Annotated in this window: 55 protein-coding genes and 1 riboswitch (1 of these 56 running past the window's edge); of the genes, 29 read left to right on the plus strand and 26 right to left on the minus strand. The window is 66.9% G+C overall.

Features of this window, described 5'->3' with window-relative positions; genetic code table 11:
* Nucleotides 1–98: 98 nt before the first annotated feature.
* Nucleotides 99–1571, minus strand: coding sequence for a pilus assembly protein TadG-related protein (locus tag ACK4HL_RS10025; protein WP_409759514.1), 1473 nt, complete (start codon nt 1569–1571; stop codon nt 99–101).
* A gap of 176 nt (nt 1572–1747) precedes the next feature.
* Nucleotides 1748–3373, minus strand: coding sequence for an electron transfer flavoprotein-ubiquinone oxidoreductase (locus ACK4HL_RS10030; RefSeq protein ID WP_409759822.1), 1626 nt, complete (start codon nt 3371–3373; stop codon nt 1748–1750).
* Nucleotides 3374–3477: 104 nt separating this feature from the next.
* Here ACK4HL_RS10030 and ACK4HL_RS10035 point away from each other — a divergent pair, with 104 nt between their 5' ends.
* Entirely contained in the window at nt 3478–4287 is an 810-nt protein-coding gene (locus ACK4HL_RS10035) for a uracil-DNA glycosylase (RefSeq protein ID WP_409759517.1), read from the plus strand.
* Between the two features lie 210 nt (nt 4288–4497).
* A complete protein-coding gene (gene moaB / locus ACK4HL_RS10040; protein WP_409759520.1) occupies nt 4498–5037 on the plus strand; it encodes a molybdenum cofactor biosynthesis protein B in 540 nt (179 codons plus the stop codon).
* A 32-nt stretch (nt 5038–5069) separates the two neighbouring features.
* Here the strand turns inward: moaB and ACK4HL_RS10045 are convergent, their stop codons facing one another.
* Entirely contained in the window at nt 5070–5960 is an 891-nt protein-coding gene (locus ACK4HL_RS10045; protein ID WP_409759524.1) for a DMT family transporter, read from the minus strand.
* Nucleotides 5961–6049: 89 nt separating this feature from the next.
* On the opposite strand from ACK4HL_RS10045, the gene ACK4HL_RS10050 reads away from it, so the two are divergent.
* The 6 genes from ACK4HL_RS10050 to ACK4HL_RS10075 all read left to right on the plus strand — a co-directional run bounded on the left by ACK4HL_RS10050 (nt 6050) and on the right by ACK4HL_RS10075 (nt 11450).
* Nucleotides 6050–7186: a PA0069 family radical SAM protein gene (locus ACK4HL_RS10050; protein ID WP_409759527.1), complete on the plus strand. Its 1137-nt coding sequence runs from the start codon at nt 6050–6052 to the stop codon at nt 7184–7186.
* 21 nt (nt 7187–7207) lie between these two features.
* Entirely contained in the window at nt 7208–7822 is a 615-nt protein-coding gene (locus tag ACK4HL_RS10055) for a ribonuclease HII (RefSeq protein ID WP_409759530.1), read from the plus strand.
* A gap of 89 nt (nt 7823–7911) precedes the next feature.
* A complete protein-coding gene (locus ACK4HL_RS10060) occupies nt 7912–9018 on the plus strand; it encodes a site-specific DNA-methyltransferase (RefSeq protein WP_409759533.1) in 1107 nt (368 codons plus the stop codon).
* A 76-nt stretch (nt 9019–9094) separates the two neighbouring features.
* Complete coding sequence (locus ACK4HL_RS10065) at nt 9095–9775, plus strand: HAD family hydrolase (RefSeq protein ID WP_409759536.1); 681 nt, start codon at nt 9095–9097, stop codon at nt 9773–9775.
* Nucleotides 9776–9804: 29 nt separating this feature from the next.
* Nucleotides 9805–10404 carry a DUF1989 domain-containing protein gene (locus ACK4HL_RS10070; protein WP_409759539.1) on the plus strand — a complete coding sequence of 200 codons (600 nt, stop codon included), beginning with the start codon at nt 9805–9807 and terminating at the stop codon, nt 10402–10404.
* A 140-nt stretch (nt 10405–10544) separates the two neighbouring features.
* Nucleotides 10545–11450 carry a carbon-nitrogen hydrolase family protein gene (locus ACK4HL_RS10075; protein ID WP_409759542.1) on the plus strand — a complete coding sequence of 302 codons (906 nt, stop codon included), beginning with the start codon at nt 10545–10547 and terminating at the stop codon, nt 11448–11450.
* Nucleotides 11451–11472: 22 nt separating this feature from the next.
* Here ACK4HL_RS10075 and ACK4HL_RS10080 read toward each other — a convergent pair whose 3' ends face one another.
* Together ACK4HL_RS10080 and mutY are read right to left on the minus strand one after the other, a co-directional pair.
* Nucleotides 11473–12933: a biotin carboxylase gene (locus ACK4HL_RS10080; protein ID WP_409759545.1), complete on the minus strand. Its 1461-nt coding sequence runs from the start codon at nt 12931–12933 to the stop codon at nt 11473–11475.
* 39 nt (nt 12934–12972) lie between these two features.
* The gene (mutY, locus tag ACK4HL_RS10085; protein WP_409759825.1) at nt 12973–14088 is read right to left on the minus strand and encodes an A/G-specific adenine glycosylase; all 1116 of its coding nucleotides are present in this window, start codon (nt 14086–14088) and stop codon (nt 12973–12975) included.
* On the opposite strand from mutY, the gene ACK4HL_RS10090 reads away from it, so the two are divergent.
* The 9 genes from ACK4HL_RS10090 to ACK4HL_RS10130 all read left to right on the plus strand — a co-directional run bounded on the left by ACK4HL_RS10090 (nt 14087) and on the right by ACK4HL_RS10130 (nt 22225).
* Nucleotides 14087–14629, plus strand: coding sequence for a DUF721 domain-containing protein (locus ACK4HL_RS10090; RefSeq protein WP_409759548.1), 543 nt, complete (start codon nt 14087–14089; stop codon nt 14627–14629). The two genes, mutY and ACK4HL_RS10090, sit on opposite strands and share 2 nt — an antisense overlap.
* A 39-nt stretch (nt 14630–14668) precedes the next feature.
* On the plus strand, nt 14669–15292 hold the full coding sequence (locus ACK4HL_RS10095; RefSeq protein WP_409759551.1) for a DsbA family protein: 624 nt from the start codon (nt 14669–14671) through the stop codon (nt 15290–15292).
* Nucleotides 15293–15322: 30 nt separating this feature from the next.
* Complete coding sequence (smc, locus tag ACK4HL_RS10100; protein ID WP_409759553.1) at nt 15323–18784, plus strand: chromosome segregation protein SMC; 3462 nt, start codon at nt 15323–15325, stop codon at nt 18782–18784.
* Nucleotides 18781–19383, plus strand: a complete 603-nt coding sequence (locus ACK4HL_RS10105; RefSeq protein WP_409759556.1) for an HAD family hydrolase — start codon at nt 18781–18783, stop codon at nt 19381–19383. Before smc ends, ACK4HL_RS10105 begins: the two co-directional genes overlap by 4 nt.
* 198 nt (nt 19384–19581) lie before the next feature.
* A complete protein-coding gene (locus ACK4HL_RS10110) occupies nt 19582–19989 on the plus strand; it encodes an AtpZ/AtpI family protein (protein ID WP_409759559.1) in 408 nt (135 codons plus the stop codon).
* Between the two features lie 2 nt (nt 19990–19991).
* A complete protein-coding gene (locus ACK4HL_RS10115) occupies nt 19992–20744 on the plus strand; it encodes a F0F1 ATP synthase subunit A (protein WP_409759562.1) in 753 nt (250 codons plus the stop codon).
* Between the two features lie 45 nt (nt 20745–20789).
* Nucleotides 20790–21014, plus strand: coding sequence for a F0F1 ATP synthase subunit C (locus ACK4HL_RS10120; RefSeq protein ID WP_409759565.1), 225 nt, complete (start codon nt 20790–20792; stop codon nt 21012–21014).
* Nucleotides 21015–21089: 75 nt separating this feature from the next.
* Complete coding sequence (locus ACK4HL_RS10125; RefSeq protein WP_409759568.1) at nt 21090–21728, plus strand: F0F1 ATP synthase subunit B; 639 nt, start codon at nt 21090–21092, stop codon at nt 21726–21728.
* An 11-nt stretch (nt 21729–21739) separates the two neighbouring features.
* Nucleotides 21740–22225 carry an ATP F0F1 synthase subunit B gene (locus ACK4HL_RS10130; RefSeq protein ID WP_409759571.1) on the plus strand — a complete coding sequence of 162 codons (486 nt, stop codon included), beginning with the start codon at nt 21740–21742 and terminating at the stop codon, nt 22223–22225.
* Nucleotides 22226–22335: 110 nt separating this feature from the next.
* On the opposite strand, the gene gcvP is transcribed toward ACK4HL_RS10130, so the two are convergent.
* Genes gcvP through gcvT form a run of 3 tightly spaced genes read right to left on the minus strand, consistent with a single transcriptional unit; the run spans nt 22336 to nt 26745 of the window.
* Nucleotides 22336–25239, minus strand: a complete 2904-nt coding sequence (gene gcvP, locus ACK4HL_RS10135; protein WP_409759574.1) for an aminomethyl-transferring glycine dehydrogenase — start codon at nt 25237–25239, stop codon at nt 22336–22338.
* Between the two features lie 9 nt (nt 25240–25248).
* A complete protein-coding gene (gene gcvH, locus ACK4HL_RS10140) occupies nt 25249–25617 on the minus strand; it encodes a glycine cleavage system protein GcvH (RefSeq protein WP_409759577.1) in 369 nt (122 codons plus the stop codon).
* Nucleotides 25618–25626: 9 nt separating this feature from the next.
* The gene (gcvT, locus tag ACK4HL_RS10145; protein WP_409759580.1) at nt 25627–26745 is read right to left on the minus strand and encodes a glycine cleavage system aminomethyltransferase GcvT; all 1119 of its coding nucleotides are present in this window, start codon (nt 26743–26745) and stop codon (nt 25627–25629) included.
* A 161-nt stretch (nt 26746–26906) separates the two neighbouring features.
* Nucleotides 26907–26994, minus strand: a riboswitch (glycine riboswitch).
* Between the two features lie 133 nt (nt 26995–27127).
* Between gcvT and ispH the strand changes: the two genes are divergently transcribed.
* Complete coding sequence (gene ispH / locus ACK4HL_RS10150) at nt 27128–28090, plus strand: 4-hydroxy-3-methylbut-2-enyl diphosphate reductase (RefSeq protein ID WP_409759584.1); 963 nt, start codon at nt 27128–27130, stop codon at nt 28088–28090.
* Nucleotides 28087–28533 carry a ribonuclease HI gene (rnhA, locus tag ACK4HL_RS10155; RefSeq protein WP_409759587.1) on the plus strand — a complete coding sequence of 149 codons (447 nt, stop codon included), beginning with the start codon at nt 28087–28089 and terminating at the stop codon, nt 28531–28533. The genes ispH and rnhA overlap by 4 nt, the downstream gene beginning before the upstream one ends.
* 5 nt (nt 28534–28538) lie before the next feature.
* Here rnhA and ACK4HL_RS10160 read toward each other — a convergent pair whose 3' ends face one another.
* Nucleotides 28539–29039, minus strand: coding sequence for a peroxiredoxin (locus tag ACK4HL_RS10160; RefSeq protein WP_409759590.1), 501 nt, complete (start codon nt 29037–29039; stop codon nt 28539–28541).
* A gap of 28 nt (nt 29040–29067) precedes the next feature.
* Nucleotides 29068–29826, minus strand: coding sequence for a protein-disulfide reductase DsbD domain-containing protein (locus ACK4HL_RS10165; RefSeq protein WP_409759593.1), 759 nt, complete (start codon nt 29824–29826; stop codon nt 29068–29070).
* A gap of 114 nt (nt 29827–29940) precedes the next feature.
* Here ACK4HL_RS10165 and ACK4HL_RS10170 point away from each other — a divergent pair, with 114 nt between their 5' ends.
* Complete coding sequence (locus tag ACK4HL_RS10170) at nt 29941–30528, plus strand: YqgE/AlgH family protein (protein WP_409759596.1); 588 nt, start codon at nt 29941–29943, stop codon at nt 30526–30528.
* Between the two features lie 4 nt (nt 30529–30532).
* Here ACK4HL_RS10170 and ACK4HL_RS10175 read toward each other — a convergent pair whose 3' ends face one another.
* The 13 genes from ACK4HL_RS10175 to coxB all read right to left on the minus strand — a co-directional run bounded on the left by ACK4HL_RS10175 (nt 30533) and on the right by coxB (nt 44091).
* Nucleotides 30533–33883, minus strand: a complete 3351-nt coding sequence (locus tag ACK4HL_RS10175; protein WP_409759599.1) for a putative bifunctional diguanylate cyclase/phosphodiesterase — start codon at nt 33881–33883, stop codon at nt 30533–30535.
* A gap of 62 nt (nt 33884–33945) precedes the next feature.
* The gene (locus ACK4HL_RS10180) at nt 33946–34521 is read right to left on the minus strand and encodes a GNAT family N-acetyltransferase (protein WP_409759828.1); all 576 of its coding nucleotides are present in this window, start codon (nt 34519–34521) and stop codon (nt 33946–33948) included.
* Between the two features lie 5 nt (nt 34522–34526).
* Nucleotides 34527–35786 (minus strand): M16 family metallopeptidase, encoded by a 1260-nt coding sequence (locus ACK4HL_RS10185; RefSeq protein WP_409759602.1) that lies wholly within the window; start codon nt 35784–35786, stop codon nt 34527–34529.
* Nucleotides 35787–35804: 18 nt separating this feature from the next.
* The gene (thrC, locus tag ACK4HL_RS10190; RefSeq protein WP_409759605.1) at nt 35805–37196 is read right to left on the minus strand and encodes a threonine synthase; all 1392 of its coding nucleotides are present in this window, start codon (nt 37194–37196) and stop codon (nt 35805–35807) included.
* Between the two features lie 70 nt (nt 37197–37266).
* Nucleotides 37267–37731 (minus strand): DUF2243 domain-containing protein, encoded by a 465-nt coding sequence (locus tag ACK4HL_RS10195; protein WP_409759607.1) that lies wholly within the window; start codon nt 37729–37731, stop codon nt 37267–37269.
* Nucleotides 37732–37767: 36 nt separating this feature from the next.
* Nucleotides 37768–38496, minus strand: a complete 729-nt coding sequence (locus ACK4HL_RS10200) for an SURF1 family protein (protein WP_409759610.1) — start codon at nt 38494–38496, stop codon at nt 37768–37770.
* Nucleotides 38493–38867: a DUF983 domain-containing protein gene (locus ACK4HL_RS10205; RefSeq protein WP_409759613.1), complete on the minus strand. Its 375-nt coding sequence runs from the start codon at nt 38865–38867 to the stop codon at nt 38493–38495. The genes ACK4HL_RS10200 and ACK4HL_RS10205 overlap by 4 nt, the downstream gene beginning before the upstream one ends.
* A gap of 74 nt (nt 38868–38941) precedes the next feature.
* A complete protein-coding gene (locus ACK4HL_RS10210; RefSeq protein WP_409759616.1) occupies nt 38942–39793 on the minus strand; it encodes a cytochrome c oxidase subunit 3 in 852 nt (283 codons plus the stop codon).
* Between the two features lie 12 nt (nt 39794–39805).
* Nucleotides 39806–40393, minus strand: coding sequence for a cytochrome c oxidase assembly protein (locus ACK4HL_RS10215; protein WP_409759619.1), 588 nt, complete (start codon nt 40391–40393; stop codon nt 39806–39808).
* A complete protein-coding gene (locus ACK4HL_RS10220) occupies nt 40393–40542 on the minus strand; it encodes a hypothetical protein (RefSeq protein ID WP_409759622.1) in 150 nt (49 codons plus the stop codon). The genes ACK4HL_RS10215 and ACK4HL_RS10220 overlap by 1 nt, the downstream gene beginning before the upstream one ends.
* 8 nt (nt 40543–40550) lie before the next feature.
* Nucleotides 40551–41507: a heme o synthase gene (locus ACK4HL_RS10225; protein WP_409759625.1), complete on the minus strand. Its 957-nt coding sequence runs from the start codon at nt 41505–41507 to the stop codon at nt 40551–40553.
* Nucleotides 41508–41517: 10 nt separating this feature from the next.
* Nucleotides 41518–43167: a cytochrome c oxidase subunit I gene (gene ctaD, locus ACK4HL_RS10230; protein ID WP_409759628.1), complete on the minus strand. Its 1650-nt coding sequence runs from the start codon at nt 43165–43167 to the stop codon at nt 41518–41520.
* Nucleotides 43168–43188: 21 nt separating this feature from the next.
* On the minus strand, nt 43189–44091 hold the full coding sequence (gene coxB / locus ACK4HL_RS10235) for a cytochrome c oxidase subunit II (protein WP_409759631.1): 903 nt from the start codon (nt 44089–44091) through the stop codon (nt 43189–43191).
* A gap of 320 nt (nt 44092–44411) precedes the next feature.
* Here coxB and ACK4HL_RS10240 point away from each other — a divergent pair, with 320 nt between their 5' ends.
* The 4 genes from ACK4HL_RS10240 (at nt 44412) to ACK4HL_RS10255 (ending at nt 48578) form a co-directional block, all read left to right on the plus strand.
* Nucleotides 44412–45032, plus strand: a complete 621-nt coding sequence (locus ACK4HL_RS10240; RefSeq protein ID WP_409759634.1) for an invasion associated locus B family protein — start codon at nt 44412–44414, stop codon at nt 45030–45032.
* Between the two features lie 152 nt (nt 45033–45184).
* The gene (gene tldD, locus ACK4HL_RS10245; protein ID WP_409759637.1) at nt 45185–46612 is read left to right on the plus strand and encodes a metalloprotease TldD; all 1428 of its coding nucleotides are present in this window, start codon (nt 45185–45187) and stop codon (nt 46610–46612) included.
* Between the two features lie 5 nt (nt 46613–46617).
* Entirely contained in the window at nt 46618–47229 is a 612-nt protein-coding gene (locus tag ACK4HL_RS10250) for an HAD family hydrolase (RefSeq protein WP_409759640.1), read from the plus strand.
* Nucleotides 47226–48578, plus strand: coding sequence for an MATE family efflux transporter (locus ACK4HL_RS10255; RefSeq protein WP_409759643.1), 1353 nt, complete (start codon nt 47226–47228; stop codon nt 48576–48578). The genes ACK4HL_RS10250 and ACK4HL_RS10255 overlap by 4 nt, the downstream gene beginning before the upstream one ends.
* 9 nt (nt 48579–48587) lie before the next feature.
* On the opposite strand, the gene ACK4HL_RS10260 is transcribed toward ACK4HL_RS10255, so the two are convergent.
* Entirely contained in the window at nt 48588–48839 is a 252-nt protein-coding gene (locus ACK4HL_RS10260) for a DUF1127 domain-containing protein (RefSeq protein ID WP_409759646.1), read from the minus strand.
* A gap of 165 nt (nt 48840–49004) precedes the next feature.
* Between ACK4HL_RS10260 and ACK4HL_RS10265 the strand changes: the two genes are divergently transcribed.
* A complete protein-coding gene (locus tag ACK4HL_RS10265) occupies nt 49005–49886 on the plus strand; it encodes a LysR substrate-binding domain-containing protein (protein WP_409759649.1) in 882 nt (293 codons plus the stop codon).
* A gap of 208 nt (nt 49887–50094) precedes the next feature.
* Here ACK4HL_RS10265 and ACK4HL_RS10270 read toward each other — a convergent pair whose 3' ends face one another.
* Nucleotides 50095–51441 carry a glutamate--cysteine ligase gene (locus tag ACK4HL_RS10270; protein ID WP_409759831.1) on the minus strand — a complete coding sequence of 449 codons (1347 nt, stop codon included), beginning with the start codon at nt 51439–51441 and terminating at the stop codon, nt 50095–50097.
* A gap of 114 nt (nt 51442–51555) precedes the next feature.
* Nucleotides 51556–52293, minus strand: coding sequence for a 16S rRNA (uracil(1498)-N(3))-methyltransferase (locus tag ACK4HL_RS10275; protein ID WP_409759652.1), 738 nt, complete (start codon nt 52291–52293; stop codon nt 51556–51558).
* Here ACK4HL_RS10275 and ubiA point away from each other — a divergent pair.
* The 4 genes in view from ubiA to ACK4HL_RS10295 are tightly spaced (at most 25 nt apart) and all read left to right on the plus strand, a layout consistent with a single transcriptional unit that may run on beyond the window.
* Entirely contained in the window at nt 52292–53269 is a 978-nt protein-coding gene (gene ubiA / locus ACK4HL_RS10280) for a 4-hydroxybenzoate octaprenyltransferase (RefSeq protein WP_409759655.1), read from the plus strand. The two genes, ACK4HL_RS10275 and ubiA, sit on opposite strands and share 2 nt — an antisense overlap.
* Entirely contained in the window at nt 53266–54588 is a 1323-nt protein-coding gene (locus tag ACK4HL_RS10285) for a TldD/PmbA family protein (RefSeq protein ID WP_409759658.1), read from the plus strand. Before ubiA ends, ACK4HL_RS10285 begins: the two co-directional genes overlap by 4 nt.
* A gap of 25 nt (nt 54589–54613) precedes the next feature.
* Complete coding sequence (locus ACK4HL_RS10290) at nt 54614–55360, plus strand: 3'(2'),5'-bisphosphate nucleotidase CysQ (RefSeq protein ID WP_409759661.1); 747 nt, start codon at nt 54614–54616, stop codon at nt 55358–55360.
* Nucleotides 55361–55373, plus strand: the start of a protein-coding gene (locus ACK4HL_RS10295) for a DUF4170 domain-containing protein (protein ID WP_409759664.1). The gene runs 239 nt beyond the window's last position; only the first 13 of its 252 coding nucleotides appear in the window; the start codon lies at nt 55361–55363; its stop codon lies off the right edge, out of view.

Raw genomic sequence — 55373 nt, forward strand, 5'->3', positions numbered from 1 at the left:
TAAGAAACCAAAAAAGCTGGGAGAGAAAAAGGGGGGTCTCCCTCCCTCCGGGGGAGGGGGGCCCCCCCCCCACTGCCGGCCTCCCCGAGGGAAATCGGCTATTGCAGGGTGACCACGGCCGTGCCTTCGTCGGTAATGGGCAGGGGAGGAAGGCCCGCCGCAACGCTATCCCCGTTGCCGCCGACGTTCAGCTGCCCGTTGCCTTCCACGTAGATCTTGTCAGCCACGATGGAAAAGAGCGGGTCGCTGGTCGCGACCTGTTCCGGTTTCGAGTAGGTGCCTGTGCCGCCGCCGGTGATGTAGAGAATGTTGGTCGGATAATAGACGGTTCCGGTGAGGGCCACCTTGCCGCCGCCGATGATCGAATTGGCGGCTGACTTCGTTTTCGCAGTGATCGAATTCGGGTGCTGGGCGATGACGATCCCCGCGAAGAGCCCACTGGCGGGGGCTACCAGGGAGACATCAGCCTGGGCCTGGAAGTCAATCCGCGTCTGGCTTGCTGTCGTCACCTTGGTGGCCGCATCGGTATCGGTCAGGATGATGGTCACCCCTTCGGAGGCGGCGTCAAGGCGCCCATCGTTGTTGACATCGGACGTGAGAGTGGCGTTCTGCACCTCGAACTTGCCGTTCTCGATTATGTAGACGCCGGGTTGCATGACAACACTTGCGCCCGCCTTGATCTGGATTCCGCCGACGTACAGCCCTGGCCAAAGCTTGCCGCTGGACACGACAAGCTGTTTCGGCCCGGAGCCCTTCTGGTTTTCCTTGGCATTGGCGTAGATTTTTGCGTAGTCGTCGGTACTAAACTTGTTTTTGAAGGGGTCTTCGATCTGTTTGCACCCCATTCTTGGCTTGATGGGTTCGAATTGATCTTTCCCGTCCTGAACATAGTGACGGAAAAACTTTTCTCCGACGTAACCCGGTCCATGCACGCAGATCGTCGAGGCGGTGAGTGAGGCCGTGCCGTTCTCGAGCAGCCCGCGGTTGGAAGCCGAATTCACCCGGACGCTGCAGTCCTTCGCGATGATGTCGGCGGTGCCCTGAATTTCGAGCGACTGTTCGCTCGTCTTATTGAGCGCCAGAATGCAGATTGGCTCTTTCTTGTACACCCAGTCCGCCTCCGAGTTGGCGGCGATCCGAAAACGATTGCCGGGTCCTTCGCCGTTTGGCAGCAGGTTCAGCACGTTGCTGAGCGAGCCTTTCACCGTCGCTCCGATCGAGACGGAGACGCTCGAGGCGGTGGCCGTCACCGACGGCTCCTCGACGGACTCGATGTCGGTGAGGTCGGCGAGGCCGGCGCTGAGGAAGCTCTCGGCGATTTCGGCCCGCTTGTTGCGGACCTGTTCGGATGAGCCGGACAGGTTGCGCGCACTGGCCGCGGCGAGAGCCGCGCCGTCAGCAATCGTTTGCAGCTGGTCCTGAACACGACTCATCCGGCCAAGATCGATTGCAATCCCGGCAGCGGCAATGACGGGCACGGCGGCGATGCTGGTGATCGCGGTGAGATTGCCCCGCTCGGAGCGGCAATGTTCCCTGACGCGCCGTGCGAGAGCGCCGAATGATGCAAGCATGATGGCAAGACTCCCGTTCCACATGTGCCTGCAATTTTGCAGTGAAACTTTGCTGAACCGTTTCGATATTCGATCAAATTCTAGCGATCGGGCCCGCCGCCCGGCCGGAGAGGCGGGCGAGCGTTGACAATGTCTTGCGCAATCGAGTCGAATTTTAACGAAGTGCCGCCGGCCGGCTACATGTTGGGATAGTTCGGCCCTTCGCCGCCCTGCGGAACCACCCAGTTGATGTTCTGGGCGGGATCCTTGATGTCGCAGGTCTTGCAGTGCACGCAGTTCTGGTGGTTGATCTGGAAGCGCGGCGCCTTGCCCTCCTCCATCACCACCTCGTAGACGCCCGCCGGGCAATAGCGCTGGGCGGGTTCGTCATAGAGGGGGAGGTTGTCGCGGATCGGCACCGCCGGGTCCTTGAGCTGCAGATGGACCTTCTGGTCCTCCTCGTGATTTGTGGCGGAGAAGGCGAGGTTGGTGAGCCGGTCGAAGGAGATCACGCCGTCGGGTTTGGGATAGGCGATTGGCTTCGACTTGGCGGCAGGCTTGAGCGAAGCGTAATCCGGCTTGCCGTGCTTCCAGGTGCCGAGGCCGAAGCCCAGGAGCTGGTTCATCCACATGTCGAGGCCGCCCAGCGCCAGCCCGCCCACGAGGCCCAGCTTCGACCACATGGGCTTCACGTTCTTCACCCGCTTGAGGTCCTGATAGACCCAGGAGTACTCGTAGGCCTGCTCATACTCTGCAAGCTCGTCTCCGCCGCGGCCCGCAGCGATCGCCGCGGCGGCGGCCTCGGCAGCCAGCATCCCCGTCTTCATCGCGTTGTGGGAGCCCTTGATGCGCGGCACGTTGACGAAGCCCGCCGAGCAGCCGATGAGCGCGCCGCCCGGGAAGAAGAGCTTCGGCACCGACTGGAACCCGCCTTCGGTGATGGCGCGCGCGCCATAGGCGATGCGCCGCCCGCCCCTGAGCACCGGCTCGATCAGCGGATGGTGCTTGAAGCGCTGGAATTCCATGTAGGGGAAGAGATAGGGATTGTCGTAGTTGAGGTGCACCACGAGGCCGATCGAGACGAGATTGTCCTCGAGGTGATACATGAAGCTGCCGCCGCCCGTCTTCGCGCCCAGCGGCCAGCCCATGGTGTGGGTCACCTGGCCCTGGCGGTGGTTCTCGGGGCTCACCTCCCAGAGTTCCTTCATGCCGATGCCGAACTTCTGCGGCTCGCGGCCTTCCGAGAGCCTGAACCTGGCGATGATCTCCTTCGCCAGCGAACCGCGCACGCCCTCGGCGATGAAGACGTATTTTCCGAGAAGTTCCATGCCGGGCTGGAAATCCGCCTTCGGTTCGCCGTCCTTGCCGATGCCCATGACGCCGGCGACCACGCCCCTGACGGAGCCGTCCTCGCGGTAGAGCACCTCGGAACAGGCGAAGCCCGGATAGATCTCCACGCCGAGGCCCTCCGCCTGCTGGGCCAGCCAGCGGCAGACATTGCCGAGCGAGACGGCATAGTTGCCGTGATTGTTCATGAGCGGCGGCATCAGCGCGTTGGGAAGGCGCATGGCACCCTGCGGCCCCAGCATGAAGAAGCGGTCCTCGGTGACGGGGGTGTTGAGCGGCGCCCCCTTCTCCTTCCAGTCCGGGATCAGCTCGTTCAGCGCGATCGGATCGATGACCGCGCCCGACAGGATGTGCGCGCCGACCTCCGAGCCCTTCTCGAGCAGGCAGACCGAGAGCTCGGGGTTGACCTGCTTCAGCCGGATGGCCGCCGCGAGGCCGGCAGGGCCCGCGCCGACGATCACGACATCGTATTCCATCGCTTCGCGCTGGACCTGTTCCACGAGCCTGCTCTCCGTCTATCTTCTGCCGTCGGGCGTCTTTATAGTGGGCGGGACCCCCGGCACAAGCCACGATTTGGGACATGCAGGACAAGCAAGACGACATGACGCCGAGCGAGGCGGCCCGCGCCCTTGGCTGGCTGGCCGAGATGGGCGCGGACGAGATCATCGGCGAGGCGCCGGTGAACCGGCTCGACCCCGCGCCCGGGCGCGCGCCGGCGAGCGCCCCGGCCACGGGCCGCGAGGCTTCACCGGGCCCCTCTCCCGTGCGTACGGCAGCGCTCTCCGCCGCCCCCTCGCCCGCCTCCGCCTGCATGAGCCTCGCGGACATCGCGGCGGCGCTGGACAACCTCGACTCCTGCCCGCTCAAGAAGACGGCGACGCAGCTCTGCTTTGCCGACGGCAACCCGGCGGCGCGCGTGATGCTGGTGGGCGAGGCCCCGGGCCGCGACGAGGACATCCAGGGCAAGCCCTTCGTCGGCCGCTCGGGCCAGCTCCTCGACCGCATGCTGGCGGCGATCGGCCTCTCCCGCCACGGCCACGACCGGGAGAGCGCGGTGTTCATCACCAACGTGATCTTCTGGCGGCCGCCCGGCAACCGCACCCCGACCGAAGCCGAGACCCAGATGTGCCTGCCCTTCCTGATGCGGACGATCGAGCTGCAGAAGCCCGACGTGATCGTTTGCCTCGGCGCCACGCCGGCCCACCGCCTGACCGGCCGGAACGAGGGCATCCTGAAGATCCGGGGCCGCTGGACGAGCGCGAATGTCAGTGGGCGGAACATACCGCTCCTGCCCACGCTGCATCCCGCCTATCTCCTGCGCCAGCCGGCCCAGAAGAGGCTGGCCTGGCGCGATCTGCTCTCGCTCCGCCAGATGCTCGACGCGCACTGAAGAGAACGTTTCGAATCTGGCGTTGCGGCAAAATCGGTCTCAGGAAAATTTTCCCGCAACGTCAAAATCGGACTGGCCGTGCCAGACAACCGATAGAGTTTTTCTTGTTCTGCGAAGTTGAATCGTGTTTCATGCGCGGGTGCATTGAGCGGCGTGCATCTGGTTCCCTGACGGGAGACGGGCCACGGTTTTCCATCGAAGGTTTGAGGCATGACGGAGGCGCGGCAGTTCGTACCTGTCAGGATTGCAATCCTGACCATATCCGACACGCGGACATTGGAGAACGATACGTCCGGCCAGACGCTGGTGGACCGTGTCGCCGAGGCGGGTCACCTCCTTTCGGCGCGCAAGATCGTGCGCGACGACATCCGCGGCATCCGTCACGTCATCCGCGACTGGACCAACCGCAGCGACATCGACGTGATCATCTCGACGGGCGGCACCGGCCTCACCGGCCGTGACGTGACCGTTGAAGCCATGCGTCCGCTCTTCGAGAAGGAGATCGACGGCTTCGGCATGCTGTTCCACATGGTGTCCTTCCCGAAGATCGGCACCTCGACGATCCAGTCGCGCGCCACGGCGGGCGTGATGAAGGGCAAGTACATCTTCTGCCTGCCGGGGTCGCCGGGTGCCTGCCGCGACGGCTGGGACCAGATTCTGAGGCCGCAGCTCGACTACACGCACAAGCCCTGCAACTTCGTGGAGATCATGCCGCGGCTCGAAGAGCACCTGCAGCGCACAAAGAGCTGAGCGCGGGGAGAGAGCCGTTCCGGGGGTGAAGATCAGGGCGGGGCGGCAAGCCCCGCCTTCTTCCTGAGGGGCGGCCCCACGCCGGAGACGATGGCGATGCCGAGCAGGATCACGCCCCCGCCCAGCACCTGGGCAAGCGAGATCGTCTCACCCAGAACGAGTGCGGCGGTGATGATCCCGACGACCGGCATCAGCAGGATGAAGGGGGCGGCCTCGTCCATGCGGCACTGCCTCAGCAGCGTGAACCAGCACATGTAGGCGAGGTAGAAGCCGACCACGCCGACGAAGGCCAGCATCGACCATTCGAGCCACGTGGCGGTGGCGACGGCATGCCACTGGCCCTGCTCGATGAGGAGCGTGGCCAGCGCCAGCTGAGGCACGCTTCCGAAGGCGTTGGCCTTGAGAATGCCCACCCCGCCGTCGCGCCCCAGCCTTTGCGCCAGCACCTGACCCAGCGCCCAGCAGAAGGCGCTGACGATGATCATCGCCGTGGGGAGGAGGCCTGGAGCCTGTTCCGGAAGGCCGATGACGATGGCGACGCCCAGGACGGCGAGCACCGTTCCCGCCACCTTCCTCATGTCCGGCCGTTCCTTCATCACCAGCCAGTCCAGCAGGACGGCGAAGGGGATCTGGATCTGCAGGATGAGGCTCGCGGCGGTGGCTGGCATCGACTCGCTGCGCAAGCCCCAGAACAGCAGAGCGCCCTGGATGGTGACGGCGAAGGCCGAGATGGCGATGATGGCGGCCAGCGGCGTCTTCAGCTTTTCCCGATGGGTGAGGCCGAGCACCAGCGCAATGCCGCCATAAACCATGAGCATCATGAACAGCGGCGGGAAGTGCTGCACCGCCGGCTTGGCGATGGTGAAGCCCGTGCCGAAGAACAGGGGCGGCAGCAGGGCCAGGAAAATCTGGCGTCTCGTCATGGCGGCGGACGATGACGGAGTTCGCAGCCCCCGGCAACAGCATTAACATTGTTCTTGTTTCGTTCTCTCCTCCGCATTATATTGGAGGCATGTCCACTCTGCTCGACAAGCGCAAGGCCCGCGAGCTCGACGTCACCGCGCTGGGTGAGGGGAGGCTCACCGCCCTCTCCGCCCAGTCCCGCGGCCGCGGCGCCACCGTGAACATGTCCGGCCGCTTCGAGGCCTTCAGCCGGTCCCTCTTCGACGACGGCTGGCAGAACCTCGAGGAGCTGCCGCCTTTCCGCACCGAGGTGTTCGAGGAAAGGCCGAAATCGATCATCACCACGAACGACTCGCCCGATGTCGGCTTCGACCGATCGATCAACCCCTACCGCGGCTGCGAGCATGGCTGTGCCTATTGCTATGCGAGGCCCGCCCATTCCTACATGGGGCTGTCTCCCGGGCTGGATTTCGAGTCGAAACTCTTCGCCAAGCCGAACGCGCCGGAGTTGCTGCGGGCGGAACTCTCCGCCAGGGGCTATGCGCCGAAGACCATCGCCCTGGGAGCCAATACCGATGCCTACCAGCCGATCGAACGCGAGCGCCGCATCACGCGCGGAATCCTCGAAGTGCTGTCGGAATTCAATCACCCCGTGGGTATCGTGACGAAATCCGCGCTCGTCACCCGCGACATCGACATCCTGGCGCCGATGGCGAAGAAGGGCCTCGTCAAGGTGGCGGTCTCCGTCACCTCTCTCGACCACCGCCTGTCGCGCGCCATGGAGCCCCGCGCCGCGACGCCGATGCGCCGTCTCGACGCGATCGAGAAGCTCTCCGCCGCCGGCATTCCCACCGTCGTCATGGTGGCGCCGATCGTCCCGGCAGTGAACGACAGTGAGATCGAGGCGATACTCAAGACGGCGCATACGGCCGGTGCACGAGAGGCGGGCTACGTGATGCTGCGGCTGCCACACGAGGTGAAGGAGATCTTCAAGGATTGGCTCCAGGCCACCATGCCGGAGCGCGCGGGGAAGGTGATGTCGCTCGTCAAGTCCTCCTCCGGCGGCAAGGAATATGATCCGAGCTTCGGCAAGCGCCAGACCGGCACCGGCCCCTATGCGTGGATGATCGGCCGGCGCTTCGAGCTCGCCTGCCAGCGGCTGGGCTTCAACCAGTCACGCCTGAAGCTCTCGACCGCCCATTTCCGGCGGCCCCCACAGCCGGGCGAGCAGTTGACGCTCCTCTGACCCTTCGCCCATAAGGGCGGGATGGGGGGATTCGAACCGGACTTCACGATCGAGCTCGATGCGATGCGGCGGGGCACGAGAACCGTATGCGGCATCGACGAGGCGGGCCGCGGGCCATGGGCCGGGCCCGTGGTGGCCGCCGCCGTCGTGCTCGACCCCGATCGCATTCCCGGCGGCCTCGACGATTCGAAGAAGCTCACCGAAGCCGAGCGCGAGGCGCTGTTTGAGCCCATCATGGCGAGCGCGCGCGTCGGCATCGGCATTGCCGAGGTCGAGCGCATCGACCGCGACAACATCCTGGCGGCGACGCTCTGGGCGATGGCCCAAGCCCTGAAGCAGATCGACGGCGTGGCGCTGGCCCTTGTCGACGGCAACCGCGCGCCCGACCTTCCCTGCCGCGTCGAGACCATCATCGAGGGCGACGGCAAGTCGCTGTCGATCGCCGCGGCCTCGATCATCGCCAAGGTGACGCGCGACCGCATCATGGTCGGCCATGACGTGACCTGGCCGCAATATGGCTTCGCCCGCCACAAGGGCTATGGCACGGCGCTCCACCAGGAGGCGCTGATGCGCCACGGGCCCTCTCCCCTGCACCGGAAGAGCTTTGCGCCCGTTGCGGCATTCTTCTCCCGTTAACCATACCGCCCGAAAGCGATTCACGCCCGACTCCGCAGGATTCATCATGCCTTCCTCGAGTCAGTCGCGTTTGCGTACAGGGGTGTGGGATGGGGTATCAGACACGGCCGGACCTTCGGCCGTTGCACAACCGGATCTTGGTGGGCGACTGCCTGACGGAGCTGAGGAAGATTCCGGCCGCCTCGGTCGATCTCGTCTTCGCCGACCCGCCCTACAATCTGCAGCTCAGCGGCGGGCTCACAAGGCCCGATCAGAGCAAGGTCGATGCGGTGGACGACCACTGGGACCAGTTCGAGAGCTTCGAGGCCTATGACCGCTTCACCAAGGGATGGCTCTCGGAGTGCCGCCGCATCCTGAAGCCCACGGGCGCGCTGTGGGTGATCGGCTCCTATCACAACATCTTCCGGGTGGGCGCGATCCTGCAGGACCTGGGCTTCTGGATCCTCAACGACGTCGTCTGGCGCAAGACCAACCCGATGCCGAACTTCCGCGGCCGGCGCTTCACCAATGCGCATGAGACGCTGATCTGGGCGGCGCGCGAGGCGAGCACGAAATACACCTTCCATTACGAGGCGATGAAGGTGTTCAACGACGACCTGCAGATGCGCTCTGACTGGACGATCTCGCTCTGCACCGGTGCCGAGCGGTTGAAGAACAGCACGGGCGACAAGCTGCACCCCACGCAGAAACCGGAGGCTCTCTTGCATCGCGTTCTTCTTTCCACCACCAACCCGGGCGACGTGGTGCTCGACCCCTTCTTCGGCACCGGCACCACGGGTGCTGCGGCCAAGCAGCTGGGCCGCGTCTTCATCGGCATCGAGCGCGAGGAGGATTACGCCGAGGCGGCACTTGCCCGCATCGACGCCACCGAGCCCCTCCCCGCCGAGGCGCTGAAGGTGACCACCGGCAAGCGCGCCGAGCCGCGCATTCCCTTCGGCTCCCTGATCGAGCGCGGCTTCGTGAAGGCGGGCGACATGCTGTTCGACCCGACGAGCCGCATCGCGGCGCGCGTCCGGGCGGATGGCTCGATCGCCTGCAAGGACGCCTCGGGCTCGATCCACAAGATCGGCGCCCATGTGCAGGGTGCGGAGGCCTGCAACGGCTGGACCTTCTGGCACGTGAAGAAGGGCCCCAACCTCGTTCCCATCGACATGCTGCGCCAGCAGCTGCGCGCCGAGATGGCGCCCGCCGCCTGACATGCGCCGGCCGCGGCATGCTCGTGTTGCGGCCGGTGCCCTCCGGGGCTAAGCGGGTGGCAAAGAGGAGCTCGACATGAAGGCCCGCCAGCAGACATCCTTTCTCTTCGACCTCGACGGCACGCTGGTCGACAGCGTCTACGACCACGTGCTCGCCTGGCACGACGCGCTGCAGGAAGAGGGTGTCGAGGTTTCGGTGTGGCGGCTCCACCGCAAGATCGGCATGTCCGGCGGCCTCTTCACCAAGGCGCTGGCGCGCGAGACGGGACGCGACTTCAGCCCCGAGGTTCTGGAGAGGCTCAGGCTTCTCCACCGCAAGTACTACAACGCGCGTTCGCATCGCACGCGGCCGCTCCCCGGCGCGCGCGAGCTCCTGGCCTTCCTGAGCGACAACGCCATTCCCTGGGCGATCGCCACATCGGGCCGCATCGAGACGGCAGGGCCGGTGCTGAAGATCCTCGGCGTCGACCCGGAAAGGCACATCGTCATCACGCGCGATCTCGTGCGCTATGCCAAGCCCGACCCCGATCTCTTCCTCGCCGCGGCGGAGAAGCTCGCGGTCGACATCGGAACCGCCTGCGTGGTGGGCGATGCGATCTGGGACATGCTGGCGGCGCGCCGCGCGCGGGCTCTCGGCATCGGGCTTCTCTCCGGCGGCTATGGCACGGAGGAGCTCGAGCGCGCCGGTGCGTACCGCGTCTACGAGGACCCTGCCGATCTCCTGGCGCATATCGACGAGGTGGGCGGGCGGCGCTAGTCTTCCTCCCGACAAGGGAGAAGTGCCGCATGAAGATCATCGTTCCGCCGCGCGAGGGCCGCGCCGTCCGCGTCGGCAGGGGCCAGACCATCCGCATCGCGACGCCCAAGGGCGCGCAGGCTGCGGATTTCTTCGCCTACAATGCCGAGAGCCCCGCCGAGTGGCTGTCCGCCAACCACACATGGGTGACGACCTTCAACGTCAAGCCGCGAGAGGGCGACACGCTGATCTCGCGCTTCCGCCGCCCGATGCTGAAGTTCACCCGTGACGGCGCGAACGGCGTCCATGACATGATGATCGCCGCCTGCGACCAGTTCCGCTACGAGTTCTTCGGGTTCAAGGGGCCGCATGCCAGCTGCTCGGAAAACCTCTGCGTGGCGATGCGGCGCGAGGGCCACCAGGTGGACGTGATCCCCCAGCCCATCAACTTCTTCACCAACACCTTCGTGGAAAAGGACGGCAGCTTCACCTCGCCTCCCAATCCCGTGCCGCCCGGCGCCTTCGTGGAACTCGAAGCCCTGATGGACCTGATCTGCGTCGTCTCCTCCTGCCCCTTCGACCTTCCCGTGGAGGGCTGGACGATCAACGCCGGCGCAGGGCCGACGGAACTCGAGGTGGAGGTGCATTGAGCCTGTTACGCAGCGGCATTACGCATGGCAGGGCTGAAGGAACCATTTCACCCTGAGACGCTTCAGGATTTGCGTTCCAGCCCCATGACACGGTATAATTGCATTTTTGCGACTTCCCGGATTTCACGAAAGACGATCGCATGACCCCTTTTGCCATTGCTGGCATCCAGATGCACCTGGGCCACGGATCCAACGTCGAGGCCATGCGGCACCGCGTCGATCTCACCATGCATCTCTACCCCTGGGTACAGATGGTGATGTTTTCGGAACTCGCCGTCTTCGGACCGCTGCTGCACCATGCCCAACCTTTGCCCGGCGCCGTCGAGGAGGAGTTCCGGACCATCGCCCGCCACCACCGCATCTGGCTGGTGAACGGTTCGATGTACGAGAGGCGCGAGGGTGCGATCTACAACACGACCTCCATCATCAGCCCCGAGGGTGACATCGTCGGGCGCTATTCGAAGATGTTTCCCTTCACCCCGCTCGAACAGGGTGTCACCCCGGGCAAGGAGTTCTTCACCTGGGACATCGAGGGCGTGGGGCGCTTCGGCATCCTCAACTGCTATGACATGTGGTTCCCGGAGACCGCCCGCACGCTGACCGCGATGGGCGCGGAAGTGATCCTTCACCCGGTGATGACGCACACGATCGACCGCGATATAGATCTCGCCGTTTCGCACGCGACGAGCGCGGTCATGCAGGCCTATGTCTTCGACATGAACGGGCTGGGTGCCGGCGGCAACGGACAGTCCGCCGTGTTCGACCCCATGGGACGCAAGCTGCACCAGGCGGATGCCACCGAGCAGATCATCCCGATCGAGATCGACGTGGAACTCGTCCGCCGCTCGCGCCAGCGCGGCATTCGCGGCCTGGGGCAGATGGCCAAGAGCTTCCGCGACAGGCCCGCCGAATTCCCCGTCTACCAGAAGGACTTCGACACGAGCTATCTCGACTCGCTCGGCCCGGTGGCGACGCCGCGGCGCACCGAGGGCCCGGGGCCGGCCAATGTCAGCACGCTCCCCGTCCGCCGCAGCTTCGTGAAATAGCCGGACGGCGGGGCGGACTCGCTCAGAACATCTTGTTGGCCGTGTGGAGCGGCGGCGCCACGGGCTGCGAGGGGCTGGACACCGGGATCGCCTCGAACTGCCGGTGGATGGCCTCCACCCAGGCGAGTGCGCGCGGCGTCAGCTTGCGGTCGTCCGTCTGGAACCTGCCACGCGACACGAGAATGCCCATGTCGGCACCGTGGTAGCGATAGTCCCCCGCCGTGTAGACGCGCAGGTAGAAGGCCTCGTCCTCTCCCGAGACGAGGAACCAGTCGATCGACTTTCTCACCAGCGAGATCTCGCCCTTGGCATCCATGCGCCAGATGCCCGATGGCGGAGCCTTGGTGATCATCTCCACCCGGTCTACCGGATATTTCAGGATCAGCTGGCTCCAGTTGTCGAATTCGGCCCAGCGCTGCTGGATCTTCGAGAGGTCCAGCTCCCACTCCACATCCATGAACTCGAGAAGGTGGAACATGTAGATCGGGCAGCCGCCATAGGTGGAGGTGATCAGGTTCGTCATGGGCGAGGCGCCGGAGACACGCGGGTTGATCTCTCCGAGATAGACCTTCCGGGTGTCGGTATCGATCAGGAAGTCCATGCAGAAGGCCCCCTTGTAGCCTTCCTTGTAGAGCTGGTCGCCGAGCTTCTGCGCCATCTTCGTCACGGCCTTGCGCTCGCTCTCGAAGCCGCCGGTGAAGACGTCGTTTCCGCACCAGCCGCCCTTGTAGGGCGTAACCTCGGCGAAGCCGGTGATGTCCGTCTGGAGCGGTCCCACGAGCGTGCCGTGGCGCGTCGCCACCGCCTCGACGGTGCCGGGCAGGTGATTGATCCGGCGCATCACCTTCAGTTCTTCCTTGGCAAGCAGGTCCTCATGCTTCTTCCAGTCGGCCTCGCTCCGGATGAAGAAGGTCGTCCGGCCGGAATCGCCGTAAGGCGTCTGGACGACGAGGTCGGAGCCCAGCCGTGCGGTGGAGGCAAGCTTCGTCAGCTCCGCATAGGACCTCGCGCGCCCCATCGTGTTCGGTGCGCTGCTGATGCCCGCGGCGTTTCCGAGCTTGGTGGTGGTGATCTTGCTGTCGAAGTGCTTGCGCAGCCTCGCCGGCGGAAGCGCGATCTTCTGGCCGAGTTCCCTGGCCAGCGCTTCGGTTTCCTCGTCGAACATGACGAGCAGGAGATAGCCCGGCCCCCTCTGCTGGAGTGCGGCACGAACCTCCTTGTGGCGCAGGAGATAGTTGTTCACGTCCTCGATCGAGCGGAAGTCGTGCGGGCCGTGCTCGCGCGGCACCGTGATCTTCGGATGCGTGCCATCGAAGCTGTCGAAGAAATTGATGTATTCGAACTTGTTGATCCAGCGCCCGAGGCCGAGAAGATTGTAGGGGGTGGGCGAGAGAAAGGTGATCGGCGTGTGGTTCTGCCGGAAATACGCGTAGATCTGGCTGAGGCTCTTGAGCCTGGTCCTTGCCGTCCGTCCCCTGTCCATGGCAGCGCCTTCTCCCCGGCCTATCAACTCTTGTGCGCCCTAACCTAAGCGAGAAACGAGTTTGTTTCCACCCCTCGCCTGCTTCGGCTCCGGTTCGCCGCCCAGCGCATGCGCCACCACCTTGCGCATGACCGTCGGCAGGGCCTCGCCTGCGAGGTCCTCGGGCCGCACCCAGCGATAGTCTCCCTCGTCACGAAGGGCGCCGTCGGCGATGTCGTCGGCCCGCCACACCTCGAGCTCGAGATGGAAATGCGTGAAAGTGTGCTCCACCCGGCCCGCCAGCCTGCGCCAGCGGGCGGCAAGCGGCGCCTCCTGTTCTGCATCGCCGAACGCCTCGCCCCATGGCGTCGACGGCACTTCCATCATGCCGCCGAGCAGCCCCTTTTCCGCCCTTCGCCGCAGCAGCACCGCGCCGTCCTGACGCTCGATCCAGAAGGCCGTGCCGCGCCGCACCGGCACGCGCCTCTTCGCCTTCTTGCGCGGAAGCGAAGGGGCAAGCCCGGCGATCCGCCCGCGGCACTCCTCCGACCACGGACAGATCGGGCAATTCGGCGACCGCGGCGTGCAGATGGTGGCGCCGAGATCCATCAGCGCCTGGGCGAAGTCGCCCGCGCGCCGTTCCGGCACAAGCGCCTGCGCCCTGGCGCGGATCTCCGGCTTCGAATCGGGAAGCGGCGTCTCGATCGCGTGGATTCGGCTGATGACGCGTTCGACGTTGCCGTCCACCGCCGCGTGCCGCCCGCCGAACGCGATGGCCGCGATGGCCGCCGCGGTATAGGCACCGATGCCGGGCAGGCTCCGGAGTTCTGCCTCGTCTTCCGGAAAACGGCCGCTGAAGCGCGCGACGACCTCATTCGCACAGGCATGGAGATTGCGCGCGCGGGCATAGTACCCGAGCCCCGCCCAGGCCCGGAGCACGTCGTCGAGCGGCGCTGCTGCGAGCGACCGGACCGTCGGCCAGCGCGCGATGAACGCCTCGAAATAGCCCTTCACCGCCTGAACGGTGGTCTGCTGCAGCATGATCTCCGAGAGCCAGACGCGATAGGGGTCGGGCGTCTCCCCGGGAAGGGCGCGCCAGGGCAACACGCGCCGGTTGACGTCATACCACCGGAGCAGTTGCGGGGCCCGCTCGTCCTCCGGCCCTTTTCTGGCCATGCTGCTGCGCAAGGAAACGACTCCTGTTATAGCCTTCAACGATAGAGACGAGACCCCTGCCCCGGCAATGGAAACCCTGTCCAAGCATTTTCGCGAGATCACCAAGGCCGCCTTCCGGCGCTATGGCTTCGCCCAGGCCGACGTGGTGGCCCACTGGGAAGCGATCGTCGGAGAGGAACTGGCGCGGGTCTCCGCACCCGAGCGGATCCGCTGGCCGCGCGGTGCGGGGGATGAGTCGCAGAAGCAGGGCGGGACACTCGTGATACGCGCAGCGCCGGGCCGAGCACTCGAACTACAATATGAAGCGTCCCGCATCATCGCCAGAATCAACAGCTTTTTTGGCTATGGCGCGATCGCGAAACTCAAGGTCATTCAGGCCGCGATCCTCCTCGGGGAAACCCGGAGGCCGCCGCCGATTCCCGAAAAACCAGTTTGCGAACAAGCACTTGCGGCGCTCGAAGACAGCCCCCTCAAGGCCGCGCTGGAGCGCCTGGGGCGAAGCGTGGCGGCCACGTCGGGAAGTTCTCCACAAGGCAAATAACGTTTGGTTTCAACCCCCAACATCTAGTAGGTAACCCATATGATGATTTTCACCCGCCGTCACCTGCTCCAGGCCGGAGCCGCCTTGCTGGCCCTCGGCGCCGCCGCACCTGCCGCCTTGGCCCAGGTGGACACTGCGGAACTCCTGAAGCCGCCCCCGCTCGGAGACATGGCGCTCGGCGCGGCGGAGGGAGCCAAGGTGACCCTCGTCGAATATGCCTCGGCCACCTGCCCCCACTGCGCCGCCTTCCACAAGGAGGTGTGGCCGAAGCTCAAGGCAGACTATGTCGACACCGGCAAGATCCGCTTCATCTTCCGCGAATTTCCGCTGAACGATGCGGCACTCGCTGCCTTCATGATCGCCCGCGCCGCGCCGAAGGAATCCTATTTCCCGCTGATCGGCGTCTTCTTCGACACGCTCGACAGCTGGGCGCAGAATCCGGCCGAGGGCCTGCTCAACATCGCCAAGCAGGCCGGCTTCACCCAGGAGAAGTTCGACGCCACCCTGCGTGACGAGGCCCTGGCCAAGGGAATCATGGAGATCCGCGACGGCGGCGTGAAGTTCGGCGTCAAGGGCACGCCGACCTTCTTCCTGAACGGCAAGGCTCTCGAGGGCGAGCAGACCTACGAGACCATGAAGGCGGCGATCGACCCGCTCCTCTGAGGGGCGGATGAAGTGAGGGGCTAGGGCAAGATGAAATTCACACGGCTGAGGCTTTCGGGATTCAAGTCCTTCGTCGAGCCGACGGACCTCATCATCGAGCCCGGCCTCACCGGCATCGTCGGCCCCAATGGTTGCGGCAAGTCGAACCTGCTCGAGGCGCTGCGCTGGGTGATGGGCGAGAGCTCCTACAAGTCCATGCGCGCTTCCGGCATGGACGACGTCATCTTCTCCGGCACCACCCAGCGCCCGGCCCGCAACATGGCCGAGGTGCTGGTCACCATGGCCAACGAGGAAGGCACGGCCCCGCCGCACTACCAGAACCAGGAGACGCTGGAGATCTCGCGGCGCATCGAGCGCGAATCGGGCTCCTCCTACCGCATCAACGGCAAGGAAGTGCGCGCGCGCGACGTGCAGCTGCTGTTCGCCGACGCCTCGACGGGCTCGCGCTCGCCGGCCCTCGTGCGCCAGGGCCAGATCGGCGAGATCATCAACGCCAAGCCCCAGGCGCGCCGCCTCATCCTGGAAGAGGCCGCCGGCATCACCGGACTCCACACCCGCCGCCACGAGGCCGAGCTGAAGCTCAAGGCCGCCGAGCAGAACCTGACGCGCCTCGACGACGTCACCGCCCAGCTCGAGACCCAGCTCAACAGCCTGAAGCGGCAGGCCCGCCAGGCCACGAAATACAAGGCGCTCTCCGCCGAGATCCGCAAGCTGGAGGCGATGGGCCTCTATGCCAACTGGAAGGACGCGGCGGAGGGTGCGAGGCGTGATGCCGAGTTGCTCGACGAGGCGACCCGCGTGCTCGCCGAACACACCCGCTCCTCCTCCGAGAAGCTGCGCCTGCGCGACGAACTCGGCGAGAGGCTGCCCGGCCTGCGCGAGCAGGAGGCCGTCCGCTCCGCCGTTCTCCAGCGCATCGCGCATGAGCGCAACGTGCTGGACGAGGAAGAGCGCCGTTCGGCCGAACGCCGCCGCGAGCTCGAGCAGCGCATCGCCCAGATCAATTCCGACCTCCAGCGCGAGCAGGACCTGCTGAACGACACGGACCGCGTGCTGACCCGCCTTGCCGAGGAAGGCGAGACGCTGAACGCCAGCCAGGGCTCCGACACGGAAATCCGTGCGGAGGCCGCCGTGGCGCTGCAGCAGGCCGCCGATGCGCTGTCCCGCGCCCAGGAAGCGGCGGATGCGGCCAGTGCAAGGCTCTCCGAACTTGCGGCCCGGCGCAATGCCATCCTCCGCGCCATCGACGAGCATAAGGTGCGCCTGGCGCGGCTCGACCGGGAACGCGCCGACACCCAGGCCCGGCGCAACGCGCTCATGGCCCGCTTCAACGTCGAAGGCGACGGCGAAAAGCTCTCTGCCGCCGTTGAACACGCGATAGAGCAGGCCGCCGATCTCGAGCAGGCGGCCGCCGAGGCGGAGGCCGCGGTGCGTGCCGCGCGCACGGCTGAGGGCGACAGCCGCAGCGCACATGAGGAGGCGCGCCGCCGGGCCGACAGGCTGCAGACGGAAGTCCGCACACTGACGAATCTCCTGAAGGCAGGCGGCGGCGAGCTCTGGCCCTCGCTCATCGACCAGATCACGGTACAGCAGGGCTACGAGACTGCGCTCGGCGCCGCGCTGGGCGACGACATCGACGCATCGGCCGATGAGGGCGCGCCCGTCCACTGGCGGGGAATGCCGCCGCTCGCCGAGACGGCGGCGCTGTCGGATGCTGCGGAGCCGCTGAGCCGCTTCGTCGCCGCCCCGCAGGCCCTGCAGCGGCGTCTCTCGCACATCGGTGTGGTCTCGAAGGCTTTGGGCCAGGCGCTGCAGCCGCAGCTGAAGCCGGGCCAGCGCCTCGTCTCGCGCGAGGGCGACGTCTGGCGCTGGGACGGCTTCACCGCCGCCGCCGACGCGCCGAGTGCCGCGGCGAAACGTCTCGCCGAGCGCAACCGCCTCGCCACGCTCGAAACAGAGATGGCGGAGGCGCTCGCCACGGCGGAAGAGGCGAAGACCCGCTTCGAGGCGGCACGGGCAGCTGTCGAAAGCGCCGCCCGCCTCGAGCGCGACAAGCGCGAGGGCCATCGCGCCGCCGTGTCCGCCGTCGATTTCGCGCGCCGGGCCTTGACGGCGCATGAGCGCCAGATGGCCGAGCAACTCGCCCAGACCAGTGCGCTGGACGAGGCGCAGCGCCGCATCGAACAGGCTTTGGAGGAGACCCGGCTCCAGCTCGAGGAGGCGAATGCCGAGGCAGCCGGGCTTCCCGTGCTCGATTCCCTGCAGGCGGAGCTCGTCGACTTGCGCCGCGCCGTGGACCGCGGGCGCGCGGCCTATGCCGAGGCGCGCGCCACCCATGACGGCCTCGAGCGCGAGGCCAGGGCGCGCAGCGAACGCATTCGCGCGATCGAACTGGAGAGGGCGCAATGGACATCGCGCGCCGCCCGTGCCAACGACCAGATCGAGCAGCTCACGGCGCGCGCCGAGGAGACCCGCGCCACCATGGTCGATCTCGCTGCACTGCCGCAGGTCTTGGCCGACCGCCGCCTCAAGCTGATGAACACGCTGGCCGAGGCCGAAACCGAAAAGAAGGCCGCCGCCGATGCGCTGCAGGAGGCCGAGAACGCCGTCCGCCAGGCCGACCAGGAGCTGCGCGGCGTGCAGGAACTCCTCACCCGTGCGCGCGAGGACCATGCCCGTCTCGGCGCGAGGCTTGAGGCCAGCACCCAGCGCCAGGAGGCCTGCGAGCGGCGCATCGCCGAGACCCTGCAGTGCGCTCCCGACGAGGTGCTCGCTGCGGCGGGCCTCGAGGGCGGCGACCTCCCCGAAGCCGGCGAGATCGAGCGCAAGCTCCTCGGCCTTCGCGAAGACCGGGAGCGGCTGGGCGGCGTCAACCTCCGCGCCGACGAGGAGGCGGTCGAGGTGGCGCGGCAGCTCGAGGGGCTGATCAAGGAGCGTGACGACCTCATCCAGGCGATCAACAAGCTGCGCGGCGGCATTTCCAGCCTCAACCGCGAGGGCCGCCAGCGCCTGCTCGACGCCTTCGGAACGGTGAACCAGAAATTCGGCGAGCTGTTCACCACCCTCTTCGGCGGCGGCAAGGCCGAGCTCCAGCTCATCGAATCGGATGATCCGCTCGAAGCCGGGCTCGAGATCATCGCCAATCCCCCCGGCAAGAAGCCGACGACGCTCTCGCTCCTTTCGGGCGGCGAGCAGACGCTGACGGCGCTGTCGCTGATCTTCGCGGTGTTCCTCACCAATCCCTCGCCGATCTGCGTGCTGGACGAGGTCGACGCGCCCCTCGACGACCACAACGTCGAGCGCTTCTGCAACCTACTCGACGCGATGCTGGAGCGCACCGAAACGCGCTTCCTCATCATCACCCACCACGCGCTCACCATGGCGCGCATGCATCGGCTCTTCGGCGTCACCATGCTGGAGCGCGGCGTCTCGCAGCTCGTCTCCGTGAACCTCGACGAGGCCGAGACGATGGTGGTGGCCCAGTCGGCGTGAACGTCGTCTTCGACATCGGCAATGTGCTGATCCAATGGGATCCGCGTGCGCTCTTCCGCAAGATCTTCGCCAGCGAGGACGAGGTCGAATGGTTTCTCGCCAATGTCTGCACGCATGACTGGAACCTGGAACAGGACCGCGGCCGCAGCTTCGAGGAAGCGGTCGCCGCGGCGACGGCCCTCCACCCGGAACATGAAGGGGCGATCGCCGCCTATCACCTGAGATGGCACGAGACGGTGATCGGCCCCATCGCGGGCACGGTGGAGATCCTCGAGGCGCTCAACGCGCAGGGCACGCCCCTCTACGCCATCACCAACTGGAACCAGGACAAGTTCCGCGAGACCCGGAAGCGCTATCCCTTCCTCGGCCACTTCCGCGACATCGTGGTCTCCGGAGACGAACGCCTGGTGAAGCCCGATCCCGCCATCTACCGCCTGCTCCTGGAGCGAAACCGGCTCGAGGCCTCCTCCTGCCTGTTCATCGACGACAGCCCCAGGAACGTCGCGGGGGCCGAGGCAATCGGCATGCGGGCGCATCACTTCTCCTCGCCGGACGGCCTCCGGGCACATTTGGCCCGAAGCGGCATTCTCAAGGCTTGAGGGCCCTCCTGCCCGGCCTCGGGCGGGGCCCTTGCGCGCAAATCGACGCAGCATGCCAGTGAGGAGAAAAACCGTGAAACAACAACAGCTTATAAGCCCAATCCATTTCTTGACACATTTTGGACCCGCAACTATGGTGCGCGCGCTTTGGAAGGGGAGAATTTCCGAGCGCGCTCGCCGTTTGCCTGGAGGTCGGTCATGACGAAACCTAGCAGCGACGGGCCGGATAAGGGCTCTCCCCAGCCGGAGCTGGGCGACCTCTCGGCGCGTCTCAAGGATCTTTCGGGCCGCATCGCGGCGGAGAAATCCGAGCGCATCGAAAGCACGAAGCCGTCCGCCAGCCTGCGTGGCGCCACTGGCTATGCCAAGGGCTACCGGCTTGCGAGCGAATTCGTCGCCGGGACGCTGGTCGGCGGCCTCATCGGCTATGGCATCGACTGGTTGTTCGGCACGTTGCCCTTCGGCCTGATTATCTTCCTGCTCCTCGGTTTCGGAGCCGGCATCCTGAACATGGCCCGTGCGGCCAACAGGGTGCCCCCGGCCCAGGAACGGCTCGATTCAAACCCGCCGCCGCGCGCGGCCCTAGATGATGAAGAAGAGGACTGATCGTGGCTAACGATCCGATCCACCAGTTCCAGATCAAGGAACTCGCCGGCCCGTTCAACATCGGCGGCTACGAAATTGCGTTCACCAATTCCGCCCTGTTCATGGGCCTTGCGGTGGCGACCGTGACGGTGATCCTGGTGGCCGCGGCAGCCCGCGGCGCGCTGGTGCCGGGCCGCCTCCAGTCGGTGGGCGAGCTGTGGTACGAATTCATCCACAACATGGTGCGAAGCGTCCTGGGGCCGGAGGGGAAACCCTTTTTCCCACTGGTCTTCTCGCTGTTCTCCTTCGTGCTCGTGGCCAACATGCTCGGCATGTTCCCGTATTTCTTCACGGTGACGAGCCACGTGGTGGTGACCGCGGCACTCGCCGTCTTCGTCGTCGCCCTCGTGGTGGTCGTCGGCATCGCAAAGCACGGGCTGGGCTGGTTCAAGCTCTTCGTGCCGCACGGCGTACCGATGGTGATCCTGCCCTTCATCTCGCTGATCGAGATCATCTCCTTCCTGTCGCGCCCGGTGAGCCTGGGCCTCCGCCTCTTCGGCAACATGCTGGCGGGCCACATCGTGCTCAAGGTCTTCGCCGGCTTCGTGGTGAGCCTCGGCGCGCTCGGCATCGGCGGCATCCTCGGCGCCATCGCGCCCCTGTTCATGGCCGTGGCGCTGACCGCGCTCGAGTTCCTGGTGGCGTTCCTGCAGGCCTTCGTCTTCGCCATCCTCACCTGCGTCTATCTCAACGACGCGCTCCACACCCATCACTGATTTCGACCCTTCAACCCAACCTTCCGGACACTCAAGGAGACCAAAATGGAAGCAGATGCAGCTAAGCTGATTGGCGCGGGAATCGCCTGTATCGGCATGGGCGGCGCCGGCATCGGCGTGGGCCACATCTTCGGCAACTACCTGGCGGGCGCGCTGCGCAATCCGGCGGCGGCTCCGGCCCAGTTCACCAACGCGCTGATCGGCGCGGCGCTGGCGGAAGGCCTCGGCATCTTCTCGCTCGTCGTCGCCCTGCTCCTCCTCTTCACGTAATCCCGGTTACGGCAATCAGATCGAAGCCTGTCGGGCCCCGCGCCCGCGCAGGCTTCCCCATTTGAGGCTCTAGACATGTCGCAGACGACAATCGTCGTGGCCCAGACCACCGAGACCCCTTCCCCGGAAGGCACGGCCGAAACGCCGGCCCCGGTGGAGACCGCACCGCCCGCGGGCGAGGCCGGGCACACGACGGAAGGCACCGCTCAGGAAGGCGGCCATGCCGGCCCCTTCCCGCCGATGGACACCTCGACCTATCCATCGCAGCTCTTCTGGCTGGTGATCTTCTTCGGGCTGCTCTACCTGCTCATGAGCAGGCTGGCGCTGCCGAAGATGGCCGGGGTCCTCGAGAAGCGTCACCGCACCATCGAGGGCGATCTCGCCCGGGCCGCGGCGCTGAAGGACGAGACCGAGGCCGCGGTGCAGGCCTACGAGACGGCGCTGGCGGATGCCCGCGCCAATGCCCAGGCCATCGCCGCCGAAAACCGCGCGAAGATGGCGGGGGAGATGGAAGCCGAGCGTGCCGCGCTTGACAAGACGCTCTCCGCCAAGACAGCCGACGCCGAGGCCCGTATTGCCGTGGCCAAGGCGCAGGCGATGAAGGACGTGGGCGAGGTCGCCGCGGAATCGGCGGCCGAGATCGTGGCCGAGCTCACGGGCTCCACGGTGAGCAAGGCGGAGGCCGCCAAGGCCATTGCCGGGCTCAAGGGCTGAGGAGAGGAACCATGCATTTCGACGCGACATTCTTCGCCCTGGTGGCCCTGATCATCTTCTTCGGCATCGTGATCTATGCCGGCGGCTTCAAGGCCATGGGCTCCGGCCTCGATGCCCGCGCCGAGCGGATCGCCAGGGAACTCGAGCACGCCGCGCAGCTCCGCAAGGAGGCAGAAGCGCTGCTCGCCGAATACAGGCAGAAGCGCCTCGACGCCGAAAAGGAGGCAGCCTCGATCGTCGCCGCCGCCCGTGCGGACGCCGAGGAGTATGCCGCCGAGACCCGCCGCAAGCTTGCAGAATCGCTCGACCGCCGCACGAGGCAAGCCGAGCAGAAGATCGCCCAGGCGGAAGCGGCAGCCATCAAGGACGTGCGCAACGCCGCCACCGATCTCGCGATCGCCGCGGCTCGGAACCTGATGTCCGACACGGCCCGCAGCCCCGAGGGCGCGGAACTCATCGCCTCCTCGATCGACGCGGTGAAGAACCGGCTGAACTGATCTTCTTGTCTCGCGAATCGAAAAGCCCGGCCATTCGGCCGGGCTTCTTGTTCTGTTCGCTTCCCCCTTCTCCCGTTCGCGAACGGCAGGGCGGATGAGGGCCCCTTCGCCTACTCCGCCGCCTCCATGTAATTCGCCATCGGCGGGCAGGTGCAGACGAGGTGGCGGTCGCCATAGACATTGTCGACGCGCGCGACCGGCGGCCAGTACTTGTCGTTCGGATAGCCCTTCAGCGGGAAGAACGCCTTCTCCTTGGAATAGGGGTGCTTCCATTCGCCGAGCAGCAGGCGGTGGGTGTGAGGCGCGTTCTTCAGCACGTTGTCGAGCCTGTCCGCCTTGCCCTCCTCCACCTCGGCGATCTCGCGGCGGATCTCGATCATCGCGTCGCAGAACCTGTCGAGCTCGCGCTTCGCTTCCGATTCGGTGGGCTCGATCATCAGCGTGTCCGGCACCGGGAAGGACATGGTCGGCGCGTGGAAGCCATAGTCGACGAGGCGCTTGGCCACGTCTTCCACGGTCAGGCCCGTGCGCTCCTTCAGCCAGCGGAGATCGATGATGCACTCATGCGCCACGAAGCCGCCGGGGCCCCGGTAGAGCACGGGGAAATGCGGATCGAGGCGCCGCGCGATGTAGTTGGCGTTGAGGATCGCCATGATCGTCGCCTTCCTCAGCCCCTCGCCACCCATCATGGCGATGTAGGTCCAGGAAATCGGAAGGATCGAGGCCGAGCCCCAGGGTGCCGCTGAAACCGCGCCGTGGGACTGCTCCCGCCCCGCCGCGGGGTTCACACCCGTCACAACATTGTGGCCTGGAAGGAAGGGTGCGAGATGCGCCTTGACCCCGATCGGCCCCATGCCGGGGCCGCCGCCGCCATGCGGGATGCAGAAGGTCTTGTGCAGGTTCATGTGGCAGACATCGGCGCCCAGTTCCGCCGGGCGGACGAGCCCCACCTGCGCGTTGAGATTGGCGCCGTCGAGATAGACCTGCCCGCCGTTGGCATGGACGATGGCGCAGATCTCCTTCACCGCCACCTCGAACACGCCATGAGTCGAGGGATAGGTGATCATCAGTGCGGCGAGATTGGCGGAGTGCTCCCCCGCCTTCCGCTTCAGGTCCGGCACGTCCACGTTGCCCTGCTCGTCGCAGGCCACCGCCACCACCTTCATCCCCGCCATCACGGCGGAGGCCGGGTTGGTGCCATGCGCCGAGACCGGGATGAGGCAAACGTTCCGGTGCGCCTCGCCGCGCGACTCGTGATAGCCGCGGATGGCGAGGAGGCCTGCGTATTCGCCCTGGCTTCCGGCATTGGGCTGCAGCGACACGGCATCGAAGCCGGTGATCTCGGCCAGCATCTCCTCCAGTTCCTCGAAGAGCTGCATGTAGCCCTGCGCCTGCTCGAGGGGCGCGAAGGGATGGAGCATCGAGAAGCTCCGCCAGGTGACGGGGATCATCTCCGTTGTGGCATTGAGCTTCATGGTGCAGGAACCGAGCGGGATCATCGACTGGTCCAGCGCCACGTCCTTGACCTGCAGATGCCGCAGGTAGCGCAGCATCTCGGTCTCCGAGTGGTACATCGAGAACACCGGATGCGTGAGATAGCTCGAGGTGCGGCGCAGCGCGTCCGGGATGGTCTCCGTCAGCCCCTTGTCGATGCCATCGATCGTGACGCGCTCCAGCGCATCGGTGCGGAACACGGTGAGCAGCCTTTCCAGCTCCTGCCGTCGCACCGACTGGTCGAAGGAGATGCCGAGGTGATCGGCGTCGACGAAGCGCAGGTTGATGCGCTTTTCCTTGGCCCGCGCCCAGAGCGCGTGCGCCCGTCCGGGCACCTGGATCGTGACGGTGTCGAAGAAGGACTTCGTCACAACCTCGTAGCCGAAGTCCTTCACCGCCGCCGCGAAGATCTCCGCCATGCGATGGGTGCGCTCGGCCATCTTGCGGATGCCCTTGGGGCCGTTATACACCGCGAACATCGAGGCGATGACGGCGAGGAGCACCTGTGCGGTGCAGATGTTGCTCGTCGCCTTCTCGCGGCGGATGTGCTGCTCGCGCGTCTGCAGCGCCATGCGCAGCGCCCTGTGGCCCTCCGAGTCGACCGAGACGCCGATGACGCGGCCGGGCATGGCGCGCTTGTACTCGTCCTTCGTCGCGAAGAAGGCGGCGTGCGGCCCGCCATAGCCCATCGGAACGCCGAAGCGCTGGGCCGAGCCGATGGCGATGTCGGCGCCGAGTTCGCCTGGAGGCGTCAGCAGCGCCAGCGCCAGAAGGTCTGTCGCCATGATGGCGAGCGCGCCTGCGCCATGCAGCCTGGCGATGATGGAGCGCCAGTCGCGCACCTCGCCCGAAGAGCTGGGATAGGAGAGAAGTGCGGCGAAGACGCTCTCGGGCTTCAGGTCTTTCGCCGGATCGCCGATCACCACATCGTAGCCGAAGGCCCGCGCCCGCGTCTCGATGACGCCGATCGTCTGCGGATGCGTGTCGCGGTCGACGAAGAAGGTGTTGGCGCTGGTCTTCACCACGCGCCTGGCCATGGCCATGGCCTCCGCCGCGGCGGTGGCTTCATCCAGCAGCGAGGCGTTGGCGATCTCGAGGCCCGTCATGTCGATGACCATCTGCTGGAAGTTCAGCAGCGCCTCGAGCCTGCCCTGGCTCACCTCCGCCTGGTAAGGCGTGTAGGCCGTGTACCAGCCGGGATTCTCCAGGATGTTGCGGAGGATCACCTTGGGCGTGACGGTGCCGTAATAGCCCATGCCGATCATCGAGACGAACACGTCGTTCCGCTCCGCCATCTTGCGGAGATAGGAGAGTGCCGTCCGCTCCGGCATCGCCTTCTTGAGCTCGAGGGGCCGCTTGGTGCGGATCGTCTCGGGCACCACCTGGGAGATGAAGTCCTCGAGCGATTTCGCGCCGAGGCTCCGCAGCATCTCGGCCGTGTCGGCGGCATCGGGCCCGATGTGGCGGGCAATGAAATTGGCGCCGGGTTCGAGCTCGGCGAAAGTGGGTCGGCTTGTCATGTTCTGTTCTCAACCATTCACGAAGCTGTCATAGGCGGCCTTGTCCATCAGCTCGTCGAGCTCGGAGGGGTTGGAGAGCTTCACCTTCATGAACCAGGCACTGCTCTCGGCCTCGCGGTTGACGAGGGCGGGGTCTCCCTCCAGTTCCCTGTTCACCTCGACCACCTCGCCGGACACCGGCACATAGACCTCGCTCGCGGCCTTCACACTCTCGACCACGGCAGCCTGCTCATGCGCGGCAACCGTCTTGCCGATGGCGGGCAACTCGACGAAAACGACGTCGCCCAGCTGTTCCTGCGCATGGTTGGTGATGCCGATGGTGGCGACGCCGTTCTCGACTTTCACCCACTCGTGATCCTTGCTGTACTTGACGGTCATGGGAAACTCCTAGCGTTTGAAGCGATTGGGAATGAAGGGAAGCTTGACGATCCGGGCGGCCATGGGCGTGCCCCGCACGATGAGATTGACGGCCGTTCCGGCTGCGGAGGATTGAGTTTCCACATACCCCATGGCGATGGGTCCGCCGACGGAGGGCCCGAAGCCGCCCGAGGTGACCTTGCCGATCTCGCGGCCGGATTCGTCGGTGATGGGCGTGCCTTCGCGGGCCGGGGCGCGGCCTTCGGGCTTCAGCCCCACGCGCTTTCGTGCAACGCCTTGGGCGAGGTCCTTGCGGACGCGGTCAGCCCCGATGAAGCCGCCTTCGGCTCTCCGGCGCTTGCCGATCGACCAGACGAGGTCCGCCTCGACCGGCGAGATGGTCTCGTCCAGCTCATGTCCGTAGAGGCACAGTCCCGCCTCGAGCCGCAGCGAGTCGCGCGCGCCGAGCCCCACCGGCTTCACCAGCGGGTCGGCGAGGAGAAGGTTCCACAGCTTCGGCGCATCGGCGTTCGACACCGAGAGCTCGAATCCGTCCTCGCCCGTGTAGCCCGAGCGTGACACCTGCGCCCTCATCCCGGAGATCTCCGCATCGGCGTAATGCATGAAGTTCAGCGACTTCAGATGCGGCGCGAGCTTCGCCAGCACCTCTTCCGCCTTTGGCCCCTGCAGGGCGACGAGCGACAGCCCGTCGAGCCGACTGAGGCTCGCGCCGCGCGGCAGGCGGGCTTCGATCCACTCATAGTCGTGGTCCTTCCGCCCGGCATTGACCACGACATAGAGCACGCCGTCCTGCTCGTGCCGGGTGATCATCAGGTCGTCGAGCGTGCCGCCCTCTTCCGAAAGCAGCTGCGAGTAGCGCTGCTGGCGGGGGGCCAGGCCAAGGATGTCGGCGGGAACCAGCGTCTCCATGGCGCGGGCCACGGACTCGAAATCCGCTCCCTGGATCACGCACTGGCCCATGTGCGAAACGTCGAAGAGGCCGGCATTTTCGCGGGTCCAGTTGTGCTCGGCGATGATGCCGGTGGGGTACTGAACGGGCATGTCATAGCCCGCGAAGGGCACCATGCGGGCGCCAAGCTTCACATGGTCATCGTAAAGGGATGTTCGTTTGGGAGCGTCGTCGCTCATCTCAAGGTCTCCGGACAAGGTTGAGCCAGACCCGGCATCGGCCGAATCTGCCCCCTCTGTACGAGACCTGAGAGATTTCACGCCCGGTCACTCCGACACCGGACGCTTGGCTCCTTCGGTGAGCGGGCTCCGCATCGAAACCCGCTGCTCTCCAGAGTTCCTCGCGCCTCGCGGTCCTTTTGCCTGAGAGTTTCCGGGGCGGTTGCTCCTTCGGCGCCGGATCGAACCGGTCTCTTCCGCACAAGGCGCTGTGCTGAACGGAAGGGACACTAAACTGATCCCCTTGCAAGTCAAGCGTGTCCATGAACAGGGCTGCCATCCGCCAGGGGCAGGAGGCGGCCTCCTGTTGACATCGCGGGGTCGCCCCCGCATCTGTTGCGCCATGACCAGGCCCCCGCTCACCATATTGCTCGCGGCCCCGCGCGGCTTCTGTGCCGGGGTGGTGCGGGCGATCGACATCGTGGAGCGGGCGCTCGCCCTCTACGGAGCACCTGTCTACGTGCGCCACGAAATCGTCCACAACCGCTTCGTCGTGGACGACCTGCGGGCCAAGGGCGCCATCTTCGTCGACGAGCTCGACGAGATCCCCGATGGCGACAGACCGGTGGTGTTCTCCGCGCACGGCGTTCCAAAATCGGTTCCGGCCGCCGCCTCCGCCCGGCACCTGTTCCAGCTCGATGCCACCTGCCCGCTCGTCACCAAGGTGCACATGGAGGCCCAGCGCCATCATGCCGAAGGGCTGGAGATCATCCTCATCGGCCACAAGGGCCACCCCGAGGTGATCGGCACCATGGGCCAGCTGCCAGACGGCGCGGTGCGGCTGATCGAATCGGTGGAGGAAGCCGAAGCCCTCGAGGTTCGCGATCCCGAGAAGCTCGCCTATGTCACCCAGACGACCCTCTCCGTCGACGACACGAAGGACGTGATCGCCGCACTCCAGCGCCGCTTCCCGGCGATCCGGGGCCCCTACAAGGAAGACATCTGCTATGCCACCACCAACCGCCAGGAAGCGGTGAAGGCGATTGCGCCGCGGATCGAGCTGCTGCTCGTGGTCGGAGCACCGAACTCATCCAATTCGCGCCGGCTCGTCGAGGTGGGCGAGAAGAACGGCACGCCGCGAAGCCTGCTGGTGCAGCGCGCCGCAGATCTCGACTGGTCCTCGCTGCAGGGCCTTTCCACCATAGGGATCACCGCGGGAGCTTCCGCCCCCGAGCTTCTGGTCAACGAGATCATCGACGCCTTCCGTAACCATTACGACGTGAGGGTCGAGACCGTGACGCTGCGCGAGGAGAACGTCTCCTTCAATCTGCCGCGGGAACTGCGCGAGGCGCAATCCCCTTCATGAGCGCTGGCAAGGTGATCGTCCACACGGACGGGGCATGTTCCGGCAATCCGGGGCCGGGCGGCTGGGGCGTGATCCTGGAATACAACGGCACGCGCCGGGAGCTCTCGGGCGGCGAGGCCGCGACCACCAACAACCGCATGGAGCTGATGGCCGCCATCACCGCGCTCGAGGCGCTGAAGCGCCCCTGCGAGGTGGAGATGCACGTCGATTCGAACTATGTGAAGGACGGCATCACCAAGTGGATTCACGGCTGGAAGAAGAACGGCTGGAAGACGGCCGACAGGAAGCCGGTGAAGAACGCCGAGCTGTGGCAGAGGCTCGATGAGGCCTTGAAGCTCCACAAGGTGTCCTGGCACTGGGTGAGGGGCCATGCCGGCCATGACGACAACGAGCGCGCCGACGAGCTCGCCCGCCGGGGCATGGCCCCGTACAAGGCGCGCTAGCCGGCCTACGCCTCCACCCGCTCCTTCAGCTGCCGCATGATGGTCTCCGCGCCCGAGACGTTGACGCCGCGCTCGGTCTCGACGTTGATCGTCTTCACGATGCCGTCTTCGACGATCATGGAATAGCGCTTGGAGCGGTGTCCCATGCCGGCCGCGGTGAGGTCGAGTTCCAGGCCGGCGGCCCGGGCGAACTCGCCGTTGCCGTCCGCCAGCATCATGATCCGGCCCTCGGCCTCGGTCGCCTTCGCCCAAGCCTTCATGACGTGGATGTCGTTCACCGCGGTGCAGGCGATGGTGTGCACGCCCTCGGCCTTGATGTCGTCATGAGCGAGCAGGAAGCCGGGCAGGTGGTTCATGTTGCAGGTCGGCGTGAAGGCGCCGGGAAGGCCGAACAGCACCACGGTGCGGCCGGCGAAGATGGTCTCGCCCGGAATCTTCTGCGGGCCCTCGGCCGTGCTCACGGTGAAGTCAACGTCGGGCAGCCTGTCGCCGGGCTTGATCGTCATCTGGTCAGTCCTTCGTTTGGATGATGGTTCAGGGAAGCGTGATGGTCTGTTCGAAGCCCCTGCCGCCCAGCCGGTAGGTGAGCTTGAGCGCGGTGCCGGAGAGCTTCGCCGGATCGGCGAGATTGTCGATCGGAAGCGCCGCCTCGGTTCCGGTGCCGCTGAATGCGGGGCGGCGGAAATAGGCCGTGCCCGTCGTTTCGACGAAGATGTCCTCCAGCTTCTCCTTCAGCGACAGCTTCAGCACCGGCTTTCCGCCTTCCATGTCGATTCTGCCGGCCGTCACGGCGGTGCCAGCCTCCGGAACGGCCTTCATCGCCTCACTTACGCGCTGGGCACCCTGCGGATCACGCGCGAGGGAACCGAGCGCGATCGAGGCCTCCGCCCGGGCCGGAATGCAGATGTCCTTGCAAACCGCGAAGAATAGCTCCAGCCCGAGATCGACCTCCGCCGCCGCACCCGCCTCGACCGTCACGGGGAACAGCACCTCCCGTTCATATCCCACCGTCTCGCCGCTCTGGTCGGCATAGCGGGCCGGTGCCGGCAGCTTGACCTCGATCCTGGCGGGCACGGAGGTCTTCCAGGTGAATTCGGGCGGGATGCCGGCCTCTCCCGGCATGCGCCAGTAGGTCTTCCAGCCGGGATCGAGCTCGATCAGCACGCCGGTTCGCCAGGCCTGCCCGTCGAAGCTGTCGCCCACCAGCGACACGCGATAGGGCTTCACCTCGGCATGGGCCGGGAAAGCGGCGAGGGAACAAGCCAGCCCCGCGATGATTGATCGGAACCACATGGCCCCTATATGGAAGAAACGGGGCCCGACGCCAATCACCTTCCTGTCACCTGCGGCGGGGTTGGACGGGCGGGCGAAGGGCGCTAGTTTCGCGCTGTATCGAAGGGAAATGGCATGACCAAGAGCCCCTATCTCGATGGACAGCTGCTGATTGCCATGCCCGGCATGAGCGATCCGCGCTTCGACCGGAGCGTCATCTATGTGTGCGCCCATTCCGAACAGGGCGCCATGGGCATCATCATCAACAAGACGGCCCCGATGATGCGCTTCGGCGACCTGCTGTCGCAGATCGACATCACGGGCGATGAAGGCGCGATCGAGCCGCCGCAGGAGCTTCTCGAGATGCCGGTGCTGTTCGGGGGCCCCGTCGAGCAGGGCCGCGGCTTCGTGCTGCACACGAGCGACTATTTCACCGCGGACTCGAGCCTGCCGGTGGCCGAGAACATCGCGCTCACCGCCACGGTGGACATCCTGCGCGCCATGGCCAAGGGCGAGGGCCCGCAGCGCGCCGTGCTGGCGCTCGGCTATGCCGGCTGGGCCCCGGGCCAGCTCGAGAACGAGATCCAGCTCAATGGCTGGCTCACCTGCCAGGCAGACGAGGAGCTGGTCTTCGGCCTCGATTTCGACGAGCGCTATGGCGCGGCCCTGAGAAAGCTCAAGATCGACCCCGCCATGCTCTCGAGCGATGCCGGCCACGCCTGACGCCTCACGCTTCGGGATCGCCCAGCAGGGGTATCCGGCGGGGCCGCCTGCGCCGGCGCGGGCTGGGCAGCGGCGGTTCATCGGGGTGCGGCAGCCCGGCATTGCCTTCCGCTTCCTCCCCGGCTTCGGCCTCGTCCGGAGCGTTCTCCTGAGCCTCGACGTAGGGCTCCGTCTCCGGAGGAAGCTCCGGTGAAGCTTCGGGCGGCGGCGTCTCCTCCAGTTCCGGCACGGCCGCTTCGGCTGGCGGCTCGGCAGCGGGCGCGGTGCCGCGCACGGGCGGCCTCGGCCTGGGCGGCACGAAGGGTTTCGGAGCGGGCCGCTGCTGGGCCTGAGACTCGGCGATCTCGCGCGCCGTCACCTTCTGTACCTTGGGCGACGGCGGCGGGTCCTTGAGGCCGCGCTCCCACAGCCATGTGATCGCGGTTCGGCCGGAGGAATGGGCATAGGGCAGCCCGGCCAGCGCGTCGCTCACCTGCTTGGCGGTGAGGGGCTTGCCGATGAAATAGCCCTGTCCGTAATCGCAATCGAGTTCGCCGAGCCGGTCCACCTGCGCCTGGTTCTCGATGCCCTCGGCCACGATGGCGAGGCCCAGCGAATGGCCCATCGCGATGATCGCGTTGAGGATGATCACGGCGCGCTGGTCCTGCGCTTCCGGCGCGATGAAGCTGCGGTCCACCTTGAGCGTGTCGAAAGGCAGTTTCCTGAGGCTCGACAGCGAGGAATAGCCGGTGCCGAAATCGTCGCACGAGAGGCCGACGCCAAGCTCGCGGAAGCGCTCGAGGATCTGCACCGCGCGCTCGGGATACTGCATGACGAGCGACTCGGTCACCTCGATCTTGAAGCTGCCGCGCAGCAGCCCCTCGCGGTTGATGATCTGCTTCACGTCGTCGACCAGGCTCGGCTCGATGAGCTGGGAGGAGGAGATGTTGACGGCCACGAAGGCGGGCTCAGCCGGCCGGTAGGCGCGCTGCCAGATGCCGAGCTGGCGGCCCGCCTCGTTCAGCACCACGCGGCCAATGTCGCGGATCATGCCGGTTTCCTCGGCAAGCCCGATGAAGCTTTCGGGCGAGAGCAGGCCCAGCGCCGGGTGCCGCCAGCGCACCAGCGCCTCGAAACCCGCGAGATGCATGTCGGCGAGCCTGGCGATCGGCTGGTAATGCACCTCGATCTCGTTGCGCTCGATCGCCCGGCGCAGCTCCGATTCGAGGATCACCAGCTCGGCCCGCGCATCGACCATCGAGGGATTGAACAGCTCCACCGTCTGGCTGCCCTGGCGCTTGGCCTCGTAGAGGGCGATCGCCGCGTTCTTCATCAGCTTCTCGGCCGTAGCCTGCTCCTCGCGGTACTGCGCGATGCCGGCGGAGGCCGTGAGGAAGAATTCCTGGTCGTCGAGCTTGATGGGCCGCGCCACCGCCTTCACCAGCGACTGCGCGAAGGCTTCGACGTCCCGCCCGCCCGGCACCTCGTGGAAGAGCACGGCGAACTTGTCGCCGGGCAGCCGCGCCAGCGAATCCGTGAGCCCCGTCTCGGCCTTGAGCCTGCGTCCGACGATCGAGAGCAGGGCATCGCCGGCCTCGTGGCCCATGGCCTCGTTCACCATCTTGAAGCGGTCGAGGTCGACGAGCAGCACGAACAGGCTGCCGCCCCCTCCCGCCGCCGCCGCTTCCAGCGCGCGCTCGAGGCGGTCGATGAACAGCGCCCGGTTGGGAAGCCCGGTCACCACGTCGTAGACGGCGTCCTGGAGGAGGCGCTCCTCGGCGATCTTGGCATTGGTCACGTCGATCAGCGTGCCGATGCAGCGCGCCGCGCGCAGGCCGTGGCCGGTGATGGCGCGGGCGCGCAGCTCGAACCAGCGGTAGCTGCCATCGCCGTGGCGGAGTCGGAACTGCCGCTCGATGGGGGTGCGGCCGTCTTCGGCCGAATCCTCCACCGCCGCGAGATAGGCCGAGCGGTCGGACGGGTGCATGACTTCGAGGAAGGCCTCGCCCGCTGCGCCCTCGAAGATATCGGCGGGCTGCGCCAGCGCCCGGCCGATCTCCGGGCTGATGTAGAGCTCGCCCTCCTCCGGCTGCCAGTCCCACACATAGGCGCGCGCCCCCGCAAGGGCGAGCGCATGGCGGCCTGCCTCGCGGAAGAAGTGGCGCGAGAGGAAGCCCTGGCTGAAGGCGTGGTGCGCCAGCGCGAAGCACAGCACCACCAGCACGCCGGCGAGACCCACGAGCATGAAGCCCGTCATGGCAGGACCCGGCTCCTTCGCGAGCGCGGCCCCGGCGGCGAGGAAGGTCCAGAGCAGGATGGCGCCCCAGCTGAGCAGCGCCGTCTCCGCCTTCACTTCCTCGCGGCGCCACAGCACCATGATGAGGATGAAGCCGATGACGGCGGTGGCGGCGAACAGTGCGCGCGCCAGGCCGCTCGCCACGAAGGGCTCCGCGAAGCCGTAGATCGGGATGGCGAACGCCAGGCCCCCCGCCACCACGAGCAGGTGCCCGGCGAGCCGGGCCACGCGGTGAAGTTCGGAAAGGGCCGCGAGGAGAAGAAGCAGGAAGGCGGCCATGGCGCCCTCGACCACCGCGCGCACCGTCTGCAGGTCGATGTCGGGAACGCCGACGGCGGCGGCGAGGACCGGCAGGTGCCCGGCCTCGAGCATCATGAAGGCGGTGCTTGCCAGCCCGAAGCCGCCGGCCACGGGAAACACGGTGCGCGCCCGGAAGCCATAAAGCGCGAACAGGGCTGCCACCAGCAGGATGGAGACGCCGAGCAGCGCCCCGCGGAAGAACGAGAGATAATCCTTGCGGCCCTCATAGGCTTCGCGCTGCCAGAGAGTGACGGGCGGAACCCCGCCCGTGACCTCGAAGGCCACCGCCGCCGTGCCGCCCGCCGGCAGGATCAGGCCATAGGCATTCTCGCCCGGCACCTCGAGGGGTGCCACCTGACCCGCACCCGCAACCGTCACGCTGGTCACCCGCGGGCCGGAAGGCCGCAGCGGGAAGAGCCCGGAGCCGGCCAGCCCTTGCTGGGGAACCGAGATCACCGCCTCATGCTGGTCCTTGGCGCTGTTGGTGAAGCCCGCCGCCAGCCAGGTGAAGCGGGGCCCGGGGCCCCGCGCCTCGAGGTTCATGTAGGTGCGCACCGAGGTGTGCGAATCCGGCCGCTCGATCTGCACGCCGCGCAGTTCGGTCTGCAGCCCGGCGAGATAGGGGTCGAGGCTGCGCTGCGCGGCCGGATTGGCGATGTCGACGGAGTCGATGGCGAAGCTGCCGCGCGCCAGCATCAGCCCTGCCGCGGCCAGCAGCACCAGAACCATCAGGCCACGCGTCAGGCCGCATGCCCCTGACCTGTCTCGAAGCAAACTCATCCGCCCAGCTAATCTGCCTCGGGTGCTCATGGCAAGAACGATACACGAGCCATCCGCGGGCGTCAGTCCGAAAGCCTCGCGAAAAGAAGGTGATCGCGCCATTCACCGGCGATCTTGAGATAGCCCCGCGCCAGCCCTTCGTGGCTGAAGCCGCACTTCGTGAGAAGGCCCACGGAAGCCTTGTTGTGCGGCAGGCAGGCCGCTTCCACCCGGTGGAGCGACAGGTGGTGGAAGGCGAGTTCGAGGATCAGCCGCACGGCCGAGGTCATGTATCCCCGGCGCGCGAAGGGCGCCCCGATCCAGTAGCCGAGTGTTGCCGTCTGCGCCACGCCGCGGCGCACGTTGGAGAGTGTGAGCGCCCCCACCAGCACCTCGCCCTCGCTGTCGAAGATGAAATAGGGATAGGCGAGGTCCTCCTCGATGTCGCGCCAGTACTGGCGGATGCGGCTGCGATAGGCGGTGCGGGTCAGGTCGTTGGCGGGCCAGACCGGCTCCCAGGGGGTGAGGAAGTCCCGGCTGATCCGCCGCAGCTCCGACCATTGCTCGTAGTCGACCATGTCCGGCACGCGGATCATGGCGTGCCCGTCCCTCAGCGAAGGTGGCGGGTCGGCGGCGAAGGGCGAGCGCAGGAAGGCCATGGCTGTCACGCGAAATGGCGGCTCAGGGCGTCGTAGCCGTCGAGCTGGCCGATGTGCCCGACCGCGCTGAAGGCGGGGCGGCGGTTGCGGAACAGGCGCGTGGCGAGGTCCCGCACCTGGGCAGGGGTCACGGCATCGATCTTCTCGACCAGCGAGGCGATGGAGGGCACATGGCCGAAGGCGAGGAACTGGCGGGCGATCTGGTCGGCGCGCGCCGAGGCACTTTCGAGATTCATGACGAGGCTGGCCTTGAGCTGCGCCTTTGCGCGGGCCACCTCGGCCTCCGTCACCTCGCGGGCCACCGACATCATGATGTCGCCCGTCAGGCCCAGGAGCTCGTTCGAATGCTCGGGCGATGTGGCGGCATAGACGCCGACCTGGCCTGCGTCCTCATAGGCCGAGCCGAAGGAGAACACGCTGTAGCAGAGGCCACGCTTCTCGCGCACCTCCTGGAACAGGCGCGAGGACATGCCGCCGCCCAGGATGCTGGAGAGCACCTGCAGCACGTAGATCTCGGGGTCGCGGTAGCTCGGCGCTTCGAAGGTGAGCACCAGATGCGCCTGGTCCAGGGGCTTTTCCGCCGTGCAGGCGGTGGGCTGGAAGGAAGGGAGATCGCGCTGGGGCTCATGGCCCTGCTCGATGCCGCCCAGCAGGCGTTCGGCCTCCGCCGCGAACTCCCCGTGGTCGACGTGTCCCGCCGCCGCCACCACGATGCGGGTGCCCCAGTAGTTGCGGTTGCGCCAGTCGAGGATCTGCTGGCGGGTGACGCCGCCGATCAGCTCATGCGTGCCGAGGATGGAGCGGCCCAGCGCGTGCTCGCCGAAGCTCGCCGCCTGGGCGAGGTCGAAGACGAGGTCGTCCGGCTGGTCGTGGGCGGCGGCGATCTCCTGCAGGATCACGTCGCGCTCGCGCTCGAGCTCTTCCTCGTCGAGCTCGGGCGAGGTGAAGATGTCGGCGAGGATGTCCAGCGCCAGCCGCCAGTCGTCCTTGAGAACGCGGGCGTAATAGGTGGTCGTTTCCATGCCCGTGGCGGCATTGATCTCGCCGCCGGCCGACTCGATCTCCTCCGCGATGGCGCGCGCCGAACGCGTGGGCGTACCCTTGAAGGCCATGTGCTCGAGGAAATGCGCGATGCCGTTCTCCTCCGGCCGCTCGTCGCGCGCCCCTGCCTTCACCCAGATGCCGAGGGCTGCCGTTTCCAGATGCGGCATGTGATGGGTGATGACGTGGATGCCATTGGGGAGACGGGTGATCTCGACAGTCATGAAGAACTCTCTCGGGCCTCAGGCCTTCTGCTGCGACAGGATGAAGTCGCGCACCTTGCCGGCATCGTTGGGAAGCACTGTGAAGCGTTCCTTTGCCTCCATCAAGTGGGAGAGGCGCTTGGGCAGTGCAGGGCGGATACCGCAGGCCTTCTCCACCGCGTCCGGGAACTTGGCGGGATGCGCGGTGGCGAGCGTGATCATCGGCGCTGCCGAGGCCTCCGCCTTGCACGCCACGGCATGGCCCACCGCCGTGTGCGGGTCGAGGAGTTCCCCCGTGGCGGCGAGCGTTTCGCGGATGGTGCTGGCCGTTTCCGCCTCGTCCGCGGCGCCGGAGCCGAATTCGTGGCGGATCTGGTCGAGCTCGCGGCTGCCGATCTCGAAGGCGCCGGACTGGGCGAGGCTCGCCATCATGCGGCGCACCGCATAGGGGTCGCGCCCATGCACCTCGAACAGCAGGCGCTCGAAATTGCTCGACACCTGGATGTCCATCGACGGGCTGCTCGAGGGCGTGACGCCGCGCGTCTCGTAGCGCCCCGTCTTCAGCGTGCGGTCGAGGATGTCGTTCACATTGGTGGCGATCACCAGCCGCTCGACCGGAATTCCCATGCGCTTGGCGACGAGTCCGGCGAAGACGTCGCCGAAATTGCCGGTCGGCACCGAAAAGCTGACGGCGCGGCCCGGCGCGCCCAGCGACAGCGCCGCGGTCACGTAATAGACCGTCTGCGCCATGATGCGGGCCCAGTTGATGGAATTGACGCCGGCGAGCCCCACGCGGTCGCGGAAGGCAAGATCGTTGAACAGCGCCTTCACGATCGCCTGGCAATCGTCGAAATTGCCCTCGATGGCGATGTTGTGGATGGAGGGGCTGTCCACCGTCGTCATCTGGCGGCGCTGCACCTCGCTCACCCGGCCATGCGGATGCATCATGAAGACGGTTGCATGCGAGGAGGACCGGAAGGCTTCGATCGCCGCTCCCCCGGTGTCGCCGCTGGTGGCGCCGACGATGGTGGCCGAGGTCCGGCGCCTTGCCAGCGCCCAGTCCATGAGGCGGGCGAGCAGCTGCATCGCCACGTCCTTGAAGGCCAGGGTGGGGCCGTGGAAGAGCTCGAGCAGCCACTGGTTGTCGTCGAGCTGTTTGAGCGGCGCCACGGCGGGATGGCCGAAGCTTGCATAGGCAGCGGCGATCATCTTGCGAAGGTCCGCCTCGGGAATGGCGCCGCCGATGAAGGGACGGATCACGGCATGGGCGACATCCTCGTAGGGCTTGCCCTGGAGCTCGATGATCCCGCGCGCCGGGAGCTCGGGCCAGGAGGCGGGAACATAGAGGCCGCCGTCGCGGGCGAGCCCCGTCAGCAGAACGTCTTCGAAGCCCAGTTCCGGGGCCTCGCCCCGGGTCGAAACATAGCGCAAGGCCGTGCCCTCTCAAGTCGCTGGGGCACCTTTAGCGGCGGGGCCTCACCTCATCAAGCGATGGATTCCCTCACCGCCGCCGGTAGAGGGGATAGCCCGCCGCCAGCATTGCCGCGCCCCACGCCAGGAAGCCGACATCCCAGTAGATCCACTGCGCGGGAGGCACCGTCTCGTTCACGTGATGGAGGCCCAGCAGGAAATGGTCCACCACCCCCTCGACAAGGTTGAAGATGCCGAAGCCCATGAGCAGCGCGCCCAGGAAGGGTGCAAGGCTCCAGCTGCCGCGCTGGGCGCCTTGCCAGACGAGGAGGAGCCCGGCGAAGGTCAGCACCCAGGTTCCGGCATGGAAGAGCCCGTCGAGCAGCGTGTTGAACGCAAGGTTGGCGAGCGAGGTCGGCGGGAACCCGGCGCTCGTCGCCATGTGGTGCCACTGCAGGATCTGGTGGAACAGGATGCCGTCGACGAAGCCGCCGAGGCCCAGCCCCATCATCAGGCTCCCCGCCAACGGGAAATGTGCAGTTTCGGGCCCGGCCATGGGGGGTCAATCCGGCTGTGGCCGCCGGGTTCCCCGTCAGGGCATGCGCCGCCGCTTCAGCTCGTAGACGTAGAACCCGGCGACCGCGGCGAGCGTCGCCGCCAGTCCGAACCAGGTGATGGCATAGCCCAGATGATTGTTGGCGAGATTGGCCTGCGGCTCCTGCGGGCGCGGGAATTCGGCCGCCGTGCTGGCGGGGAGGAGCTGCACCACGAAGGGAAAAGGCGTGAGCCCGGGGGGCAGCTGGCTTGCCGCCAGCATGGCGGGCACGTCCCACCAGTACCAGAGATTGGCGGCGGCATCGTTCGCCGGGTCGAAATAGCCCTGCCCGCCCCTGTAGGTCCGGATCACGCCCTCGATCTCCACCTCCCCTTCGGGCCGTTCGAAATTCTCCAGGCGCTGGCCGGGAAGGCGGCCGCGGTCGACGATCACGGCGTGTCCGTCCTCCGAAACGGCGGGGGTGATGATGGTCCAGCCTTGCCCGCCCTCATAGGTGGCGATCATCTTCTTCCAGGCATCGTGCCGGTAGCTGCCCCGGAACTTCACCCGCACGAACTCGGGGTCGCGGCCCTGCGCGGCGAGCCCTTCCGCCGTGGCGAGATCGACGGGCGGTGCCGCCGCATTGGCGGCGAGCTGGGCCAGCAGGCCTTCCTTCCATTGCAGCCGCTGCACCTGCCAGAAGCCCAGCCCCACCAGGATTGCGATCCCGATCAGGGACGCCAGCAGGAAGGGCCAGAGCCGCGGCGGGCGCTCGTGCGGCCTCATGAGTGGCGCCGCCCCTCGCGGGCGTCCGCCTTCCATTGCTGGTTGATGAGCACGCCCTTCACCGGCCTGACCAGCACGAGCGGCAGGATGACCAGCACCGGAATGGCGATCAGCGCATGGACCCAGAAGGGCGGCGCATAGGCCACCTCGACGCCGAGGATCGAGCCCACCCCGACCACGCACACGAACAGCATCACGAACCAGGCCGCGCCGTCGCCCCCGTCGGCGAATTCATAGGAGAGGCCACAGCTGGAACAGCCCTCCGCCACCGTGAGATAGCCGGAGAACAGCTTGCCGCGGCCGCAGCGCGGGCAGGTCCCGGCAAGCCCGGTCTTCACGGGCGAGAGGTCGGGGTAATAGGTGTCGCTCATGGTAATCCTCTTGAAAAGCGAAGAGGCCGCAGCGGCGTGCCGCTGCGGCCCCTGTTCTAGCAGAACTTTCCGGATCAGTGTCCCGGAATGACGGCCCCCGCCGAGCCCCAGATATAGACGGCGGCAAACAGGAAGAGCCACACCACGTCCACGAAGTGCCAGTACCAGGCCGCCGCCTCGAAGCCGAAATGCGCCTTCGGCGTGAAGTGCCCGCGATAGGCCCGGACCAGGCACACGATCAGGAAGATCGTGCCGATGATGACGTGGAAGCCGTGGAAGCCCGTGGCCATGAAGAAGGTGGAGCCGTAGATGTTTCCGCCGTTGTCGCGGCTGAAGGCGAAGGCCGCATGGGCATATTCATAGGCCTGTACGGCGGTGAACAGCAGGCCGAGCAGCACCGTCGCGAGGAGGCCCATCTTCAGGCCCTGCCGGTCGTTGTTGAGGAGCGCGTGGTGCGCCCAGGTCACCGTCGTGCCCGAGGTGAGCAGGATCAGCGTGTTGACGAGCGGCAGGTGCCAGGGGTCGAACACCGCGACGTCCTTGGGCGGCCAGACGCCGCCCGTGGCGGCCACGCGCGAGGCCTGGATCGCCTCGCCCGTGAACAGGCTCGCATCGAAGAAGGCCCAGAACCAGGCGACGAAGAACATCACCTCGGAGGCGATGAACATCAGCATGCCGTAGCGCATGTGCAGGCTGACGACCGGGGTGTGGTCGCCCTTCTGGCCCTCCTTGATCACGTCGCGCCACCACATGAACATGGTGTAAACGACGCCGAGCAGGCCGATGATCAGCACGGCCGGGTTCGCCCCGTGCATCCACCTGATGGCGCCCACCGCCATCACGAAGGCCGCGATCGAGCCGACGAAGGGCCATGGGCTCGGGTCGACGAGGTGATAGTCGTGGTTCTTTGCGTGCGCGTCAGCCATTTCCCCTACTCCTTAATTCGCGACGCTGCCGGAGGCCGCTGCCTGCGCCTCCGAGACAGCCTTGGGCTTGTCCACCGGATAGAATGTATAGGACAAGGTGATTTCCTTGATGCCCGCTGCATCGGGATCCTCGAGCATGTCCGGGTCGACGAAGAAGGACACGGGCATCTCGATGCTCTCGCCCGGCTTCAGCGTCTGCTCGGTGAAGCAGAAGCACTGGAGCTTGTTGAAATAGACGCCCGCCTGCACCGGCGTCACGTTGAACACCGCCGTCCCGGTGACCGGCTGGTCCGAGAGGTTGGTGGCCTTGTAATAGGCCATGCTCTGCTCGCCCACCTTCACCGTCACCGCGGTCTGGACGGCATGGAAGGACCAGCCGAGATTGCCCGACGTATTGGCATCGAAGCGCACCGAGACCCTGTGGTCGGTGGCCGCGGCGGGGGCGGCCTCCGCGCGCTGCGTCGTGCCGCCGAAGCCGGTGACCTGGCAGAACAGCCGGTAGAGCGGCACGGCGGCATAGGAAGCCCCCACCATGGCCGCAGCCGTCGCCGCCGCCATGAGGGCGACGCGGAGGTTCCGCGCGGGATGGGGTGCGGCCATCAGAACGACCTCTCGGCCACCGTGCCGCCGAGGCGGACGATGGTGGTGATGAAGAACAGCGCAACAAGCGCGAAGAGGATGAGCGCCAGGGCGATGGCGCGCTTGCGGCGGCGTGCCATGTCCTCCGGTCCGAAGGGGGAATTGGTCATGGCTTCGTTCATCCCAGGACCGGCGGGAAGAGCGGCAGGCCGATGGCGCGCTCGGCCAGGATCAGCGCGAAGACGATGAACAGCCAGAGCGTCGAGAAGCCGAACAGCTTCTTGCAGGCGGTTTCCGCCTCCTGGCCCTCGCGGATGCGGAACACCTGCCAGGCATGCCAGACGAACATCGCGCCGAGCCCGAGATTGGCGAGCGTGTAGAACAGGCCCACCGTTCCGGTCAGCGCCGGAAGCAGCGTCACCGGCACGAGGATCAGCGTGTAGATCAGGATCTGCCGGCGCGTCTCGTCGGTGCCCGCCACCACGGGCAGCATGGGCACACCGGCCTTGGCATAGTCGGCATTGATCTTGCGCCACAGCGCCAGAGCCCAGAAATGCGGCGGCGTCCACGTGAAGATGATGAGGAAGAGCGCGATCGCCCCGAGATCGACCGATCCCGTGACCGAGGCCCAGCCCACCATGGGCGGGAAGGCGCCCGCCGCACCGCCGATCACGATGTTCTGCGGCGTGAGGCGCTTCAGCCACATCGTGTAGACGACGATGTAGAAGAAGATCGTGAAGGCGAGCAGCGCTCCCGCCAGCATGTTGACGAGAAGCCCCAGCACCAGCACCGAACCGACGGCGAGCGTCATGCCGAAGCCCAGCGCCTCGCCGGGCGTAATGGCGCCCGCCGGCACCGGCCGCTTCGCCGTGCGCTTCATCACCGCGTCGATGTCGGCGTCATACCACATGTTGAGGGCGCCCGCCGCACCCGCGCCCACGGCGATCGAGAGCAGCGCCACGAAGCCGATCCACGGGTGAACGCTGCCCGGCGCGGCGACGAGACCCACGAAGGCCGTGAAGATGACGAGCGACATCACGCGCGGCTTCAGCAGCGCGAAGTAATCGCCGACACTGCCCTGGCCGCCCTGTGCGGCGGCCGGGGTGCCGGCGATATGGGCCTCGATGTCGCTCATCCTGTTTGCGTTACTTGATGACCGGAAGGGTGTTGAACTGGTGGAAGGGCGGCGGAGAGGAGAGCGTCCACTCCAGCGTCGTTGCACCCGCACCCCACGGATTGTCGGCCGCCTGCTCCTTGCGGGAATAGGCCTGGAACACGCCGTAGAGGAAGATCAGCACGCCCACCGCCGAGATGTAGGATCCCCAGGAGGAAACCTGGTTCCAGCCAGCGTAGACGTCCGGATAGTCGATGTAGCGGCGCGGCATGCCGGCGAGGCCAAGGAAGTGCTGCGGGAAGAACACCAGGTTCACGCCCACGAAGGTCACCCAGAAGTGAAGCTTGGCGATCGCCTCCGAATACATGTAGCCGGTGATCTTCGGGAACCAGAAGTACCAGGCGGCGAAGATCGCGAACACGGCGCCGAGCGAGAGCACGTAGTGGAAGTGCGCCACCACGTAATAGGTGTCGTGCAGCACGCGGTCGGCGCCCGCGTTGGCCAGCACCACGCCGGTGACGCCGCCCACCGTGAACAGGAAGATGAAGCCCAGCGCCCACACCATGGGCGCCTTGAACTCGATCGAGCCGCCCCACATGGTGGCGATCCACGAGAAGATCTTCACCCCCGTGGGCACGGCGATGATCATCGTCGCCGCCACGAAATAGGCCTGCGTGTCCGCGTCCATGCCGACCGTGTACATGTGGTGGGCCCACACGATGAAGCCGACGACGCCGATTGCCACCATGGCATAGGCCATGCCGAGATAGCCGAAGACCGGCTTCTTCGAGAAGGTGGAGACGATGTGCGAGATGATGCCGAAGCCCGGCAGGATGAGGATGTAGACCTCCGGGTGGCCGAAGAACCAGAACAGGTGCTGGAACAGGACGGGGTCACCGCCGGCCGAGGGCACGAAGAAGGAGGTGCCGAAGTTGCGGTCGGTCAGCAGCATGGTGATGGCGCCCGCGAGAACCGGGAGCGACAGCAGGAGCAGGAACACGGTGACCAGCACCGCCCACACGAAGAGCGGCATCTTGTGCAGCGTCATGCCCGGCGCGCGCATGTTGAAGATCGTGGTGATGAAGTTGATCGAGCCGAGGATCGACGACGCGCCCGCGATGTGAAGCGACAGGATCGCATAGTCCATCGCCGGGCCGGGCTGTCCGGTCGTCGACAGCGGCGGGTAGATCGTCCAGCCGCCGCCCACGCCATGGGCACCCGCCGGACCCTCGACGAACATCGAGATCAGCAGCAAGCCGAGTGCGGGGGGAAGCAGCCAGAAGGAGATGTTGTTCATGCGCGGGAAGGCCATGTCGGGCGCGCCGATCATCAGCGGCACGAACCAGTTGCCGAAGCCGCCGATCATCGCCGGCATGACCATGAAGAAGATCATCAGCAGGCCGTGCGCCGTCACGAACACGTTGTACATGTGCTTGCCGGCGTCGAGTGCGGCGTCGGTGGGGGTGCCGTAGACCATCGAGGCGAGGCCGGAGAAATACTGGATCCCGGGCTCCGCGAGCTCCATGCGCATGATGACGGAGAGAATGCCGCCGATCACGCCGGAGAGGATCGCGAACCACAGGTACATCGTCCCGATGTCCTTGTGGTTGGTCGAATAGACGTAGCGCTTCCAACCCGTCGGGTGGCCGTGATCGTCGTGAGCAGTCGTTGCGTGTGCCATTCTTTTCTGCCTCGTTCCCGATTACTTCTGCGCCAGCTGCCCGGAGGCGGCCTCGGCGGCGGCGAGATACTTGTAGGCCTCCTCGAGGCCTGCCGTCTGGGCGGTCTTGGCCCAGGTGTCATACTTTTCCTGCGACACGGCATGAACCTCGATCGGCATGTAGGCGTGGTCCTTGCCGCAGAGCTCCGAGCACTGGCCGTAATAGACGCCTTCCGCCGCGGCCTGGAACCAGTCCTCGTTGAGGCGGCCGGGGATGGCGTCGATCTTCATGCCGAACTGCGGGATCGTCCAGGCGTGGATGATGCCGTCGGGGTCCGAGGTGACGATGAGCTTCACGATCTTGCCCACCGGCACGACGACCGGGTTGTCGGTCTTGAGCAGGTAGGGGACGCCCGCCTCCTGCGAGGTCGGGAGGTCGCGGGCGCGGTCGTCGAGGGAGGCGGTGAAGGAGACCTTGGCCGAGCCGTCGTCGTTGAGGCCGAGGTCGGGATATTCGTAGGTCCAGTTCCAGCCCGGATTGCCGATCACCTTGATCGTCATGTCGGCGGCGGGAATGTCGCGCTGCAGGTAGAGCAGGCGGAAAGAGGGGATGGCGATCACCACGAGGATCAGGATGGGGACGACCGTCCAGACCACCTCGATCAGCGTGTTGTGGGTGGTGCGCGAGGGGACGGGGTTCGCCCGGGCGTTGAACTTAACCATCACGTAGATGAGCAGCGCCAGAACGAACAGCGTGATCACGGTGATGATGGGAAGGAGGAGCCCGTTGTGGAACCAGTGGATGCCCTCCATCGAGGGCGACGCCGCCGGCTGCAGCCCCATCTGCCAGGGCCTCGCATAACCTTCGATGGCGTGTGCCGCGGGAATTCCCGCGAGGCCCGCCGCCGCGCCGAGCAGTGCCATCGCCGTGTTCCGAATCTTCATCGTCACCCTCTCTCTTCAAGGCCTTGCGGGATAAGCGCAAGGCGGGGGCATGGCTGTCCCTGGAGCCCCCACTCCGGAAGGGGGATTGTGAACCACATTCGGCAGCCTGCTGCAACGAGGGCAGGCGCGGCAAAACGTCGTTGCGCGGGCGCAAACCGCGGCCATCCGAATTCTGCCCCAATTGCCCCACAAACGCATTCACCGGCGACCGCGGAGGACGCGCCGAAGGCGTGCCGGAAAACCCGGTTGTCTAAGCAAACTCCCGGCGCTAAGACCCGCCGAATCACGTAGCAGAGGTACCAGTCCCCGTGCGAATCAACATGAAGCCGAGCCGCCTGCTCGCCCTTTCCGCCCTGGGCTTTGCGCTCAGCCTTTCCATGAGCGGCATCGCCGCCGCGCAGGAGACGCCCCAGCAGCCCAGCCAGTTCGGCCCGCGTGCCAACAAGCAGGGCCAGGGCCAGGGCCAGGCGGGCCAGCCCGCGCCCAAGGTCGACGTCATCGCCGAGAACGGCCGGTGGAAGGTGCAGTGCGAAACGCCCGCCAACGCGCCGGAAGGCCAGAAGCCCGCCCGCCAGTGCGGCATGATCCAGGCCACCCAGAGCGAGAAGAACCCCAAGGCCACGCTGACCCTCGTCATGGTGAAGACGGTGGCAGGCGACAAGTCCACCATCAACATGCGCGTGATCGCGCCGATCGGCGTGTTCCTGCCGACCGGCGTCGCCCTCGAGATCGACGGCGCGGCGGTGGGCCGGGTCCCCTTCACCCGCTGCATGCCGCAGGTGTGCATGGCCTTCGCCGAGGCCTCGCCGGAGACGCTGGCCAAGCTCAAGAAGGGCAAGGAAGCCAATTTCATCATCTACGAGGCGCCCGGCATGGGCCTTCCCATGAAGCTCTCGCTCGAGGGCTTCTCGGCCTCGCTCGCCGCCCTCGAGAAGAACTGAGGAAGGAAGGGCCGCCCGCCGGCCCGAGGAATGCCGGGGCCGTCCGATGCCGGGCGGCCCCTTTTCTTTGCCGCAGCGATGCAAGCTGGCAGAACGGGGCTGGCTCACCTATCTTCTCCTCCGACAGCCCGAATTCCCGAAAGGTGACCGCCTTGCCGCAGACAGCCCCCGCCTCCCTGTTCGATTCCGAGGATTTCCGCCGCAGCGCCGCCCAGGCGATCGTCGAGGACACGCTGAAGGGTGCGGAGGATGGCGAGCTCTTCGTCGAGAAACGCCAGACGGAAAGCCTGGTCTGGGACGACGGCAAGCTGAAGTCCGCGAGCTTCGACGAATCCCAGGGCTTCGGCCTCAGGGCGGTGAGGGGCGAGACCGCCGCCTATGCCCATGCGACCGATCTCTCCGTTGCCGCGCTGAGGCGGGCGGCCGAAGTCTGCCGCACGGTCGCGGGCGGCGGCAACGTCGTCCACGCCTTGCCGCCCGAGCGCTCCAACCGCCGCCTCTATTCCGACCTGAACCCCTCGGAGGCCATGGACTTCAGCGCCAAGGTGAGCCTCCTCCAGAAGGTCGACGCCTATGCCCGCGGGCTCGACCCGCGGGTGAAGCAGGTCTCCGTCTCGATGGCGGCGGACTGGCAGGCAGTCGAGATCCTGAGGGCCGACGGGTCGAGCTACCGTGACGTGCGGCCGCTGGTGCGCTTCAATGTTTCGGTGGTCTCTTCGGATGGCAAGGAGCAGGGCCAGGGCAGCCACGGTCTTGGCGGCCGGGGCGAGCCACTCTCCTATTTCACCGAGGACATGTGGATGGCCGCCGCCCGGGAGGCGCTGCGCCAGAGCCTCGTCTCGCTGGAAGCGCGTCCCGCGCCTGCCGGTGAAATGGACGTGCTCCTCGGCCCCGGCTGGCCGGGCATCCTGCTGCACGAGGCGGTGGGCCACGGTCTCGAGGGCGATTTCCACCGCAAGAAGACCAGCGTCTTCACCGGCATGCTGGGCCAGCGCGTGGCGGCGAAAGGCGTGACCATCGTCGACGACGGCACGCTGCCGGACCGCCGCGGCTCCATCTCGATCGACGACGAGGGCACGCCCTCCCACTGCACCACGCTGATCGAGGACGGCATCCTTGTGGGTCTCATGCAGGACCGGATGAATGCCCGCCTCATGGGCGTCGCCCCCACCGGCAACGGCCGGCGCCAGTCGCACGCCCATGCGCCCATGCCGCGCATGACCAACACCTACATGCTCTCGGGCGACCGGCACCCCGACGAGATCCAGCGCTCGATCAAGCGCGGGCTCTTCGCCAAGTCCTTCGGCGGTGGCCAGGTGGACATCACCTCCGGCAAGTTCGTCTTTTCCTGCACCGAGGCCTATCTGATCGAGGACGGCAGGATCACCATGCCGGTGAAGGGCGCGACGCTGATCGGTGCCGGCGCCGATGCCATGACCCGCATCTCCATGGTCGGCAACGACATGGCGCTCGATACCGGCATCGGCACCTGCGGCAAGCAGGGCCAGGGCGTTCCCGTCGGCGTCGGCCAGCCGAGCCTCCGCATCGACCGCCTCACCGTGGGCGGCACCGCCGCCTGACAGCCATGAGGCCCGAGGCCGTCATCTTCGACATGGACGACGTGCTCTGCCGCTACGACCTCGGCCGGCGCCTCAGGGCGCTGTCGCGCATCACCGGCAAGACCCCGCGCGACATCCGGGCGGCGATCTGGGATTCGGGCTTCGAGGACATGGCGGATACCGGCGGCTACCCCGACCCCGCGCAATATCTCGATGAGTTCGGCCGCCGCATCGGCCATCCCATCACCCGCGCCGAGTGGATCGAGGCGCGCCGCGAGGCGATGCAGCCCTGGCCCGACATGCTGGCGCTCGCCGAAAGGATCGGCGGCCAGGCGCGGATCGCCATCTATTCCAACAACGGCCCGCTCACCAAGGCCAGCCTCGGCGAGCTCTTCCCGGCGCTCTGCGCGGTGTTCAGCGAGCACTACCACTCCTACGAGTTCGGCCTCAAGAAGCCGGACCCGGCGAGCTTCGCCAGGCTGATGGAGCGCATGGGCACCGAGTCCGGGCAGTGCTGGTTCATCGACGACAAGCGCTCGAACGTGGCGGGCGCACGTCTCGCCGGCCTCAGGGGGCATCACTTCAGGAGCTACGAGCAGCTCGTTCCGGAAGTCCGCGACCTGGGCTTTTCCGCATGAGCGCCGCAGCAGGCGCGCGGCCCGCCCCCTTCGTCACCGGCTCCACCATGCGCCACGTCGTGGTGATGACGCTCACCGGCGCGGTGGGCCTCATGGCGCTGTTCCTCGTCGACCTCGTCGACCTGTTCTTCCTCTCCATGCTGGCGCAGACGGAGGTGACGGCGGCGATCGGCTATGCCGGCACCGTGGTTTTCGCCAATCTCTCGGTGGCGATCGGCGCGGGGATCGCCGCGGCGGCACTCGTCGCCCGCAACGTCGGCGCCGGAGACCTGGTCCGCGCCCGCGAATACGCCACCAGCGCGCTGATGTTCTCGCTCATCGTGGCGGGCGTGATCACCGTCCTCATCAACCTCGCCGCCGGGGGCCTGCTCTCGCTGCTCGGCGCTCATGGCGAGGCGAAGCGCCTCGCCCAGCTCTTCATCTGGACGATGACGCCCGGCTACGTCCTGATCGCCGGCGCCGTCTGCTGCTCCTTCATCCTGCGCGGCCTGGGCGATGCGAGGCGCGCCATGTACATCACGCTGTCGAGCGCCATCGTCACCGCCGGCGCCGATCCGCTCTTCATCTTCGGTCTGGGCTGGGGCATCCAGGGCGCGGCGGCGGCAACCGTGCTCGGCTATGCCGTTTCCTTCGGCATCGGCCTTCATGGGGTCGTGCGGGCGCACCGCTTTCTCAACCCGCTGCGTCCTTCAGGCCTGAAGCGCGATCTACCCGCCCTCTGGGCCATCGCCTTCCCGGCGATCCTCACCCAGCTCGCGACACCCTTCGCCAACGCCTACATGACCTACGAGATCGCGGCCTTCGGCGACGAGGCGGTGGCAGGCTTCGCCATCATCGGGCGGGTGATCCCGGTGGCCTTCGGCATCATCTTCGCGCTGTCGGGTTCGGTCGGGCCGATCATCGGCCAGAATTTCGGAGCGCGCCGCCATGACCGGGTGCGCCAGGCGCTCACCGACGGGCTGACCTTCTCTGCCGTCTACACGCTCGCAACCTCGCTCGTGCTCTACCTGTTCCGCCACGAGATCGCGGAAGCCTTCAACGCGGCGGGCCGCACCGTCGATATCGTGGTGTTCTTCGCCACCTTCATCGGCATCAGCTGGGCCTTCGCGGGCGCGCAATTCGTGGCCAATGCCGCCTTCAACAACCTGGGCCGGCCGCAGCTCTCGACGCTGTTCAACTGGGGAAAGGCGACGCTCGGCACCATTCCCTTCGCGCTCGCGGGGGCGAAGTTCGGCGGCCCCGAGGGGCTGCTCGCGGGAACGGCGCTGGGCTCGGTCATCTTCGGCATCGCCTCGGTCCTCGCCGCCTACAGGATCGTGCGGCTCAGCGAAGCCGGAGCCGCACGATGAGGGCGTTGATCACCGCGTCCCCCTGCGCCGCCGGAGCGCCCGTTCTTCAAGTGCCAGCGCGGCATTGACCGAGAGCGGCAGGCCCGAGGCCCAGCGCAGTTCCTCGCGCGTCACCCCGATGTCGCGGAGCAGGAAATCGTCGAGCGTGTCGAGCCGGGCCACGGCGCGGCGCGCGCGCCAGTTGCTCAGGAACCGCCACAGCAGCGAAAGGGCTCCGGTGGCTTCAGCCGAGATCGCTCGGCTCAGGGCATAGTCTCTCATGGCAAATCCTCCTGGTTCGCGGGGAAGACCATTCCCCCCGCGTTCTCCGCCCCTTCCGGGCGGCCGCTGCCGTCTTGCGATGAAAGGAAGATGCAGGATTTCGATTGATTTATCCAACGAATGTATTTTATATTACCCATCACGATCAGTGATGGATGCGCAGCCATGATCCCCAATCTCGACATCGACCTGATGAAGACCTTCCTCGCCATCGCCGACACCGGCAGCTTCACCCGCGCCGCCGACGAGGTGAACAAGACGCAGTCGGCCGTCTCGATGCAGATGAAGCGGCTGGAAGAGCTTCTGGGCCGCCCGCTCTTCGCCCGCGACGGCCGGGCGAGCCGCATCACCGCCGATGGCGAGCGCCTGGTGGATTATGCGCGCCGGCTGGTGAAGCTGAACGACGAGGCGGTCTCCACCTTCCAGCGCCCCGAGCTCACCGGCACGGTGCGCTTCGGCACGCCGGACGACTATGCCGACCGCTTCCTGCCCGAGATCCTGGCGCGCTTCGCCCGCACCCACCCGCTCGTCACCGTCGACGTCGACTGCATGCAGACGGCCAACCTCTTCGAGCGCACGAGGCGGGGCGAGATGGACCTCTCGCTCGTCACCTTCGGCTGCGACGTCTCGACCGACGAGCCGGTGCGGCGCGAACCCCTCGTCTGGGTCACTTCGGCGCGCCACAGCACGCATCTTCTCGAGGTGCTGCCGCTCGCCGTCTCGCATGTGAACTGCGAGTGGCGCGGCATCGTGCTGAACGCGCTCGAGACGATCGGGCGGAAGTTCCGCATCGCCTATTCGAGCCCCAATTCCAACGCGGTGAATGCCGCCGTCCAGTCCGGCCTCGCGGTGGGCGCCGTGCCGGAACTCTGCGTCAGGCCGGGCATGCGCATCCTGGGCGAGAAGGAGGGCTTCCCGCCGCTCGGCCATTTCGAGATCGGCCTCCTCAGGAAACCCGGCCGCGCGAGCTCCGCCGTCGATGCGCTGGCCCGCCACGTCACCGAGAGCCTCGGCAACCTCAACACCGCCCTCATGGCGGCAGAATGAGGAACGAGCTCAGGCGAACTCTTGCTTCTCTTCTTCCCTGCTTCCCGTCACCCCGGCGCAGGCCGGGGTCCAGCTTTGGGCGCCAACAGTCTGACATCTGAGCTCGATTCCGGCCTTCGCCGGAATGACGGCATGGAGAGGCAGCGGGAGCCGTCGTGATCTTCCACCGAAGGTCATTCCGCTCTCGGCGGATGCTTCCCGCCGGCCTTCAGTAGGCGAAGTCGCGGAAGACGCGGCTGATGTCGCCGTTCCAGCTGCCGTGATAAAGCGCCAGCAGGTTTTCCGCGGCCGTCTTGCCGGTGGCCGCGATCTCGTCCAGCGGGTCGAGGAAGGCCGCTTCCGTGCGGCCCTTGCAGCCCTGCCGCCCGCGCGTCTCGAGGCCCTGCCGCGAATGCTCCAGAACCTCCCGCGCGATCTCCTGAACCGTCCGTCCACGGATCGTCGCCTTCAGCGCCTGCTTCGGAACGTCGTCCCGGAGCTTCTGGCGCTCCTCGGCGCTCCAGGCCTTCACGAGCTCCCACGCCGCATCGAGCGAGGGCTGGTGGTAGAGGATGCCCACCCAGAACGCCGGCAGCGCGCAGAGCCTGCGCCACGGTCCTGAATCCGCACCCCGCATCTCGAGATATTTCTTGAGCCGCACTTCGGGGAAGATCGTCGTCAGGTGATCGGCCCAGTCCTTCAGCACCGGCTTCTCGCCGGGAAGCTGCGGCAGCCGGCCTTCCATGAAGGCGCGGAAGCTCTCGCCCGCCGTGTCGATGTACTTGCCCTCGCGCATCACGAAATACATCGGCACGTCGAGCGCATAGTCCACGTAGCGCTCGAAGCCCATGCCGGGCTCGAAGGCGAAGGGCAGCATGCCGGAGCGGTCGCCGTCGGTGTCGCGCCACACCTCCGAGCGGAAGGAGAGAAAGCCGTTCGGCTTGCCCTCGAGGAAGGGCGAATTGGCGAAGAGCGCCGTCGCGATGGGCTGCAGCGCCAGCGAGACGCGGAGCTTCTGCACCATGTCGGCTTCCGATGCGAAGTCGAGGTTCACCTGCACCGTGCAGGTGCGGAACATCATGTCGCGGCCGAGCGTGCCCACCTTGTCCATGTAGGGCGCCATGATGCCGTAGCGGCCCTTGGGCATCACCGGGGTTTCCGCCCGGCTCCACACCGGCGAGGCGCCGAGCCCCAGGAACCCGATGCCGAGCCTGTCCCCCACCTCGCGCACCTGGGTCAGGTGCTCATGAACTTCCTCGCATGTGTCGTGCACCGATTCGAGCGGAGCGCCCGAGAGCTCGAACTGGCCGCCCGGCTCCAGCGAGACGTTGCCGAGGCCCTTCGGGTCGGACAGCGCGATGATGTTCTCGCCCTCGTAGATGCCGGTCCAGCCGAAGCGGTCCTTCAGCCCTTCGAGCAGTGCGCGGATCGAACGCTCGCCATGGTAGGGCACGGGCCCCAGCGTGTCGGTGAGGAAGGGAAACTTCTCGTGCTCGGTGCCGATCCGCCATTGCTCCTTGGGCTTTGAGCCGGAGGCCAGCTCCTCGATGAGCTGCGCCTTCGATTCGATCGGCATGCGCGCTTTGGGCGTGTCGGGTGTCGGTCCGCTCACGAGTACATCCTGTCAGAATTTTGTCCGAGCATCTAGAAGGCTGCCTTTCATCGGGCAAGACAAAGATTTGGATGGCGCCTATCCGGAATTGCCGCACCAGTCGCCCAGGCTGGCCTGGATGAGCGTCAGCGCCGCCACCGCCGCCGTGTCCGCCCGCATGACGCGCGGGCCGAGCGAAATGGCGGTGACGAAGGCGAGCGACTTCAGCAGCTGCTTCTCCTCCGCGGTGAAGCCGCCCTCGGGCCCGATGAGCACGGCGGCAGGCGCCGCGAGCGGCTTCAGCGCCGCCAGGGGATCGGCGATCGCAGCCGTCTCGTCGCAATGGATGAGTGCCCTTCCGGCGTCCCACGAGGCGAGGAGCTGCGGCAGCTTCACCGGCTCGGCCACTTGCGGCACGAACACGAGATTGCACTGCTCGGCCGCCTCGATGACATTGGCCCGCATGCGCTCCATGTTCACCCGCTCGGCGATGGTCCGCTGGGTGATCACGGGCCGCAGCCGCCGCACGCCGAGCTCGGTCGCCTTCTGCACCACGTAGTCGAGCCGCGCATGCTTCAGCGGCGCGAAGACGTAGTCGATGTCGGGCGGCGGCTTCACCCCGGCGGTCCGCCGCTCGCAGCGCAGGGCGGCGCCCTTCTTCGAGACATCGGCGAGATAGGCCAGCCACTCGCCGTCGCGGCCGTTGAACACCGCCACCGGATCGCCCGGCGAAAGCCGCAGCACGCCGGTGAGGTAATGCGCCTGCTCGCGGGTGAGCGCGATCTCCTGCCCGGGGGCGAGCGCGGCGTCGAGGTGGAGGCGAGGGGTGGTCTTCATGCGGCACCTGATGTACACCGCGCCCATGAGCGATGCCAGCAGGCCCGCGAAGGGCGAGGACAGGCGCGTGGCCGATGCCCTGCCCGGCCACTGGGCGGACCGGCTGCTGCCGCTTGCGCTGCGGCCCTATGCCCGGCTGATGCGCCTCGAACGCCCGATCGGCTGGTGGCTTCTGCTGCTTCCCTGCTGGTGGGGCCTGTCGCTCGGCCAGGTGGCGCTGGGCGGCGGCGTGCCGAACCCGTGGTACGCCCTGCTCTTTCTCGTGGGCGCCATCCTCATGCGCGGTGCCGGCTGCACGCTCAACGACATTGCCGACCGCAATTTCGATGGCCGCGTCGAGCGCACCAGGCTGAGGCCGATCCCGGCAGGCCAGGTGAGCCTCGCTCAGGCCTTCGCCTTCCTCGCACTGCTCTGCCTGCTGGGCCTTCTCGTGCTCCTCCAGTTCAACTGGTTCACGGTGATGACGGGCGCGGCCTCGCTCCTCGTCGTCGCCGTCTACCCCTTCATGAAGCGCGTCACCTACTGGCCGCAGGCGGTGCTGGGGCTCGCCTTCAACTGGGGGGCCCTCGTCGGCTGGACGGCGCTTCACGGCGCGCTCTCGCCCGCCCCGCTCCTCCTTTATGCCGGCGGCGTCGCCTGGACGCTCGCCTACGACACCATCTACGCCCACCAGGACAAGGACGACGACGTGCTGATCGGCGTCAAGTCCACCGCCCTGCGGCTCGGCGATGCCACCGTCTACTGGCTCGGCCTGTTCTTCGCCCTGAGCCTCGCCCTGATCGATTGGGCGGTGTGGCTGGCGGGCGGCGGCATCCTCTCGCATGCCGGCGTGGCGGGTGCCGCGCTCCACGCCGCCTGGCAGCTCGCCCGCTTCGATGCGGCAAATTCGGCCCGCTGCCTTGAACTTTTCCGGTCGAACCGCATATTCGGCCTGATACTCACCCTCGCATTCCTCCTGGATTCGCTTCTCTCATGATCGATGACCTTCTCTCCCTCGCGGGCGAGGCCGTTTCCCACGCCCTGAAGCTCGGGGCCGATGCGGCGCACGCCGTGGCGGCCGACGGGCGCTCCACCGAAATCTCCATCCTCGACGGCAAGATCGAGAAGCTCGAGCAGGCCGAAGCCCGCGACATCAGCCTCAAGGTCTATGCCGGGAAATCCTCCGCCACGATCTCGGGCAGCGTGCTGACCAGCGAGGCGATCCACCGCCTCGCCGAAAACGCGCTCCGCATGGCGCGGCTCGCCCCGCCCGATCCCTTCGCCGGGGTCGCCGATCCCGCCCAGCTCGCAAAGGACATCCCGGACCTCGACCTCGCGGCCGACGACATGCCGGGGCCGAAAGCCCTGGAGGACATGGCCCGGCGCGCCGAGGCTGCCGCCATGGCGGTCCCGGGCGTCAGCAAGTCCTCGGGTGCGGGCGCCTCGGCCTCCGATACGCGCATGGGAATCGTGATCTCCAACGGCTTCTCCCAGGGCTACCGCCGCACCGGCACCGGCGTGGCGATGTCGGCGATTGCCGGGGAAGGTCTCGGCATGCAGCGCGACTACGATTATGCCTCGGCCGTTCATTTCGCCGACCTGCGCGATCCGGAGGAGGTCGGCCGCACCGCGGGCGAGCGCGCGGCGCGCCGTGTCGGCCCGCGCAAGGTGAAGTCGCAGTCCGTGCCGGTGATCTATGACCGGCGCGTGGCCTCGGGGCTGATCGGCCACGTGCTCGCCGCCATCAACGGCGCGGCGGTGGCGCGCGGCACCAGCTTCCTCAAGGATGCGCTCGGCACGGAGGTGTTCGGCCCGCACATCACCATCGTCGAGGATCCCTTCATCCGCCGCGGCCACGGCTCGCGCCCCTTCGACGGCGAGGGGCTGGCCTGCCACCGCCGCAACCTGGTGGACAAGGGCGTGCTGACGGGCTGGCTGCTCGATCTCCGCTCGGCCCGCCAGCTCGGCCTGCCGCCCACCGGCCAGGGCTCGCGCGGCGGGCCCACCACCTCCAACGTCTGGCTCCCCGCGGGGCCGCAGAGCCCGGAGGAGCAGATCCGCGGCATCGCCCAGGGCCTTTACGTGACCGAGCTCATCGGCTCCTCGATCAACAACGTGACGGGCGACTACAGCCGCGGCGCCTCGGGCTTCTGGATCGAGAACGGCGAGCTCGCCTACCCGGTGAGCGAGATCACCATCGCCGGAAACCTGAAGGACATGTTCAGGACGATCGAGCCCGCCTCGAACCTCGAATTCCGCGCCGCCGTGAACGCCCCCAACTGCCTGGTGGAGGGCCTCACCATTGCCGGCGTCTGAGTGGCGCACGGCGGATGCGCGGCTCATGTTCGAAGCAGTGCGGGAAGCGGGGGAACTCGGCCTCTTGCTGGCCCGCAAGAGCGGCCTCAGGCGCTGGAACAAGGCCGACGGCTCGCAGGTGACGGAGGGCGACCTCGCCCTCAACGCGCTCCTCGAGGAGCGCCTGAGGAAAGCCAGGCCCGGCTACGGCTGGCTCTCCGAGGAAACCCCCGACGCGCCCCAGCGCATGGCGCATGAGCGGCTGTGGATCATCGACCCCATCGACGGCACCCGCGCCTTCATCGAGGGCCGCAAGGAATGGTGCGTGGCCGCGGCCCTGGCCGAGAACGGCAGGCCGGTGATCGGCGCCGTCTACCGCCCGCGGCTCGCTGAATTCTATTCGGCCATCGCCGGCGAAGGAGCCACCCTCAACGGGGCACCCCTCGCCATGGCGGATTCGCCCTCTCTCGAAGGCGCGCGCATCGCCGGCAACCGCAAGGCCCTGGCGCCCCTCGCCCCCCTGGGCGTCGCGGGCGACCCGAGCGGCGCCCTGCCGCTGCAGCTGCGGCTGGCCTATGTGGCGGCAGGCCGGCTCGACGGTGCGGTTTCCGTGGGCCGCCGCAACGACTGGGATCTCGCCGCCGGCGAATTGCTGGTGATCGAGGCGGGTGGCGCGGTTTCCGGCACCTCCGGCGAAGGATACATTTACAACCGCCCGGAGCCGTGGCAGCAAGGCCTCGTTGCTGCAGGTGCGAAGCGCCACGCGGCGCTGATCAACGCCCTGAGGACCTAGATGACGAAAGCCC

Source organism: Aestuariivirga sp. (assembly GCF_046294715.1).
Taxonomy (GTDB): Bacteria; Pseudomonadota; Alphaproteobacteria; order Rhizobiales; family Aestuariivirgaceae; genus Aestuariivirga.

Coding starts and splice junctions, on each gene's coding strand:
- ACK4HL_RS10025 (WP_409759514.1), bottom strand. CDS start 1,571: ATGCTTGCATCATTCGGCGCTCTCGCACGGCGCGTCAGGGAACATTGC.
- ACK4HL_RS10030 (WP_409759822.1), bottom strand. CDS start 3,373: ATGGAATACGATGTCGTGATCGTCGGCGCGGGCCCTGCCGGCCTCGCG.
- ACK4HL_RS10035 (WP_409759517.1), top strand. CDS start 3,478: ATGCAGGACAAGCAAGACGACATGACGCCGAGCGAGGCGGCCCGCGCC.
- moaB (WP_409759520.1), top strand. CDS start 4,498: ATGACGGAGGCGCGGCAGTTCGTACCTGTCAGGATTGCAATCCTGACC.
- ACK4HL_RS10045 (WP_409759524.1), bottom strand. CDS start 5,960: ATGACGAGACGCCAGATTTTCCTGGCCCTGCTGCCGCCCCTGTTCTTC.
- ACK4HL_RS10050 (WP_409759527.1), top strand. CDS start 6,050: ATGTCCACTCTGCTCGACAAGCGCAAGGCCCGCGAGCTCGACGTCACC.
- ACK4HL_RS10055 (WP_409759530.1), top strand. CDS start 7,208: ATGGGGGGATTCGAACCGGACTTCACGATCGAGCTCGATGCGATGCGG.
- ACK4HL_RS10060 (WP_409759533.1), top strand. CDS start 7,912: ATGGGGTATCAGACACGGCCGGACCTTCGGCCGTTGCACAACCGGATC.
- ACK4HL_RS10065 (WP_409759536.1), top strand. CDS start 9,095: ATGAAGGCCCGCCAGCAGACATCCTTTCTCTTCGACCTCGACGGCACG.
- ACK4HL_RS10070 (WP_409759539.1), top strand. CDS start 9,805: ATGAAGATCATCGTTCCGCCGCGCGAGGGCCGCGCCGTCCGCGTCGGC.
- ACK4HL_RS10075 (WP_409759542.1), top strand. CDS start 10,545: ATGACCCCTTTTGCCATTGCTGGCATCCAGATGCACCTGGGCCACGGA.
- ACK4HL_RS10080 (WP_409759545.1), bottom strand. CDS start 12,933: ATGGACAGGGGACGGACGGCAAGGACCAGGCTCAAGAGCCTCAGCCAG.
- ACK4HL_RS10090 (WP_409759548.1), top strand. CDS start 14,087: ATGCTGCTGCGCAAGGAAACGACTCCTGTTATAGCCTTCAACGATAGA.
- mutY (WP_409759825.1), bottom strand. CDS start 14,088: ATGGCCAGAAAAGGGCCGGAGGACGAGCGGGCCCCGCAACTGCTCCGG.
- ACK4HL_RS10095 (WP_409759551.1), top strand. CDS start 14,669: ATGATGATTTTCACCCGCCGTCACCTGCTCCAGGCCGGAGCCGCCTTG.
- smc (WP_409759553.1), top strand. CDS start 15,323: ATGAAATTCACACGGCTGAGGCTTTCGGGATTCAAGTCCTTCGTCGAG.
- ACK4HL_RS10110 (WP_409759559.1), top strand. CDS start 19,582: ATGACGAAACCTAGCAGCGACGGGCCGGATAAGGGCTCTCCCCAGCCG.
- ACK4HL_RS10120 (WP_409759565.1), top strand. CDS start 20,790: ATGGAAGCAGATGCAGCTAAGCTGATTGGCGCGGGAATCGCCTGTATC.
- ACK4HL_RS10125 (WP_409759568.1), top strand. CDS start 21,090: ATGTCGCAGACGACAATCGTCGTGGCCCAGACCACCGAGACCCCTTCC.
- ACK4HL_RS10130 (WP_409759571.1), top strand. CDS start 21,740: ATGCATTTCGACGCGACATTCTTCGCCCTGGTGGCCCTGATCATCTTC.
- gcvP (WP_409759574.1), bottom strand. CDS start 25,239: ATGACAAGCCGACCCACTTTCGCCGAGCTCGAACCCGGCGCCAATTTC.
- gcvH (WP_409759577.1), bottom strand. CDS start 25,617: ATGACCGTCAAGTACAGCAAGGATCACGAGTGGGTGAAAGTCGAGAAC.
- gcvT (WP_409759580.1), bottom strand. CDS start 26,745: ATGAGCGACGACGCTCCCAAACGAACATCCCTTTACGATGACCATGTG.
- ispH (WP_409759584.1), top strand. CDS start 27,128: ATGACCAGGCCCCCGCTCACCATATTGCTCGCGGCCCCGCGCGGCTTC.
- rnhA (WP_409759587.1), top strand. CDS start 28,087: ATGAGCGCTGGCAAGGTGATCGTCCACACGGACGGGGCATGTTCCGGC.
- ACK4HL_RS10160 (WP_409759590.1), bottom strand. CDS start 29,039: ATGACGATCAAGCCCGGCGACAGGCTGCCCGACGTTGACTTCACCGTG.
- ACK4HL_RS10165 (WP_409759593.1), bottom strand. CDS start 29,826: ATGTGGTTCCGATCAATCATCGCGGGGCTGGCTTGTTCCCTCGCCGCT.
- ACK4HL_RS10170 (WP_409759596.1), top strand. CDS start 29,941: ATGACCAAGAGCCCCTATCTCGATGGACAGCTGCTGATTGCCATGCCC.
- ACK4HL_RS10175 (WP_409759599.1), bottom strand. CDS start 33,883: ATGAGTTTGCTTCGAGACAGGTCAGGGGCATGCGGCCTGACGCGTGGC.
- ACK4HL_RS10180 (WP_409759828.1), bottom strand. CDS start 34,521: ATGGCCTTCCTGCGCTCGCCCTTCGCCGCCGACCCGCCACCTTCGCTG.
- ACK4HL_RS10185 (WP_409759602.1), bottom strand. CDS start 35,786: ATGACTGTCGAGATCACCCGTCTCCCCAATGGCATCCACGTCATCACC.
- ACK4HL_RS10195 (WP_409759607.1), bottom strand. CDS start 37,731: ATGGCCGGGCCCGAAACTGCACATTTCCCGTTGGCGGGGAGCCTGATG.
- ACK4HL_RS10200 (WP_409759610.1), bottom strand. CDS start 38,496: ATGAGGCCGCACGAGCGCCCGCCGCGGCTCTGGCCCTTCCTGCTGGCG.
- ACK4HL_RS10205 (WP_409759613.1), bottom strand. CDS start 38,867: ATGAGCGACACCTATTACCCCGACCTCTCGCCCGTGAAGACCGGGCTT.
- ACK4HL_RS10210 (WP_409759616.1), bottom strand. CDS start 39,793: ATGGCTGACGCGCACGCAAAGAACCACGACTATCACCTCGTCGACCCG.
- ACK4HL_RS10215 (WP_409759619.1), bottom strand. CDS start 40,393: ATGGCCGCACCCCATCCCGCGCGGAACCTCCGCGTCGCCCTCATGGCG.
- ACK4HL_RS10220 (WP_409759622.1), bottom strand. CDS start 40,542: ATGACCAATTCCCCCTTCGGACCGGAGGACATGGCACGCCGCCGCAAG.
- ACK4HL_RS10225 (WP_409759625.1), bottom strand. CDS start 41,507: ATGAGCGACATCGAGGCCCATATCGCCGGCACCCCGGCCGCCGCACAG.
- ctaD (WP_409759628.1), bottom strand. CDS start 43,167: ATGGCACACGCAACGACTGCTCACGACGATCACGGCCACCCGACGGGT.
- coxB (WP_409759631.1), bottom strand. CDS start 44,091: ATGAAGATTCGGAACACGGCGATGGCACTGCTCGGCGCGGCGGCGGGC.
- ACK4HL_RS10240 (WP_409759634.1), top strand. CDS start 44,412: ATGAAGCCGAGCCGCCTGCTCGCCCTTTCCGCCCTGGGCTTTGCGCTC.
- ACK4HL_RS10250 (WP_409759640.1), top strand. CDS start 46,618: ATGAGGCCCGAGGCCGTCATCTTCGACATGGACGACGTGCTCTGCCGC.
- ACK4HL_RS10255 (WP_409759643.1), top strand. CDS start 47,226: ATGAGCGCCGCAGCAGGCGCGCGGCCCGCCCCCTTCGTCACCGGCTCC.
- ACK4HL_RS10260 (WP_409759646.1), bottom strand. CDS start 48,839: ATGAGAGACTATGCCCTGAGCCGAGCGATCTCGGCTGAAGCCACCGGA.
- ACK4HL_RS10265 (WP_409759649.1), top strand. CDS start 49,005: ATGATCCCCAATCTCGACATCGACCTGATGAAGACCTTCCTCGCCATC.
- ACK4HL_RS10270 (WP_409759831.1), bottom strand. CDS start 51,441: ATGCCGATCGAATCGAAGGCGCAGCTCATCGAGGAGCTGGCCTCCGGC.
- ubiA (WP_409759655.1), top strand. CDS start 52,292: ATGCGGCACCTGATGTACACCGCGCCCATGAGCGATGCCAGCAGGCCC.
- ACK4HL_RS10275 (WP_409759652.1), bottom strand. CDS start 52,293: ATGAAGACCACCCCTCGCCTCCACCTCGACGCCGCGCTCGCCCCCGGG.
- ACK4HL_RS10285 (WP_409759658.1), top strand. CDS start 53,266: ATGATCGATGACCTTCTCTCCCTCGCGGGCGAGGCCGTTTCCCACGCC.
- ACK4HL_RS10290 (WP_409759661.1), top strand. CDS start 54,614: ATGTTCGAAGCAGTGCGGGAAGCGGGGGAACTCGGCCTCTTGCTGGCC.